At 57.6% G+C, this 57,671-nt stretch carries 48 protein-coding genes, 1 pseudogene and 1 riboswitch (2 of these 50 only partly in view); of the genes and pseudogenes, 22 read left to right on the top strand and 27 right to left on the bottom strand.

What is annotated here, in order from left to right:
• The 4 genes from cra to leuO form a co-directional block, all read right to left on the bottom strand.
• On the bottom strand, window positions 1–54 hold the 5' portion of the coding sequence (gene cra, locus SOM48_RS09140) for a catabolite repressor/activator (protein ID WP_054802798.1). Its footprint begins 951 nt before the window's first position; only the first 54 of its 1,005 coding nucleotides appear in the window; the start codon lies at window positions 52–54; its stop codon lies off the left edge, out of view.
• A 177-nt stretch (window positions 55–231) separates the two neighbouring features.
• The gene (ilvN, locus tag SOM48_RS09135) at window positions 232–723 is read right to left on the bottom strand and encodes an acetolactate synthase small subunit (RefSeq protein WP_007373137.1); all 492 of its coding nucleotides are present in this window, start codon (window positions 721–723) and stop codon (window positions 232–234) included.
• Window positions 724–725: 2 nt separating this feature from the next.
• Window positions 726–2,450, bottom strand: a complete 1,725-nt coding sequence (gene ilvI / locus SOM48_RS09130) for an acetolactate synthase 3 large subunit (RefSeq protein WP_320511827.1) — start codon at window positions 2,448–2,450, stop codon at window positions 726–728.
• Between the two features lie 386 nt (window positions 2,451–2,836).
• The gene (leuO, locus tag SOM48_RS09125; RefSeq protein ID WP_042718370.1) at window positions 2,837–3,799 is read right to left on the bottom strand and encodes a transcriptional regulator LeuO; all 963 of its coding nucleotides are present in this window, start codon (window positions 3,797–3,799) and stop codon (window positions 2,837–2,839) included.
• Between the two features lie 479 nt (window positions 3,800–4,278).
• Here leuO and leuL point away from each other — a divergent pair, with 479 nt between their 5' ends.
• From leuL to leuD, 5 genes are all read left to right on the top strand, one after another.
• Window positions 4,279–4,365, top strand: coding sequence for a leu operon leader peptide (gene leuL, locus SOM48_RS22675; RefSeq protein WP_128484107.1), 87 nt, complete (start codon window positions 4,279–4,281; stop codon window positions 4,363–4,365).
• Between the two features lie 92 nt (window positions 4,366–4,457).
• Window positions 4,458–6,032, top strand: coding sequence for a 2-isopropylmalate synthase (gene leuA / locus SOM48_RS09120; RefSeq protein ID WP_139567238.1), 1,575 nt, complete (start codon window positions 4,458–4,460; stop codon window positions 6,030–6,032).
• Window positions 6,032–7,123 (top strand): 3-isopropylmalate dehydrogenase, encoded by a 1,092-nt coding sequence (leuB, locus tag SOM48_RS09115; protein ID WP_128483646.1) that lies wholly within the window; start codon window positions 6,032–6,034, stop codon window positions 7,121–7,123. Before leuA ends, leuB begins: the two co-directional genes overlap by 1 nt.
• Window positions 7,124–7,125: 2 nt before the next feature.
• Entirely contained in the window at window positions 7,126–8,529 is a 1,404-nt protein-coding gene (gene leuC, locus SOM48_RS09110; RefSeq protein ID WP_320511826.1) for a 3-isopropylmalate dehydratase large subunit, read from the top strand.
• Window positions 8,530–8,539: 10 nt separating this feature from the next.
• The gene (gene leuD / locus SOM48_RS09105; protein ID WP_042718363.1) at window positions 8,540–9,145 is read left to right on the top strand and encodes a 3-isopropylmalate dehydratase small subunit; all 606 of its coding nucleotides are present in this window, start codon (window positions 8,540–8,542) and stop codon (window positions 9,143–9,145) included.
• 161 nt (window positions 9,146–9,306) lie between these two features.
• Here leuD and SOM48_RS09100 read toward each other — a convergent pair whose 3' ends face one another.
• Complete coding sequence (locus tag SOM48_RS09100; RefSeq protein ID WP_320511825.1) at window positions 9,307–10,485, bottom strand: sugar efflux transporter; 1,179 nt, start codon at window positions 10,483–10,485, stop codon at window positions 9,307–9,309.
• A 246-nt stretch (window positions 10,486–10,731) separates the two neighbouring features.
• Here SOM48_RS09100 and sgrR point away from each other — a divergent pair, with 246 nt between their 5' ends.
• The 4 genes from sgrR (at window position 10,732) to thiQ (ending at window position 15,808) form a co-directional block, all read left to right on the top strand.
• Window positions 10,732–12,387, top strand: a complete 1,656-nt coding sequence (gene sgrR, locus SOM48_RS09095) for an HTH-type transcriptional regulator SgrR (protein WP_320511824.1) — start codon at window positions 10,732–10,734, stop codon at window positions 12,385–12,387.
• A 36-nt stretch (window positions 12,388–12,423) separates the two neighbouring features.
• A riboswitch (TPP riboswitch) is annotated at window positions 12,424–12,524 on the top strand.
• 29 nt (window positions 12,525–12,553) lie between these two features.
• The gene (gene thiB / locus SOM48_RS09090; RefSeq protein ID WP_320511823.1) at window positions 12,554–13,537 is read left to right on the top strand and encodes a thiamine ABC transporter substrate binding subunit; all 984 of its coding nucleotides are present in this window, start codon (window positions 12,554–12,556) and stop codon (window positions 13,535–13,537) included.
• Window positions 13,513–15,123 (top strand): thiamine/thiamine pyrophosphate ABC transporter permease ThiP, encoded by a 1,611-nt coding sequence (gene thiP / locus SOM48_RS09085; RefSeq protein ID WP_320511822.1) that lies wholly within the window; start codon window positions 13,513–13,515, stop codon window positions 15,121–15,123. Before thiB ends, thiP begins: the two co-directional genes overlap by 25 nt.
• The gene (gene thiQ / locus SOM48_RS09080; RefSeq protein WP_312479810.1) at window positions 15,107–15,808 is read left to right on the top strand and encodes a thiamine ABC transporter ATP-binding protein ThiQ; all 702 of its coding nucleotides are present in this window, start codon (window positions 15,107–15,109) and stop codon (window positions 15,806–15,808) included. Before thiP ends, thiQ begins: the two co-directional genes overlap by 17 nt.
• Here thiQ and SOM48_RS09075 read toward each other — a convergent pair.
• Window positions 15,802–16,572 carry a DedA family protein gene (locus tag SOM48_RS09075; RefSeq protein ID WP_288880682.1) on the bottom strand — a complete coding sequence of 257 codons (771 nt, stop codon included), beginning with the start codon at window positions 16,570–16,572 and terminating at the stop codon, window positions 15,802–15,804. The genes thiQ and SOM48_RS09075 overlap by 7 nt on opposite strands.
• Before the next feature lie 126 nt (window positions 16,573–16,698).
• Window positions 16,699–17,544 (bottom strand): arabinose operon transcriptional regulator AraC, encoded by an 846-nt coding sequence (gene araC, locus SOM48_RS09070; protein WP_076770265.1) that lies wholly within the window; start codon window positions 17,542–17,544, stop codon window positions 16,699–16,701.
• Window positions 17,545–17,881: 337 nt separating this feature from the next.
• Here araC and araB point away from each other — a divergent pair, with 337 nt between their 5' ends.
• The 6 genes from araB to rluA all read left to right on the top strand — a co-directional run bounded on the left by araB (window position 17,882) and on the right by rluA (window position 28,128).
• On the top strand, window positions 17,882–19,573 hold the full coding sequence (gene araB / locus SOM48_RS09065; RefSeq protein ID WP_054802795.1) for a ribulokinase: 1,692 nt from the start codon (window positions 17,882–17,884) through the stop codon (window positions 19,571–19,573).
• 10 nt (window positions 19,574–19,583) lie between these two features.
• Entirely contained in the window at window positions 19,584–21,086 is a 1,503-nt protein-coding gene (gene araA, locus SOM48_RS09060; protein WP_094419346.1) for an L-arabinose isomerase, read from the top strand.
• Between the two features lie 189 nt (window positions 21,087–21,275).
• Window positions 21,276–21,971 carry an L-ribulose-5-phosphate 4-epimerase gene (gene araD / locus SOM48_RS09055; RefSeq protein ID WP_023480360.1) on the top strand — a complete coding sequence of 232 codons (696 nt, stop codon included), beginning with the start codon at window positions 21,276–21,278 and terminating at the stop codon, window positions 21,969–21,971.
• A 74-nt stretch (window positions 21,972–22,045) separates the two neighbouring features.
• Window positions 22,046–24,403, top strand: a complete 2,358-nt coding sequence (gene polB / locus SOM48_RS09050) for a DNA polymerase II (protein WP_320511821.1) — start codon at window positions 22,046–22,048, stop codon at window positions 24,401–24,403.
• Between the two features lie 146 nt (window positions 24,404–24,549).
• The gene (rapA, locus tag SOM48_RS09045) at window positions 24,550–27,456 is read left to right on the top strand and encodes an RNA polymerase-associated protein RapA (protein WP_320511820.1); all 2,907 of its coding nucleotides are present in this window, start codon (window positions 24,550–24,552) and stop codon (window positions 27,454–27,456) included.
• A 12-nt stretch (window positions 27,457–27,468) separates the two neighbouring features.
• The gene (gene rluA, locus SOM48_RS09040; RefSeq protein ID WP_320511819.1) at window positions 27,469–28,128 is read left to right on the top strand and encodes a bifunctional tRNA pseudouridine(32) synthase/23S rRNA pseudouridine(746) synthase RluA; all 660 of its coding nucleotides are present in this window, start codon (window positions 27,469–27,471) and stop codon (window positions 28,126–28,128) included.
• 36 nt (window positions 28,129–28,164) lie between these two features.
• On the opposite strand, the gene djlA is transcribed toward rluA, so the two are convergent.
• Complete coding sequence (djlA, locus tag SOM48_RS09035) at window positions 28,165–28,989, bottom strand: co-chaperone DjlA (protein ID WP_076768907.1); 825 nt, start codon at window positions 28,987–28,989, stop codon at window positions 28,165–28,167.
• A gap of 195 nt (window positions 28,990–29,184) precedes the next feature.
• Here djlA and lptD point away from each other — a divergent pair, with 195 nt between their 5' ends.
• Genes lptD through apaH form a run of 6 tightly spaced genes read left to right on the top strand, consistent with a single transcriptional unit; the run spans window position 29,185 to window position 35,904 of the window.
• Window positions 29,185–31,527, top strand: a complete 2,343-nt coding sequence (gene lptD, locus SOM48_RS09030; protein ID WP_076768908.1) for an LPS assembly protein LptD — start codon at window positions 29,185–29,187, stop codon at window positions 31,525–31,527.
• Window positions 31,528–31,580: 53 nt separating this feature from the next.
• Complete coding sequence (gene surA / locus SOM48_RS09025) at window positions 31,581–32,867, top strand: peptidylprolyl isomerase SurA (protein WP_320511818.1); 1,287 nt, start codon at window positions 31,581–31,583, stop codon at window positions 32,865–32,867.
• On the top strand, window positions 32,864–33,853 hold the full coding sequence (gene pdxA / locus SOM48_RS09020; protein WP_128483656.1) for a 4-hydroxythreonine-4-phosphate dehydrogenase PdxA: 990 nt from the start codon (window positions 32,864–32,866) through the stop codon (window positions 33,851–33,853). The genes surA and pdxA overlap by 4 nt, the downstream gene beginning before the upstream one ends.
• On the top strand, window positions 33,850–34,671 hold the full coding sequence (gene rsmA, locus SOM48_RS09015) for a 16S rRNA (adenine(1518)-N(6)/adenine(1519)-N(6))-dimethyltransferase RsmA (RefSeq protein ID WP_023480359.1): 822 nt from the start codon (window positions 33,850–33,852) through the stop codon (window positions 34,669–34,671). The genes pdxA and rsmA overlap by 4 nt, the downstream gene beginning before the upstream one ends.
• A 3-nt stretch (window positions 34,672–34,674) precedes the next feature.
• Window positions 34,675–35,052: a Co2+/Mg2+ efflux protein ApaG gene (gene apaG / locus SOM48_RS09010; protein ID WP_042715373.1), complete on the top strand. Its 378-nt coding sequence runs from the start codon at window positions 34,675–34,677 to the stop codon at window positions 35,050–35,052.
• 3 nt (window positions 35,053–35,055) lie between these two features.
• The gene (gene apaH / locus SOM48_RS09005) at window positions 35,056–35,904 is read left to right on the top strand and encodes a bis(5'-nucleosyl)-tetraphosphatase (symmetrical) ApaH (protein WP_128483658.1); all 849 of its coding nucleotides are present in this window, start codon (window positions 35,056–35,058) and stop codon (window positions 35,902–35,904) included.
• A 34-nt stretch (window positions 35,905–35,938) separates the two neighbouring features.
• On the opposite strand, the gene folA is transcribed toward apaH, so the two are convergent.
• The 15 genes and pseudogenes from folA to SOM48_RS08930 all read right to left on the bottom strand — a co-directional run bounded on the left by folA (window position 35,939) and on the right by SOM48_RS08930 (window position 53,118).
• Window positions 35,939–36,418: a type 3 dihydrofolate reductase gene (gene folA, locus SOM48_RS09000; protein ID WP_023480281.1), complete on the bottom strand. Its 480-nt coding sequence runs from the start codon at window positions 36,416–36,418 to the stop codon at window positions 35,939–35,941.
• 194 nt (window positions 36,419–36,612) lie between these two features.
• The gene (kefC, locus tag SOM48_RS08995) at window positions 36,613–38,475 is read right to left on the bottom strand and encodes a glutathione-regulated potassium-efflux system protein KefC (protein ID WP_139966657.1); all 1,863 of its coding nucleotides are present in this window, start codon (window positions 38,473–38,475) and stop codon (window positions 36,613–36,615) included.
• Window positions 38,468–38,998 carry a glutathione-regulated potassium-efflux system oxidoreductase KefF gene (kefF, locus tag SOM48_RS08990; protein WP_054802790.1) on the bottom strand — a complete coding sequence of 177 codons (531 nt, stop codon included), beginning with the start codon at window positions 38,996–38,998 and terminating at the stop codon, window positions 38,468–38,470. Before kefF ends, kefC begins: the two co-directional genes overlap by 8 nt.
• 131 nt (window positions 38,999–39,129) lie before the next feature.
• Window positions 39,130–39,363 carry a YgdI/YgdR family lipoprotein gene (locus SOM48_RS08985; RefSeq protein ID WP_023480333.1) on the bottom strand — a complete coding sequence of 78 codons (234 nt, stop codon included), beginning with the start codon at window positions 39,361–39,363 and terminating at the stop codon, window positions 39,130–39,132.
• A 235-nt stretch (window positions 39,364–39,598) separates the two neighbouring features.
• On the bottom strand, window positions 39,599–42,823 hold the full coding sequence (gene carB, locus SOM48_RS08980) for a carbamoyl-phosphate synthase large subunit (RefSeq protein ID WP_320511816.1): 3,225 nt from the start codon (window positions 42,821–42,823) through the stop codon (window positions 39,599–39,601).
• Between the two features lie 17 nt (window positions 42,824–42,840).
• On the bottom strand, window positions 42,841–43,989 hold the full coding sequence (gene carA, locus SOM48_RS08975; RefSeq protein WP_023480398.1) for a glutamine-hydrolyzing carbamoyl-phosphate synthase small subunit: 1,149 nt from the start codon (window positions 43,987–43,989) through the stop codon (window positions 42,841–42,843).
• Between the two features lie 455 nt (window positions 43,990–44,444).
• On the bottom strand, window positions 44,445–45,266 hold the full coding sequence (gene dapB / locus SOM48_RS08970; RefSeq protein WP_320511815.1) for a 4-hydroxy-tetrahydrodipicolinate reductase: 822 nt from the start codon (window positions 45,264–45,266) through the stop codon (window positions 44,445–44,447).
• Window positions 45,267–45,414: 148 nt separating this feature from the next.
• A complete protein-coding gene (locus SOM48_RS08965; protein WP_320511814.1) occupies window positions 45,415–46,044 on the bottom strand; it encodes an alanyl-tRNA editing protein in 630 nt (209 codons plus the stop codon).
• 36 nt (window positions 46,045–46,080) lie between these two features.
• Window positions 46,081–46,995, bottom strand: coding sequence for a ribonucleoside hydrolase RihC (gene rihC, locus SOM48_RS08960; RefSeq protein ID WP_320511813.1), 915 nt, complete (start codon window positions 46,993–46,995; stop codon window positions 46,081–46,083).
• 75 nt (window positions 46,996–47,070) lie between these two features.
• Entirely contained in the window at window positions 47,071–48,021 is a 951-nt protein-coding gene (ispH, locus tag SOM48_RS08955; RefSeq protein ID WP_094419331.1) for a 4-hydroxy-3-methylbut-2-enyl diphosphate reductase, read from the bottom strand.
• Window positions 48,002–48,472, bottom strand: coding sequence for an FKBP-type peptidyl-prolyl cis-trans isomerase (gene fkpB, locus SOM48_RS08950; protein ID WP_054802788.1), 471 nt, complete (start codon window positions 48,470–48,472; stop codon window positions 48,002–48,004). Before fkpB ends, ispH begins: the two co-directional genes overlap by 20 nt.
• A 105-nt stretch (window positions 48,473–48,577) precedes the next feature.
• Entirely contained in the window at window positions 48,578–49,078 is a 501-nt protein-coding gene (gene lspA, locus SOM48_RS08945) for a signal peptidase II (RefSeq protein WP_042715392.1), read from the bottom strand.
• Window positions 49,078–51,894: an isoleucine--tRNA ligase gene (ileS, locus tag SOM48_RS08940; protein WP_128483665.1), complete on the bottom strand. Its 2,817-nt coding sequence runs from the start codon at window positions 51,892–51,894 to the stop codon at window positions 49,078–49,080. Before ileS ends, lspA begins: the two co-directional genes overlap by 1 nt.
• A gap of 45 nt (window positions 51,895–51,939) precedes the next feature.
• Window positions 51,940–52,881: a bifunctional riboflavin kinase/FAD synthetase gene (gene ribF, locus SOM48_RS08935; protein WP_023480490.1), complete on the bottom strand. Its 942-nt coding sequence runs from the start codon at window positions 52,879–52,881 to the stop codon at window positions 51,940–51,942.
• Window positions 52,882–52,888: 7 nt separating this feature from the next.
• A pseudogene (locus SOM48_RS08930) lies at window positions 52,889–53,118 on the bottom strand (DUF2575 domain-containing protein).
• Window positions 53,119–53,207: 89 nt separating this feature from the next.
• On the opposite strand from SOM48_RS08930, the gene rpsT reads away from it, so the two are divergent.
• Window positions 53,208–53,471: a 30S ribosomal protein S20 gene (rpsT, locus tag SOM48_RS08925; RefSeq protein WP_023480327.1), complete on the top strand. Its 264-nt coding sequence runs from the start codon at window positions 53,208–53,210 to the stop codon at window positions 53,469–53,471.
• A gap of 48 nt (window positions 53,472–53,519) precedes the next feature.
• Here the strand turns inward: rpsT and nhaR are convergent, their stop codons facing one another.
• From nhaR to dnaK, 4 genes are all read right to left on the bottom strand, one after another.
• Window positions 53,520–54,419 (bottom strand): transcriptional activator NhaR, encoded by a 900-nt coding sequence (gene nhaR / locus SOM48_RS08920; protein WP_128483666.1) that lies wholly within the window; start codon window positions 54,417–54,419, stop codon window positions 53,520–53,522.
• Between the two features lie 20 nt (window positions 54,420–54,439).
• Window positions 54,440–55,606 (bottom strand): Na+/H+ antiporter NhaA, encoded by a 1,167-nt coding sequence (gene nhaA, locus SOM48_RS08915; RefSeq protein ID WP_289744370.1) that lies wholly within the window; start codon window positions 55,604–55,606, stop codon window positions 54,440–54,442.
• Between the two features lie 165 nt (window positions 55,607–55,771).
• Window positions 55,772–56,914, bottom strand: coding sequence for a molecular chaperone DnaJ (dnaJ, locus tag SOM48_RS08910; RefSeq protein ID WP_023480326.1), 1,143 nt, complete (start codon window positions 56,912–56,914; stop codon window positions 55,772–55,774).
• 85 nt (window positions 56,915–56,999) lie between these two features.
• Window positions 57,000–57,671, bottom strand: partial view of a molecular chaperone DnaK gene (dnaK, locus tag SOM48_RS08905; protein ID WP_076768922.1) — the end only. The gene runs 1,254 nt beyond the window's last position; only the last 672 of its 1,926 coding nucleotides appear in the window; the start codon falls outside the window, past its right edge; its stop codon occupies window positions 57,000–57,002.

Below are 57,671 nucleotides of genomic sequence, written 5' to 3'. Positions count from 1 at the left end.
GCTTGCCGTGGTTCGTGAGACGCCGGCGAGCCGGGCGATTTCATCCAGTTTCACAATTGCCCCTTAAAATGATGCGCACCATAACCTTTTTAGGGATATAGGTTAATTTCCATAACATCTAAGCGCAGAAAGGTAACTGCGGCAACCGCTTTTCTCTCTGCTTCCGGCTGATTTCGCAAAAAAAAGCCCGGCATAATCAGCCGGGCTTAAAAATGTGGAACCTTGCTCGCATTAGCGCATGATTTTATCGCCGCGTGATAAACCGACCACGCCGGAGCGCGCCACTTCAACAATCTTTGCAACATCACGAATTGTGGCGAGGAACGCATCAAGCTTGTCGCTGGTGCCGGCGAGCTGAACCGTGTAAATCGACGGCGTGACGTCAATGATCTGCCCGCGGAAGATCTCCGCGTTGCGCTTAACCTCTTCCCGGCCATAGCCGCTGGCCTGGATCTTCACCAGCATGATCTCACGCTCAACATAGGCCCCCTGCCCCAGCTCGTTTACGCGCAGCACGTCCACCAGTTTGTGCAGTTGCTTCTCGATCTGTTCAAGGACCTTTTGATCGCCCACGGTCTGGATGGTCATCCGCGACAGGGTGGGATCGTCCGTTGGCGCGACCGTCAGGCTCTCGATGTTGTAGCCGCGCTGTGAGAAGAGGCCAATAACGCGCGATAACGCGCCCGATTCGTTTTCCAGTAAGACAGACAATATCCGGCGCATAATCAGGTTCTCTCCGTTTTGCTTAACCACATCTCATCCATGCCGCCGCCGCGGATCTGCATCGGATAAACGTGTTCACTTCCATCAACGGTCACATCAACAAAGACCAGTCGATTGTTTTTCACCTGCTCCAGCGCCTCGGCGAGCTTCGCCTCCAGCTCTTCCGGACGGGTAATGCGGATACCAACATGACCATACGCTTCGGCGAGACGGGCAAAATCCGGTAAAGACTCCATATAAGATTGCGAGTGGCGACCGGAGTAGATCATATCCTGCCACTGCTTCACCATGCCGAGGTAGCGGTTGTTAAGGTTGAGAACCAGCACCGGCAGCTCATATTGCAGCGCCGTCGAAAGCTCCTGGATATTCATCTGGATACTGCCGTCGCCGGTGACGCAAATCACCGTCTCGTCCGGCAGCGCCATTTTTACGCCCAGCGCGGCAGGCAAACCGAAGCCCATCGTGCCGAGCCCGCCGGAGTTGATCCAGCGGCGCGGTTTATCGAAGCGATAATAGAGCGCGGCAAACATCTGGTGCTGACCAACATCGGAGGTGACGTAAGCGTCGCCATTAGTCAGGCGCCAGGCAGCCTCAATCACCGCCTGCGGTTTAATGCTTTCGCTTTGCGTGTCATATTTCAGGCACTGGCGCGCGCGCCACTGCTCAATGCGCAGCCACCAGTCGCGGATCTCATCGTGCGGCTGCGAGGCGCGCTCCTGTTCAAGCAACTCCAGCATCTGTTCCAGCACCTGGCGCGCATCGCCAACAATCGGCACATCCGCCTGCACGGTTTTAGAAATAGAGGTGGGATCGATATCGATATGCAGCACCGTCGCGTCGGGGCAGTACTTCAGCAAATTATTGGTGGTGCGATCGTCAAAACGTACGCCAACGGCAAAGATCACGTCGGCGTGGTGCATCGTCATATTCGCTTCATAGGTGCCGTGCATACCGAGCATGCCGAGCGACTGGCGATGGGAAGCCGGGAAAACACCCAGCCCCATTAATGAGGAGACCACCGGCGCATTCAGCGTTTCAGCCAGCTGGCGCAGCGGGGCGTCGCAGGCAGAAGTAATGGCCCCACCGCCGACATAGAAGACCGGCTTTTTGGCGGCAACCAAGGTTTGCAGGGCACGTTTAATCTGCCCTTTGTGCCCCTGCGTGGTCGGGTTATAGGAGCGCATGCTGACCGACTCTGGCCAGAGATAGGGCAGCTTGTTCGCGGGGTTCATAATATCTTTCGGCAGATCCACCACCACCGGACCGGGGCGTCCGCTGGCAGCGAGCCAGAACGCCTTTTTTAATACGCTGGGGATATCTTCTGCCTGCTTCACCAGAAAGCTGTGTTTCACCACCGGGCGGGAGATGCCCACCATGTCACACTCCTGGAAGGCGTCGTAACCAATCAGCGAGGTCGCTACCTGACCGGAGAGCACCACCAGCGGGATGGAGTCCATATAAGCTGTCGCGATACCGGTGATAGCGTTTGTCGCGCCGGGGCCGGAAGTCACCAGCACCACCCCTACTTCACCTGTTGCACGCGCCAGCCCGTCTGCCATGTGAACGGCCGCCTGCTCATGGCGCACCAGCACATGCTCGATGCCACCGACGGTATGCAGGGCGTCGTAGATATCAAGTACCGCGCCCCCGGGGTAGCCGAATACCTTCTTTACGCCTTGATCGATGAGCGATCGCACGACCATCTCGGCTCCAGACAACATCTCCATGCTTTGCCTCCAGGCTTACATTTGTCGACTGACGGCAGAACTCATTTCCGCACTGTCGCTCTGTTCAGAACAGGACATCCTGCTTTCTGATTATGAATGGCAGTTACCATAACCGCTCAAAATCTGGCAGGCAATCCGACCTCAGGCGAGGAAAAGCGCCGCTAAAAGCAGAAACAGGAGGTCTTAAATGAAGAGCTGGTGAAAACGTCTGTAATAAGCCGCGACGATGACCATTGATCGCTGAGATAAGGGAATGTTCAGTAATTCATGCATTTTTAACATCGTGCAGAGATTCGCTGGCAGGATAAATCAGAATAAAATAGTGGTTATATAGATAAAGGCAGAATAAACCGGAATTCAGCCGCCCGGTTTATTCCGCACGCCCCTTAGTGGCTACAGACCGACACCAGCAGCTCCTCCATCCACTGATGCCCCTTATCCCGACCAGCGGATTCGTGCCATGAGAGGCAGCAGGTACGGCTATTGAGCGTAAGCGGCAACGGCAGCGTATGCAGCGCCAGCCCGCTGGCAAAGCGCTCCACCAGCCAGCGCGGCGCAATAGCAACCAGATGGGTTTGAGAGACAACGTTTAATACGCTGGGCAGCGCCATTCCTTGATAGGCAATGCGGTTGCGCTTTTCGACCGTGTCGTACCAGGGCTGGCTGAAAGAGGCGTAGCGCTCCAGCGAAACAACGGCGTGCTGCTCGTTAAACAGGCTGTTTTCCGTCGTCAGGTCAGCGATGCGCGGATGTTGTTGGCTCACCGCCAGCACCATTTCATCTTTAAACAGCGGGACGCAGGAAAACTCCGGACGACGAAATTCTTCATAGCCGATCACAAATTCTATTTCCTGATAGCGCAACTGATGTTCGGTACTGTGATTGAGATCAGATTTAAATATCAGCTTTATATTTGGCGCGACGGTTTTAACATTATTGTAAATAACCGAAGTCAAGAAATTATCGAGTGGACTGCATACGCAAAGATTAAAAATCCGCTCGCTGCTTTGTGGATCAAAACCGGAGCCAGGCAGTTCATTTTGTACCAACTGAAGTGCCTGCCTTATCGCACCAAAAAGCTGATACGAACGTGCAGTAGGTTGAATACCTCGACCATAACGAACAAAAAGTTCGTCGTTAAACATCACCTTAAGACGCGCAACGGCATTACTGACGGCGGGTTGAGACATACCCAACGCATGGGCTGCACGCGTAATGTTTTGCTCCTGCATAACGGCATCAAAAACGGTCAGTAAATTGAGATCAACCGAACGTAATTGTGGCTTCTCGCCGTCATTAACCTTTTGATTATAAATACTTTCCCCGGGAAAATTGCAATCCGTCGTCATGATAAACTCCCTTGACTTGTGTAATAATAATATTCAGGAAGATGATTTATCACGCATATAGCATTATTAGAAGCGCAGTGTGAAAATTTAGGAATATATAAAGCTTACATTTAATTTCCTGGATGAAATTAAAAAAAGCATTACTCAGCCCTGTAATATAAATTAATTTTTAATATTTTCACTTCCATAGCTGTTTTGTAACGATAATCATAAGTCGATTGCCCTACCCACCATTTTCTTTAACATCTCGCCGAAAAGGATTATTAATTCCCCGAACCTTCCCTTCGCTTTTTCTTACGAAAAGTCTTATCAGCACAACAAGCAAGAATGTCGCGATCACGCTAATTAGACAGCAGATTAAACTAAAACAGTGCGCGGAGATTTGCGCTTCACCATCGCCAGTTTTCGCCGGGGGGTTGACATCAAAGTGCGTATCCAGTACCACTAAAAGCATATCGGTTTTCACGGGAGCAAGATTCATGATTCGTCACGTTCGTTTCGCTGGTCTACTACTACTAAACGCATCAACTGTGCGCGGTAGACCGGTGGACGACACTCAGAACTGAATCGTCTTCCTGTTAAGACTAAGAACCCGCGCCTTGGCGCGGGTTTTTTTATGCTCGTAGCGAGGCGGCCAAAGCGAACAAGGATCTAAACCATGAGCCAGCAGCAAGTCGTAATTTTCGATACCACCTTACGTGACGGTGAACAGGCATTGCAGGCAAGCCTGAGTGTGAAAGAGAAGCTGCAGATCGCCCTGGCGCTGGAGCGCATGGGTGTTGATGTAATGGAAGTCGGTTTTCCTGTCTCGTCACCGGGCGATTTTGAGTCCGTGCAGACCATCGCCCGCCAGGTAAAAAACAGCCGTGTCTGCGCTCTGGCACGCTGTGTTGAGAAAGATATTGATGTCGCCGCAGAGTCGCTGAAAGTAGCTGAAGCGTTCCGCATTCACACCTTTATCGCCACCTCGCCAATGCATATCGCCACCAAACTGCGCAGCACGCTGGATGAGGTGATTGAGCGCGCGATCTATATGGTGAAACGTGCGCGTAACTATACCGATGATGTGGAGTTTTCCTGTGAAGATGCCGGGCGTACGCCGATTGAAGATCTGGCGCGCGTCGTCGAAGCGGCAATCAATGCCGGGGCGAAAACCATCAATATCCCGGATACCGTGGGCTATACCATGCCCTTCGAGTTCGCCAATATCATCACCGGTCTGTATGACCGCGTTCCAAACATTGATAAAGCCATTATTTCTGTCCACACCCATGATGACTTAGGCCTGGCGGTCGGTAATTCGATTGCCGCCGTGCATGCCGGTGCCCGCCAGGTAGAAGGCGCGATGAACGGCATCGGCGAACGTGCCGGTAACTGTTCACTGGAAGAGGTGATCATGGCGATTAAAGTGCGCAAAGACATTATGAATGTGCACACCCGCATCAATCATCAGGAGATCTGGCGCACCAGCCAGACCGTTGCTCAGATCTGCAATATGCCGATCCCGGCTAACAAAGCGATCGTCGGCACCGGCGCCTTCGCCCACTCCTCCGGCATCCATCAGGATGGCGTGCTGAAAAACCGCGAAAACTACGAAATCATGACGCCAGAGTCGATTGGCCTGAACCAGGTGCAGCTGAACCTGACCTCACGCTCCGGTCGCGCAGCGGTCAAACACCGTATGGAAGAGATGGGCTATCAGGAGAGCGACTACAACCTGGATAACCTGTACGACGCCTTCCTGAAGCTGGCGGATAAAAAGGGCCAGGTCTTTGATTACGATCTGGAAGCGCTGGCCTTTATCAACAAACAGCAGGAAGAGCCGGAGCATTTCCGCCTGGAGTACTTCAATGTGCAGTCCGGCTCCAACGATATCGCCACCGCCTCGGTGAAACTGGCCTGCGGCGATGAGATCAAAGCCGAGGCCGCCAACGGCAATGGGCCGGTCGACGCAGTCTACCAGGCGATTAACCGCGTCACCGAATATGACATCGAACTGGTGAAATATAGCCTGACCGCGAAAGGCCACGGTAAAGATGCGCTGGGCCAGGTTGATATCGTCGTCAATTACAACAACCGCCGCTTCCACGGCATCGGCCTGGCAACAGATATCGTTGAGTCCTCCGTCAAAGCGATGGTCAACGTGCTGAACACCATCTGGCGCGCCGCCGAAGTGGAAAAAGAGTTGCAACGTAAAGCGCAGAACAAAGAAAACAACAAGGAAACCGTGTGATGTCGAAGAGTTACCATATTGCCGTGCTGCCGGGCGACGGCATTGGCCCGGAAGTGATGGCGCAAGCCCTGAAAGTACTGGAAGCCGTGCGCAGCCGTTTCGCGATGCGTATTACCACCAGCCATTACGACGTTGGCGGTATCGCCATTGACCGTCACGGCAATCCGTTGCCGCAGGCGACAGTTGAAGGCTGCGAGCAGGCCGATGCGATTCTGTTTGGCTCCGTCGGCGGCCCGAAATGGGAAAACCTGCCGCCAGCGCAGCAGCCGGAGCGCGGCGCGCTGCTGCCGCTGCGTAAACACTTCAAGCTGTTCAGCAACCTGCGCCCTGCCAAACTCTATGCGGGCCTGGAAGCCTTCTGCCCGCTGCGCGAAGATATCGCCGCCAACGGTTTCGATATCCTGTGCGTACGCGAATTGACCGGCGGCATCTACTTCGGTCAACCGAAAGGGCGCGAAGGCAGTGGCCAGCATGAGAAAGCCTACGACACCGAAATTTATCACCGCTTTGAGATCGAGCGCATTGCGCGTATCGCTTTCGAGTCGGCGCGCAAACGCGGCAAAAAAGTCCACTCCATCGATAAAGCCAACGTGCTGCAAACCTCGCTGCTGTGGCGTGAAATCGTCAATGAGATCGCGGGCGAATACCCGGACGTTGAGCTGGCGCATATGTATATCGACAACGCCACCATGCAGCTGATTAAAGATCCGTCCCAGTTCGACGTGCTGCTCTGCTCCAACCTGTTCGGCGATATCCTCTCCGACGAGTGCGCGATGATCACCGGCTCAATGGGCATGCTGCCCTCTGCCAGCCTGAATGAGCAGGGCTTTGGCCTGTATGAACCGGCGGGCGGCTCCGCGCCGGATATCGCGGGTAAAAATATCGCCAACCCAATCGCGCAGATTCTGTCGCTGGCGCTGCTGCTGCGCTACAGCCTGAATGCAGACGAGGCGGCAACGGCGATTGAACAGGCCATTAACCGGGCTTTAGAAGAGGGTGTGCGCACCGGCGATTTAGCGCGTGGCGCGTCCGCAGTCAGTACCGATGAGATGGGCGATATCATCGCTCGTTATGTCGCAGAAGGGGTGTAATCATGGCTAAGAGTTTGTATGAAAAGTTATTTGAGGCCCATGTGGTCTATGAAGCGCCGAACGAGACCCCGCTGCTCTATATCGACCGCCATCTGGTGCATGAAGTGACCTCTCCGCAGGCGTTTGACGGCCTGCGCGCGCACAATCGCCCGGTGCGTCAGCCGGGCAAAACCTTCGCCACGATGGATCACAACGTCTCGACGCAGACCAAAGATATTAACGCCTCCGGCGAGATGGCGCGTATTCAGATGCAGGAGCTGATTAAGAACTGCAACGAATTTGGCGTCGAGCTGTATGACCTGAACCACCCCTATCAGGGCATCGTGCACGTGATGGGTCCGGAACAGGGCATCACCCTGCCGGGGATGACCATCGTCTGCGGCGACTCCCACACCGCCACGCACGGCGCGTTTGGCGCGCTGGCGTTCGGCATCGGCACCTCAGAGGTGGAACATGTGCTGGCGACGCAGACCCTGAAGCAGGGGCGCGCCAAAACCATGAAGATTGAAGTCAACGGCACTGCCGCACCGGGGATTACCGCCAAAGATATCGTGCTGGCGATTATCGGCAAAACCGGCAGCGCTGGCGGCACCGGTCACGTGGTGGAGTTCTGCGGCGACGCTATCCGCGCACTCAGCATGGAAGGCCGCATGACGCTGTGCAATATGGCGATTGAGATGGGTGCGAAAGCGGGCCTGGTCGCGCCAGATGAGACTACCTTTAACTACGTGCAGGGTCGCCTGCATGCGCCGAAGGGCAAAGATTTCGACGAAGCGGTCGCTTACTGGAAGACGCTGCATACCGATGAAGGCGCCCACTTTGACCGCGTAGTCACCCTGCAAGCAGAAGATATCGCCCCGCAGGTCACCTGGGGCACTAACCCGGGCCAGGTGATCTCGGTCACCGAGATCATTCCCGATCCGGCCTCCTTCGCCGATCCGGTCGAGCGTGCCTCGGCGGAAAAAGCGCTGGCCTATATGGGGCTGAAACCGGGCGTACCGCTGACCGACGTGGCGATCGATAAAGTCTTTATCGGCTCCTGTACCAACTCGCGCATTGAAGATTTACGCGCAGCCGCAGCAATTGCCAAAGGGCGTAAAGTGGCGCCGGGCGTGCAGGCGCTGGTGGTTCCAGGCTCCGGCCCGGTGAAAGCACAGGCGGAAGCGGAAGGGCTGGATAAGATCTTTATCGAAGCCGGTTTTGAGTGGCGTCTGCCGGGTTGCTCGATGTGCCTGGCGATGAACAATGACCGCCTGAATCCGGGCGAGCGCTGCGCCTCTACCAGCAACCGTAACTTTGAAGGCCGTCAGGGCCGCGGTGGACGCACCCATCTGGTCAGCCCGGCAATGGCCGCCGCTGCGGCAGTAACCGGTCGTTTCGCTGATATTCGTCATTTGCAGGCTTAAGGAGATCACCATGGCTGAGAAATTTACCCAACATACCGGGCTGGTGGTTCCGCTGGATGCCGCTAACGTCGATACCGACGCCATTATCCCGAAGCAGTTTTTGCAGAAGGTGACGCGCACCGGTTTTGGCGCACATCTGTTTAACGACTGGCGATTCCTCGATGATAAGGGCGAGCAGCCGAACCCGGAGTTCGTGCTCAACTTTCCTGAGTACAAAGGGGCGTCGATTTTGCTGGCGCGGGAGAACTTTGGCTGCGGCTCCTCGCGCGAGCACGCGCCATGGGCGCTGACGGATTACGGCTTCAAAGTGGTGATTGCGCCGAGCTTTGCCGACATCTTCTATGGCAACAGCTTTAACAACCAGCTGCTGCCGGTGACGCTGAGCGACGAAGAGGTGGATGAGCTGTTTGCGCTGGTGCAGAGCAATCCGGGCATCACCTTTGAGGTGGATCTGCAGGCGCAGGTGGTGAAGGCGGGCGGGAAATCCTATAGCTTTACGCTCGACGCCTTCCGCCGCCACTGCATGCTGAACGGGCTGGACAGCATTGGCCTGACGCTGCAACACGACGACGCCATTGCCGCTTACGAAGCAAAACAACCCGCCTTTATGGGTTGATAGCCTGACGCCGATTGCCGGATGGTTATCCGGCAGTTGGCACAGTGCAGGTTTGTTTGCCGGATGGCGGCGTTGCCTTATCCGGCCTACGGGTAACAATGCAAATGTGAAGAGTAGGCCGGATAAGCGTTAGCGCCATCCGGCAATTGAACCGCCGCGCCTTACACATCCTTCACCCGGCTGGTGAGCAGCAGCGTCACCACTGACAGCCCGGCAATTCCCCAATAGACCGAACCGTGACCAAAATATTGCGCCAGCGCGCCCTGGATAACGCCTGCCAGAATCACGCCGGTGGAGATACTGTTGGTAAACAGCGTCGTCGCTGAACCTGCCCTGCCCGGCATCAAATCCTGGAACCACAGCATGCCGATCCCGGCGACAATACCGATAAACACCGCATTGAAAAACTGCAACAACAGCAGCGCCGTCTGGCTATGGAAAAAAAGCAGGCCGATATAGAACAGCACGCCGGCTGCAACGGCGATCAGCATCATCAACCGCTTACCGAAACGCTTCACGAAATAGCCCGCGAGGATCATCGCCGGGATCTCCAGGCCTGCGGCAGTACCCATCAAAATGCCCGCCAGTTTATCCGGTAACCCTAGCTCAAGGCTTATCCACAGCGGCATATCGATGATGTACATGGTGTTGCAGGTCCACATCAGCGTCGAAGCGATAAACAGCATGCGCACATTGCTGTCGCGCCAGCCGCTTACTTGCGTAACGGCCACGTCAGCGGGCTGCTCAACCCGCGGCACCGACGGTAGCCAGAAGGCAATCAGCACCAGGCTGACAATAAACAGCCCGGCGGCGATAGAGAACATGGCGACAAAGCCATAATTGAGCGCCAGCATAAACGCCAGCGGCGGCCCGATAACCCACGCCAGCGAGAGCTGCGCACGCATAATCGAACTGAACATCACCACTTCCCGCGCCGAGCTGTCGGCGTACTCACGCGCCAGCGCGAAAAGCTGCGGCATCGAGGTGCTGGCAAGCGAAGCCAGCAGCACGCCGCAGGTGATTAAGGTCAGATAGTGACGGTTAAACGCAAACAGCAGCGCGTTACCCACCGCCATCAGGCAGCAGAAGAGGATCAGCTTGCGCCGGTCGCCCTGGCTGTCTGATCGTTTTGCCAGCGCAAGGCTGACGAGGATCCCGGCAATGGCGTTGACGGTATAGAACAGCCCGATCCAGAAGGGCTCTGCGCCCACTTCGCGGCTGAGAAACAGGCTCAGCGTCGGGGCCTGTACCGCACCGGCAACGCCCATCATAAAGGCGACGATCATAAACGCGATGTAGACACCATTCATGCGGCGTCCCATCGTCATCAACCAAAGCATGGCATTTCCTTGTTGAAAGCGGAAAACAGCGACGCAAGCTTAAACGAAAAAAGCCAGCAAAAACATTTTGCTGGCGGGTGCATTCGCACTTAATACTCAGTCACACATGATTCGGGCGAGTCAGTTTTTCCACACGCGTCGTCATTCCCCACTTCGCTATGCGCCTCCTCGCTTTCATCGCAGAGAAGTATCGGCTTAATATAGGGATAAATAAATTGCTGAGTTTTTGCCGGGAGTTCCTCTTTTATGTCCTCTGGTCGCCTGCAACAACAGTTCATCCGTCTGTGGCAATGCTGCGATGGAAAATCTCAGGAAACTACGCTCAACGAGCTGGCGGAGCTGCTTAACTGCTCCCGCCGCCATATGCGCACCCTGCTCAACACCATGCAGACGCGCGGCTGGCTCACCTGGGAAGCGGAAGCCGGGCGCGGTAAACGCTCGCGCCTCACCTTCCTCTACACCGGCCTGGCGTTACAGCAGCAGCGGGCGGAAGATCTGCTTGAGCAGGATCGCATCGACCAACTGGTGCAACTGGTGGGCGATAAAGCCGCCGTGCGCCAGATGCTGGTGTCGCATCTGGGCCGCAGTTTTCGCCAGGGGCGGCATATCCTGCGCGTGCTCTACTACCGCCCGCTGCGCAATCTGCTGCCCGGCTCGCCGCTGCGCCGCTCCGAAACCCATATGGCGCGGCAAATCTTCAGTACCCTGACGCGCATAAATGAGGAAAACGGGGAACTGGAAGCCGATATTGCTCACCACTGGAAAGCGATCTCTCCCCTGCACTGGCGCTTCTACTTACGCCCCGGCATCCACTTTCACCATGGTCGCGAGCTGGAGATGGCAGATGTTATCGCCTCCCTGCGGCGTGCCAGCGCCCTGCCGCTCTACTCCCATATCCGCGATATTGTTTCCCCCACGCCGTGGACGCTCGACATTCACCTCTCGCAGCCCGACAGCTGGCTGCCGTGGCTGATGGGCCACGTGCCGGCGATGATCCTGCCGCAGGAGTGGGAGACGCTGGCGAACTTTGCCAGCCAGCCGATTGGCACCGGCCCTTACGCGGTGATGCGCAACACCCGCAACCAGCTAAAGATCCACGCCTTTGAGGATTACTTCGGGTTTCGCGCGCTGATTGATGAAGTGAATGTCTGGGTGCTGCCGGATGTTGGGGATGAGACCACCTGCGGCCTGACGCTGGAGGGGCCAACCGAGGGCGAAAAAGCGGTGGAGAGCCGCCTCGAAGAGGGCTGTTACTACTTGCTATTTGACGCGCGATCCAGCCGCGGTGCGAACCCGGCGGTGCGCGAGTGGGTAAGCCGGATCCTTTCGCCAACCAATCTGCTGTGGCACGCCAGCGAACAGAATCAGCGCTACTGGTTTCCCGCCTATGGATTGCTGCCGCGCTGGCACCACGCGCGCCCTGGCAGCGGTGAAAAGCCCGCCGGGCTGGAGACGCTGACGCTCACCTTCTACCGCGAGCATAACGAGCACCAGGCGATTGCCCACACCATGAGTACGCTGCTGGCAGAACATGGCGTTAAGTTACTGATTCAGGAGGTCGATTACGATGAGTGGCATCGCGGCGAAACAGAGAGCGATATCTGGCTTAACAGCGCCAACTTTACGCTGCCGCTCGACTTCTCGGTCTTCGCTAACCTCTATGAAGTACCGTTGCTGCAACACTGCATCCCGCGCGACTGGCAGGCGGACGCCGCGCGCTGGCGCGCCGGGGAGATGAACCTGGCAATGTGGTCACAGCAGTTGCTGGCGAGTAAAACGATTGTGCCGCTGATCCACCACTGGCTTCGCATTCAGGGGCAGCGCACCATGCGCGGGCTGCGCATGAATACCCTCGGCTGGTTTGACTTTAAATCGGCCTGGTTTGCGCCGCCGGATCCGTAATGCTTTCAGATTGTTTACCAAATCATTACAATAGCGCCGTTCTCAACGGGGTGCTGCGCTTCACGCGCGTGCTGAGAAAATACCCGTCGAACCTGATCCGGATAACGCCGGCGAAGGGATTTGAGGCTCTCTCAAAATCCTTTGCCACCCATTTATGAGGTGCAAAGTGTTAAAAAAATCGTTGTCACTGCTGCTGCTTATTGCCGCGCCCGTTTTCGCTAAACCCGTCCTGACCGTCTACACCTACGACTCCTTCGCCGCCGAATGGGGCCCAGGCCCTGCGGTAAAAAAAGCCTTTGAAGCCGACTGCAACTGCGAGCTGAAGTTCGTGGCGCTGGAGGATGGCGTCTCGCTGCTCAATCGTCTGCGGATGGAGGGCAAAAAGAGCAAAGCTGACGTCGTGCTGGGTCTTGATAACAACCTGCTGGAAGCCGCGACCCAGACAAAACTCTTCGCCAAAAGCGGCGTGCCGGATGACGCGGTGAAGGTGCCGGGCGGCTGGAGCAATGAGACCTTTGTGCCGTTCGATTACGGCTGGTTCGCTTTTGTCTATGACAAAACCAAACTGAAAAACCCGCCGAAGAGCCTGAAAGAGCTGGTCGAAAGCGATCAGAGGTGGCGCGTGATTTATGAAGATCCGCGCACCAGCACGCCAGGGCTCGGCCTGCTGCTGTGGATGCAAAAAGTCTATGGCGATAAAGCCCCCGAAGCCTGGCAAAAGCTGGCGGGCAAAACCGTTACCGTCACTAAAGGGTGGAGCGAAGCCTACGGCCTCTTTTTGAAAGGCGAAAGCGATCTGGTGCTGAGCTACACCACCTCGCCTGCCTACCACATCATCGAAGAGAAGAAAGAGAACTACGCGGCAGCGAACTTCAGCGAAGGCCACTATTTGCAGGTTGAAGTCGCGGCGCGTACCGCCGCCAGCAAGCAGCCGGAGCTGGCGGAAAAATTCCTCAAATTTATGGTTTCACCCGCCTTCCAGAGTGCCATCCCAACGGGCAACTGGATGTACCCGGTGAGCAACGTCACGCTGCCCGCCGGGTTTGACCAGCTTGAGAAACCACAAACCTCGCTGCAATTCTCGCCGCAAGAGGTAGCAGCCCAGCGCGCAGCATGGATAGCCTCGTGGCAACGCGCCGTCAGCCGCTAATTCCCGGCTGGCTGCTTCCTGGCCTCACCGCCGCCACGCTGATGGTGGCGGTCGCGGTGGCGGCCTTTTTCGCGCTGTGGCAAAACGCACCTGTCGAAGGGCTCTCCGACTTGTTGTCGGACAGCTACTTGTGGCACGTGGTGCGATTCTCCTTCTGGCAGGCTTTTCTCTCCGCCCTGCTCTCCGTGGTGCCCGCCATTTTCCTCGCCCGCGCGCTCTACCGCCGTCGTTTTCCCGGCCGCCAGCTGCTGCTGCGCTTATGCGCGATGACGCTGATCCTGCCGGTGCTGGTGGCGGTGTTCGGTATTCTCAGCGTCTATGGTCGCCAGGGGTGGCTCGCCGCGCTCTGCCAGACGCTTGGCCTTGAGTGGACCTTTTCGCCCTACGGCTTGCAGGGCATTCTGCTGGCGCACCTCTTTTTTAACCTGCCGATGGCCTCGCGCCTGCTGCTACAGGCGCTGGAGCAGATCCCCGGTGAACAGCGCCAGCTGGCAGCCCAGCTCGGGATGCGCGGCTGGGCCTTCTTCCGCTTTGTCGAGTGGCCCTGGCTGCGCCGCCAGATCCCGCCGGTGGCAGCGCTGATTTTTATGCTCTGCTTCGCCAGTTTCGCCACCGTGCTGTCGCTGGGCGGCGGCCCGCAGGCAACCACCATTGAGCTTGCCATCTACCAGGCGCTCAGCTTTGATTTTGATCCCGCCCGCGCGGCGATACTGGCGATAATCCAGATGATCTGCTGCCTCGGGCTGGTGCTGTTAAGCCAGCGGATGAGTAAAGCCTTCGCCGTCGGCAGCCATCACATTCAGGGCTGGCGCGACCCGGAAACGCGCTGGTTTAGCCGTATCGCCGATACGCTGTTAATTGTGTTGGCACTGCTGCTGATGCTGCCACCGTTGCTGGCGGTGATCGTTGACGGGCTTAATGTCAGTTTGCTGAAGGTGCTGGCTGAGCCGGTGCTGTGGCAGGCGGTGTGGACGTCGCTGCGTATCGCGCTGGTCGCCGGGCTGCTCTGCGTGGTGCTGACCATGATGCTGCTGTGGAGCAGCCGCGAACTGCGCGCGCGCCACCGCACTGCGGCCGGGCAGGCGCTCGAACTGAGCGGGATGCTGATCCTGGCGATGCCGGGTATTGTGCTGGCGACCGGCTTTTTCCTGCTGCTCAATAACACCATCGGCCTGCCCGACTCCGCCGATGGCATCGTGATATTCACCAATGCGCTGATGGCGATCCCCTATGCATTAAAGGTGCTGGAAAACCCGATGCGCGATCTCACCGCGCGGTATGCGCTGCTCTGCCAGTCGCTCGATATTACCGGTTTTCGCCGCCTGTGGGTGGTGGAGCTGCGCGCGCTGAAACGCCCGCTGGCGCAGGCGCTGGCGTTTGCCTGCGTGCTATCGATTGGTGATTTCGGCGTAGTGGCGCTGTTCGGCAATGAGGATTTCCGCACGCTGCCCTTCTATCTCTATCAGCAAATCGGTTCTTACCGTAGCCAGGATGGAGCCGTCACCGCGCTGATCCTGCTGCTGCTGTGCTTTTTACTCTTCACTGTGATTGAAAAACTACCGGGCCGCCATGCTAAGACTGATTGATGTCACCTGGCTTTACGAACACCTGCCGATGCGCTTTACCCTTGCAGCCGAACGGGGTGAGCAGATTGCCATTCTCGGCCCCAGCGGCGCGGGTAAGAGCACGCTGCTGAACCTGATTGCCGGGTTTATCACCCCGGCGAGCGGCACGATTTTACTCGGCGATGAGGATCATACCCGCACACCGCCCGCGCGCCGTCCGGTGTCGATGCTGTTTCAGGAGAACAACCTCTTCACCCACCTGACGGTGCGGCAGAATATTGCTCTTGGTTTACATCCGGGGTTGAAGCTGAACGCCGCGCAGCGGGAGAGGCTTAATGAGATTGCCGCCACCATGGGGCTGGAGGCACTGCTGGAGCGACTGCCGGATCAGCTCTCCGGCGGCCAGCGCCAGCGCGTGGCATTAGCACGCTGCCTGGTGCGCGAGCAGCCGCTGCTGCTGCTGGATGAACCCTTTTCCGCGCTCGATCCCGCCCTGCGCCAGGAGATGCTCGCACTGGTGCAGAACGTCTGCCGTCGCCAGCAGTTAACGCTACTGATGGTGTCGCACAGCGTGGAGGATGCCGCGCGCATCGCCGAACGCGCGCTGGTGGTCGCCGAGGGGCGTATTGCCTGGGATGGCGCTACCGACACGCTGCTTCGCGGCAACGCGCCGGTCTCCGCCCTGCTCGGCATTCAGGCTCAGTGACCGCGGATCACCTTGCCGAGAATATCGAGATAGATTGGCATCAGCGGGTGTTTTGCCAGCATCACTACTGCCGCAATGGCAATCACCATCGTGCCCGGTGCCAGCCAGAGCAGGCGCTGGCGCGGCAGGTAGGCCGTTAAGCGATCGCTGCCCGATTTACCTGCCCGCCACAGCCGCCAGCAGAGCCAACAGGCCAGCCAGAGCACAATCGCCGTCAGCAGCAGCAGCCATTTAAAGCTGCTGCTCTGCATATCGGCAGGAATATCGATCGCTGCGCCAGCGAGGATACCCGGCAGGAAGTAGAAGGGTGGCCACAGCAGGCAGCCAATGATATTCGGCGGTAAAAATTTGCGGATCGGCAGATCGAGCATCCCGGCGACCATCGGCACCAGCGGGCGCGTCGGGCCAACAAAGCGCCCAACCAGAATGGTAAACAGGCTGTGCTCATGCAGCGCATGTTCGGTTTTATCGAGCAGCCCTTTGTGCTTTTTCAGGAAAGACCAGCGGTGCAGCGGTTTCTTAAAGCGCCAGCCGAGCCAGAAGGAGATCCAGTCACCGAGCAGGCAGCCGATAATACCCGCCAGCCACGCATGCCAGAAATTAACTTCCCCGCTGCCAATCAACGCGCCCAGCGCCGCCATCATCACCGTGCCGGGAAGGATCAGCCCCACCAGCGCCAGCGACTCAAAAAAAGCGACCAGCGCAATCGCCACCAGTGAGTACATGGCTGACTGGGTAATAAAGTGTTCCAGCAATGCTTCCATAAAGGGTCCTGTTCAGATTGAACGCCGGATTCTGCGGAGCGCCTCCGCCACCGTCAAGCTTTCAATTATCTGAATCTTTACCACTTATGTCAGATTGAAGAACAGATTATTTCCATTCTTTACGCTTCATTCACATCCAGCACGAAACTCGCTCGGGCTGGCACCGGTGCATTTTTTAAAGACGCGAGAAAAGTAGAGCTGATCGTCAAAGCCGACGTTGCGCCCAACGCTGGCAATCGGCATCCGCGTGGTGCTGAGCAGCAGTTTCGCCTGGCTGATGCGCTGATCTTCGCGCCAGCTCAGCACGCTAACGCCAAGCTGCTGGCGAAAGAGATGCGACAGGCGCGACGGCGAGAGGCAAACATGCTGCGCGACGCTGGCGATATCAAAATGGTTATCGGAAAGGTGGTCGCTGATGTACTGACAGGCGTCACGCACGCGGTTATCAAGGGGTGGATTAAGGGATTCGTTAATCGCCTCCATGCGCCGCAGCAGCAGTTGTTCGAGCAAGTTAATCGCCAGATGTTCGGCGTAGCGCCCGGCGCTCTGCCCGGCATCGATAATTTGCGCGAAAAGGTCGCGAAAACGATCCATATGCGCATCATCCGGGCGGTAAAAACCGGTTTGCGCGAAGAGCGTCGGCCAGTTTAGCCACTCCTGCCAGTAGGCGCGCGGACGGAAGTAGACCCACTGGTGATACCACGCCTCGGCGTCAGGATGGCGGCCATAGTGGTGAATCTCGCCGGGGGGAAAGAGCAGAATATCGCCGGGGCGGCAGATAAATTGTTTGCCCTGGTTCATCACCACGCCTTCGCCACGCACCGTCAGGTTGAGGATATAGCCCTTCATCCCCAGCGGTCGGTCAACAAAAAAGTCGAGATAGCTTTCCGATTCAATCGGCGTCAGACCCGCCACCAGGTGCGCGTTAAACGAGTACCCGGGCAGCAGTGGATCATTTTGAGATTCGGCCATAAAACGCATTACTCCCCTACCCGACAAGGAAACCAATTGTCCATATTGTCATTCCCGTTATTTCCCGGCTAATGGCGGGCAGAGCGCGTCAATACTGCTATCACGCGACGCCGCAAGACAAAAGCGATAAGCCCTTTTTAACGCCTTAAAGCAGGGTCAAAACGGATAACGAAAGTGTCTATAAAGGTGACAGAAATGTCCACATCGAATTTTTGCACGGCGTCACACTTTGCGATGCCATAGCAATTTCGTCCATAAGATTAGCGAATCCTGCCTGACGGTTTTCGCCGCCGATCTCTATCGTTTTTCTAACGGTTATTCTTATGGAGCACTAAGCATGGCAATCACGATTGGCCTCGATTTCGGCAGCGATTCAGTACGTGCGCTGGCGGTAGACTGCACATCCGGGGCGGAGATCGCCACCAGCGTCGAGTGGTATCCGCGCTGGCAGGAGGGCCGTTATTGCGACGCGCCGCATAACCAGTTTCGCCATCACCCGCGCGATTACATCGAATCGATGGAAGCGGCGCTTAAAAGCGTGCTGGCAGAGTTAAGCGACGCCCAGCGGGCAGAGATCAAAGGCATTGGCGTGGACAGCACCGGCTCCACCCCGGCGCCGATTGATGCTGAAGGCCGCGTGCTGGCGCTGCGCCCGGAGTTTGCCGACAACCCGAACGCCATGTTTGTGTTGTGGAAAGATCACACCGCTGTGGAAGAGGCGGAAGCCATCACCCGCCTGTGCCACACCTCCGGTAAAACCGACTACTCGCGCTACATTGGCGGCATCTACTCCAGCGAATGGTTCTGGGCGAAGATCCTGCACGTTACCCGCGCCGACAGCGCCGTGGCGCAGGCCGCCGCCTCGTGGATCGAGCTGTGCGACTGGGTGCCTGCCCTGCTCTCCGGCACTACGCGCCCGGAAGCGATCCGTCGTGGGCGTTGCAGCGCCGGGCATAAATCCCTGTGGCATGAAAGCTGGGGCGGCCTGCCGCCTGCCGCCTTCTTTGATGAACTCGATCCGATTATCAATAAACACCTGCGCTGGCCGCTCTTTACCGAAACCTTTACCGCAGATCGCCCGGTGGGCACGCTGACCGCAGAGTGGGCGCAGCGCCTGGGGCTGCCTGAATCGGTGGTGATCTCCGGCGGCGCGTTCGACTGCCATATGGGTGCCGTCGGCGCAGGCGCACAGCCCAATACGCTGGTGAAAGTGATCGGCACCTCCACCTGCGACATTCTGATCGCCGATAAACAGAGCGTTGGCGACCGCGCGGTGAAAGGTATCTGCGGCCAGGTTGACGGCAGCGTAGTACCGGACTTTATCGGCCTCGAGGCGGGGCAATCTGCCTTCGGCGATATCTACGCCTGGTTTGGCCGCATCCTCGGCTGGCCGCTGGAACAGCTGGCGCAGCAGCACCCGGAACTGAAAGAGCAGATCAAAGCCAGCCAGAAACAGCTCCTGCCGGCGCTTACCGACGCGTGGGTGAAAAATCCTTCTCTCGATCACCTGCCGGTGGTGCTCGACTGGTTCAACGGCCGCCGCACGCCAAACGCTAACCAGCGCCTGAAAGGGGTGATCACCGATCTGAATCTTGCCACCGACGCGCCGGCGCTGTTCGGCGGGCTGATTGCCGCCACCGCCTTCGGTGCCCGCGCGATTATGGAGTGCTTTACCGAGCAGGGTATTGCCGTTGACAACGTGATGGCACTCGGCGGCATCGCGCGGAAAAACCTCGGCGTAATGCAGGCCTGCTGCGATGTGCTCAACCGCCCATTGCAGGTTGTCGCCTCTGAACAGTGCTGTGCGCTGGGCGCGGCCATCTTTGCCGCCGTCGCCGCAGAAGTACACGCCGATATCCCGGCTGCGCAGCAGAAGATGGCGAGCGCCATCGAGAAAACGCTCCAGCCTTCGGCACAGGCGCAGCAGTTTGAACGGCTCTATCGTCGCTATCAGCAGTGGGCCGTCAGCGCCGAGCAGCACTATCTCCCTTCAGCCGCGACAGTTTCGCCGGCCGCGTTAACCCATTAAGGACACGATCATGACTATTTTCGACAAGTATGAAATTTGGTTCGTTATTGGCAGCCAGCACCTGTACGGGCCGGAAGCCCTGAAGCAGGTGACGCATCATGCCGAGCAGGTGGTTAACGCCCTCAACGCAGAAGCAAAACTGCCCTGCAAACTGACGCTGAAGCCGCTGGGAACCACGCCGGATGAGATTACCGCCATCTGCCGCGATGCCAACTATGACGAGAAGTGCGCCGGGCTGGTGGTGTGGCTGCACACCTTCTCCCCAGCGAAAATGTGGATCAACGGCCTGTCGATCCTCAATAAGCCGCTGCTGCAGTTCCATACCCAGTTTAATGCCTCCCTGCCGTGGGACAGCATCGATATGGACTTTATGAACCTCAACCAGACCGCGCACGGCGGCCGCGAATTTGGCTTTATCGGCGCGCGTATGCGTCAGCAGCACAGCGTGGTAACCGGTCACTGGCAGGATAAACAGGCTCATTCCCGCATCGGTGCGTGGATGCGTCAGGCGGTGTCGAAACAGGATACCCGTCACCTGAAAGTGGTGCGCTTTGGCGACAATATGCGTGAAGTAGCGGTAACCGACGGCGATAAAGTGGCCGCACAGATCAAATTTGGCTTCTCGGTAAATACCTGGGGCGTGGGCGATCTGGTGCAGGTGGTGAATGCGGTGAGCGATGGCGATATCAATGCGCTGGTCGATGAGTATGAGAGCAGCTACCGCCTGACCGCAGCGGCCCAGGTGAACGGCGATAAACGCCAGAACGTAATCGATGCCGCGCGTATCGAGCTTGGCCTGAAACGCTTCTTAGAAGAGGGCGGCTTCCACGCCTTCACCACCACTTTTGAAGATCTGCACGGCCTGAAACAGCTGCCGGGCCTGGCGGTACAGCGCCTGATGCAGCAGGGCTACGGCTTTGCCGGCGAAGGCGACTGGAAGACCGCAGCGCTGCTGCGCATTATGAAGGTGATGTCCGGCGGCCTGAACGGCGGCACCTCCTTTATGGAGGATTACACCTACCACTTTGAGAATGGCAACGACCTGGTACTCGGCTCGCATATGCTGGAAGTGTGCCCTTCTATCGCTCTCGACGAGAAACCAACGCTTGATGTGCAATATCTCGGCATCGGCGGCAAGGCCGATCCGGCACGTCTGATCTTCTCCACCAAAACGGGCCCGGCGATCAACGCCAGCCTGATCGATCTCGGGGATCGCTTCCGCCTGCTGGTGAACTGCGTTGAAGCGGTGAAAACGCCGCACGATCTGCCGAACCTGCCGGTGGCGAATGCTCTGTGGAAAGCGCTGCCGGATCTCAATACCGCTTCCGAAGCGTGGATCCTCGCCGGTGGCGCGCACCATACCGTCTTTAGCCAGGCGCTGACGCTTGATGATATGCGCCAGTTCAGCGAGCTGCACGGCATTGAGCTGACGGTGATCGATGAAGATACCCGCCTGCCAGCGTTTAAAGATGCGCTGCGCTGGAACGAGCTCTATTACGGTTCTAAGCGCTAAGCCGATGCCCGGTGGCACTGCGTTTACCGGGCCTACAAAACCACCACGCCGGATAAGCATCGCGCCATCCGGCAATACAGACAAAACGAACCCGTAGGCCGGATAAGCCACGCGCCATCCGGCAATACAGACGAAACAAACCCGTAGGCCGGATAAGCAACGCGCCATCCGGCAATACAGGAGAAACCGATGCTCGACGATCTCAAACGGCAGGTGCTGGAAGCCAACCTGGCACTGCCAAAACATAATCTGGTCACCCTGACCTGGGGCAACGTCAGCGCCGTCGACCGCACCCGCGGCGTGCTGGTGATCAAACCCTCCGGCGTCGATTACACCGTGATGACCGCCGAGGATATGGTGGTGGTCGATATCGCCACCGGCGAGGTGGTTGAAGGGACGAAAAAGCCCTCTTCCGATACCCCCACCCACCGCTTGCTCTACCAGGCGTTTCCGACCATTGGCGGCATTGTCCACACCCATTCGCGCCACGCCACCATCTGGGCGCAGGCCGGGCAACCCATTCCGGCGACCGGCACCACCCACGCCGACTACTTCTATGGCGAGATCCCCTGCACCCGCAAAATGCGCGATGAGGAGATCAACGGTGAATATGAGTGGGAAACGGGCAATGTGATTGTCGAAACCTTCGAGAAAAACGGTATCGACGCGGCGCAGATGCCCGGCGTACTGGTGCACTCCCACGGGCCGTTCGCTTGGGGTAAAAATGCCGATGACGCGGTGCATAACGCCATTGTGCTGGAAGAGGTGGCCTATATGGGCATCTTTAGCCGTCAGCTCAATCCGCAGCTGCCCGCCATGCAGCAAACGCTGCTGGATAAGCACTATTTACGTAAACATGGCGCGAAAGCCTATTACGGCCAATAGCTGTATAAAACCACAGCATCACCTACCGAACCAGGCTATAATCTCGCCTGGTTTCGGTTGAGTGAGAGCAAACTGTGGCGCAGGCGCAAGAAGGCTTTATTTTAACCCGTCACTGGCGGGATACGCCCAACGGGACGGAGATCGAACTCTGGCTTGCCACGGATAACGGCCCGCTGCGCGTGGTGCTGCCGCCGCAGGAGTCGGTTGCCTTTATTCCCGCCGAACAGGCCGACAACGCCCGCGCGCTGCTGCGCGATGAGCACAACTGGCGCTTAACGCCCCTCTCCCTCAATGATTTTCACCGCCGTCCCGTAATGGGTCTCTACTGTCGCGCCCACCGTCAATTAATGCGTTTTGAGAAGCTGCTGCGCGAAGGCGGCGTTACCGTCTATGAAGGCGATGTCCGCCCGCCGGAGCGCTATCTGATGGAGCGCTTTATCACCGCTCCGGTGTGGGTCGATGGCGAACCGCGCGGCAATGCGCTGGTCAATGCGCGCCTGAAACCGAGCCCGCACTATCGCCCGCCGCTGAAGTGGGTGTCGCTGGATATTGAAACCACCCGCCACGGTGAACTTTACTGCATCGGCCTTGAGGGCTGCGGCCAGCGCACGGTCTATATGCTCGGCCCAGAGAATGGTAATGCGCAGGGGCTCGATTTCGACCTTATCTATGTCGCCAGCCGCCCGCAGCTGCTGGAGAAGCTTAACGCCTGGTTTGCCGAGCACGATCCCGATGTGCTGATTGGCTGGAACGTGGTGCAGTTCGATTTGAAAGTGCTGCAAAAGAGCGCCGAGCGCTATCGCGTGCCGCTAACCCTCGGGCGCAACGGCAGCGAGCTGGAGTGGCGCGAGCACGGCTTTAAAAACGGCGTCTTCTTTGCCCAGGCACCGGGCCGCTTGATTATCGACGGCATCGACGCGCTGAAGTCCGCCTTCTGGAGCTTCTCCTCCTTCTCGCTGGAATCGGTATCGCGCGAACTGCTCGGCGAGGGGAAAGCGATCGACAACCCGTGGGATCGCATGGATGAGATTAACCGCCGCTTCGCCGAAGATAAGCCGGCGCTTGCTACCTATAACCTGAAGGATTGCGAGCTGGTGACGCGTATCTTCCACAAGACGGAGATCATGCCCTTCTTGCTGGAGCGCGCGACGGTCAACGGCCTGCCCGCCGACCGCCACGGCGGCTCGGTTGCCGCCTTTAGCCACCTCTATTTTCCGCGCATGCACCGCGCCGGTTATGTGGCGCCCAATCTCGGCGATGTCGCACCGCAGGCCAGCCCAGGCGGCTATGTGATGGACTCACGTCCTGGCCTCTATGATTCGGTGCTGGTGCTCGATTACAAAAGCCTCTACCCGTCGATCATCCGCACCTTTCTTATCGATCCCGTCGGTCTGATTGAAGGGTTAGCGCAGCCGGATGCGGCGCACAGCACGGAAGGTTTCCTCGGCGCGTGGTTTTCGCGCGAGAAGCACTGCCTGCCGGAGATTGTCGGGCAGATCTGGCACGGGCGCGATGAGGCCAAACGGCAGGGCAATAAGCCGCTGTCGCAGGCGCTGAAGATCATTATGAACGCCTTCTACGGCGTGCTCGGCACCACCGCCTGCCGCTTCTTCGATCCGAGATTGGCCTCGTCGATCACCATGCGCGGGCACCAGATCATGCTGCAAACCAAAGCGCTGATCGAAGCCGAAGGATATGACGTGATCTATGGCGATACGGACTCCACCTTCGTCTGGCTTAAGCATCAGCACAGCGAAGAGGCGGCGGTGAAAATTGGTCAGCAGCTGGTCGACACGGTTAACCGCTGGTGGACTTCCCATCTGCAACAGCAGGGGCTGGAGAGCGCGCTGGAGCTGGAGTTCGAAACCCATTTTTGCCGCTTCCTGATGCCGACCATTCGCGGTACGGATCAGGGGAGTAAAAAGCGCTACGCCGGGATGATTCAGGAGGGCGATACGCAGCGCATGGTGTTTAAAGGCCTTGAGACGGTGCGTACCGACTGGACGCCGCTGGCGCAGCAGTTCCAGCAGTCGCTCTATCTGCGTATTTTTCGCAACGAGCCCTACCAGGATTATGTCCGCGAGACCATCGCCAGCCTGATGGCGGGCGAACTGGATGCGCAGCTGGTCTACCGCAAGCGCCTGCGCCGCCCGCTGGCGGAGTATGAGCGTAATGTGCCGCCGCACGTGCGCGCCGCGCGTCTTGCCGACGAGGAGAACCAGAAGCGCGGGCGCGCGCCGCAGTACCAGAACCGCGGCACCATTAAGTATCTCTGGACGACGAGTGGTCCGGAACCGGTCGATTACCAGCGCTCGCCGCTCGATTACGATCACTATTTAACGAAGCAGTTGCAGCCGGTCGCCGATGGGATCCTTCCTTTCCTTGACGATGACTTTGCTACACTGATGACAGGGCAGCTGGGACTATTCTGACCGTGATGCTGCACGAATCGGTCTATACGAACGAAGTTGGTTCCAGTACCATAGCGCCCTTCCTTTTTCTGGCCCCAAATTTATCCGCCCGCCTGTCGCCAGGCGGTGACGAACTATTGCCTGCAATTAGAGATTAGAGTTCATTTATGCCCTTTACACTTGGTCAACGCTGGATCAGCGATACGGAAAGCGAGCTTGGACTTGGTACTGTCGTTGCGATGGACGCGCGCACGGTCACCCTGCTTTTCCCCGCCACCGGTGAAAATCGCTTGTATGCCCGCAGCGACTCTCCCGTCACGCGCGTCATGTTCAATCCCGGTGACACCATCACCAGTCACGACGGCTGGCAGCTCACCATCGATGAAGTCAACGAAGAGAACGGTCTGCTCGCCTATACCGGTACGCGTCTTGATACCGGTGAGAGCAATGTGGTGCTGCGTGAAGTGCTGCTCGACAGCAAGCTGGTGTTCAGCAAGCCGCAGGATCGTCTTTTCGCCGGGCAGATTGATCGTATGGACCGTTTCGCGCTGCGCTACCGCGCGCGGAAATACCAGAGTGAGCAGTACCGCATGCCGTGGAGCGGCCTGCGTGGGCAGCGTACGAACCTGATTCCGCACCAGTTGCACATTGCCCATGACGTGGGCCGCCGCCATGCGCCGCGCGTGCTGCTGGCCGATGAAGTGGGGCTGGGCAAAACCATTGAAGCCGGGATGATCCTGCATCAGCAGCTACTGGCGGGTGCCGCCGAGCGCGTGCTAATCGTGGTGCCGGAAACCCTGCAACACCAGTGGCTGGTTGAGATGCTGCGCCGCTTCAACCTGCGCTTTGCGCTGTTTGATGACGATCGTTATGCCGAAGCGCAGCACGATAGCGATAACCCGTTCGAGACCGAACAGCTGGTGATCTGCTCCCTTGATTTCGTGCGCCGCAGCAAGCAGCGCCTCGAACACCTGTGCGATGCCGAGTGGGATCTGCTGGTGGTCGATGAAGCGCACCACCTGGTGTGGAGCGAAAAAGAGGCGAGCCGCGAATATCTCGCCATTGAACAACTGGCCGAGCGCGTGCCGGGCATTCTGCTGCTGACCGCAACACCGGAACAGCTCGGTATGGAGAGCCACTTTGCGCGTCTGCGCCTGCTCGACCCGAACCGTTTCCATGATTTCGCCCAGTTTGTTGATGAGCAGCAGAACTACCGTCCGGTAGCCGACGCCGTCGCGCTGCTGCTGGCGGGCGAACGCCTGAGCAATGACGATCTCAATATGCTGAGCGAGCTGGTGGGCGAGCAGGATATCGAGCCGCTGCTGCAAACCGCGAACAGCGACCGCGAGGGCGCTGCCGATGCGCGCCAGGAGCTGATCGCCATGCTGATGGATCGCCACGGCACCAGCCGCGTGCTGTTCCGTAACACCCGTAACGGGGTCAAAGGCTTCCCGAAACGCGAACTGCACACGGTGAAACTGCCGCTGCCGACCCAGTACCAGACGGCGATTAAGGTCTCCGGCATCATGGGTGCGCGCAAAAGCCAGGAAGAGCGCGCCCGCGATATGCTCTACCCGGAGCAGATCTATCAGGAGTTTGAGGGCGACAGCGGCACATGGTGGAACTTCGATCCGCGCGTCGAGTGGCTGATGGGCTACCTCACCAGCCACCGCTCGCAGAAGGTGCTGGTGATCTGCGCCAAAGCGGCGACCGCGCTGCAGCTGGAGCAGGTTCTGCGCGAGCGCGAAGGTATCCGCGCGGCAGTGTTCCATGAAGGGATGTCGATTATTGAACGCGACCGCGCGGCGGCCTGGTTCTCGGAAGAGGATAGCGGCGCGCAGGTGCTGCTCTGCTCCGAAATCGGCTCCGAAGGGCGTAACTTCCAGTTCGCCAGCCATCTGGTGATGTTCGACCTGCCCTTTAACCCGGATCTGCTCGAACAGCGTATTGGCCGTCTGGATCGTATTGGCCAGGCGCACGACATTCAGATCCACGTGCCCTATCTTGAAAAAACCGCGCAGTCGGTGCTGGTGCGCTGGTATCACGAAGGGCTGGACGCGTTTGAACACACCTGCCCGACCGGCCGCGCCATCTATGACAGCGTACACGGCGAGCTGATTAACTACCTGGCCGCGCCGGAAAATACCGACGGTTTTGACGATCTGATTAAAACCTGCCGCGCGCAGCATGATGAGCTGAAAGCGCAGCTGGAGCAGGGCCGCGACCGCCTGCTGGAGATCCACTCCAACGGCGGCGAGAAAGCGCAGGCGCTGGCTGACAGCATCGCCGAGCAGGATGACGACACCGCGCTTATTGCCTTCGCCATGAACCTGTTTGATATCGTCGGCATTAACCAGGACGATCGCGGCGAGAACATGATTGTGCTGACGCCGTCGGATCATATGCTGGTGCCGGACTTCCCAGGCTTGCCGGAAGATGGCTGCACCATCACCTTTGAGCGTGATGTAGCGCTGTCGCGCGAAGATGCGCAGTTTGTCACCTGGGAGCACCCGATCATCCGTAACGGCCTGGATCTGATCCTCTCCGGCGACACCGGTAGCAGCACCATTTCGCTGCTGAAGAACAAAGCCTTACCGGTCGGCACGCTGCTGGTAGAACTGATCTACGTGGTCGAAGCGCAGGCACCGAAGCAGTTGCAGTTAAACCGCTTCCTGCCGTCGACGCCGATCCGCCTGCTGGTGGATAAAAATGGTAACAACCTCGCCGCGCAGGTGGAGTTTGAGACCTTTAACCGTCAGTTGAGCGCGGTAAACCGCCATACCGGCAGCAAACTGGTCAACGCCGTACAGCAGGAAGTGCATACCATTCTGCAAAAAGGTGAAGCCCAGGTGGCTGATGCCGCGAAGGCGCTGATTGAAGCTGCGCGCCGCGAAGCCGATGAGAAGCTCTCTGCGGAGCTGGCGCGTCTGGAAGCGCTGAAAGCCGTCAACCCGAACATTCGTGATGACGAACTGGAAGCGATCGAGAGCAACCGGCTGCAGGTGATGGAGAGCCTGGCGCAGGCCAGCTGGCGTCTGGACGCGCTGCGTCTGATTGTCGTCACGCATCAATAAACGGAGCGCGAAATGGTGATGGAGCCCTACAACCCGCCGCAGGATCCCTGGCTGGTCATTCTCTATCAGGATGAGCACATTATGGTCGTCAACAAGCCCAGCGGCTTGTTGTCGGTGCCGGGCCGTCTTGATGAGCACAAAGACAGCGTGATGACGCGCATTCAGCGCGACTATCCGCTGGCGGAATCGGTGCACCGGCTGGATATGGCCACCAGCGGCGTGATTGTGGTGGCACTCACCAAAGCGGCCGAGCGCGAGCTGAAACGCCAGTTCCGCGAACGCGAACCGAAAAAACATTACCTGGCGCGCGTCTGGGGTCACCCGGAAAACGCGGAAGGGCTGGTGGATCTGCCGCTGATTTGCGACTGGCCGAACCGGCCAAAGCAGAAGGTCTGTTTTGAAACCGGCAAGGCGGCGCAGACGGAGTATGAAGTGTTGTCGTATGACGAGGATGGCAGCGCGCGGGTGCGTCTGAAGCCGATTACCGGCCGCTCGCATCAGCTGCGGGTGCATATGCTGGCGCTGGGTCATCCGATTCTTGGCGACCGCTTTTATGCGACGCCAGACGCGCTGGCAATGGCGCCGCGTTTACAGCTCCATGCCGAAATATTGACCATTACCCACCCGGCGTTTGGCAACAGCATGACGTTTAAGGCACCGGTGGATTTTTGAGAACGCGCCCCGATCTTGCGGTCGGGGACGTTTTTATTAGCGAAAACCTTTCTGTTCGCGAATCAGTTCGTAGGCTTTCTGGATGTCCTGCGCTTTCTGCTTCGCCATCTCCATCATCTCCGGCGGTAATCCTTTCGCCACCAGCTTATCCGGGTGATGCTCACCCATTAAGCGGCGATAGGCGCGTTTAATGGTTGTCGCATCGTCGGTGGCTTTCACCCCCAGCACGTTGCAGGCATCTTCGAGCGTCGGGCCGCGTTGCGACTGCTGCCATCCACCACCGCCCGCCTGCTGCTGCGAGTTGTTAAAGCCGCCGCCAAACTGCGCCCCGCCCTGCATCATCAGCAGGAACTGATCGAACTGCTGGCGAGAGATGCCCAGCTCTTCGGCAATGACGTAAAGCACCTGGCGTTCACTCGGGTGAAGCGTACCGTCAGCAAACGCGGCCTGGATTTGAATTTCCAGAAACATCCTAATCAAATCAAAGCGGCCGAAACAGACGCTGCGAAACTGACGCATCTTGTCGCGTAACGGGTAGTTATCCGTTTTACCGACGCGAAACGCGTGCTGCGCCGCGGTGCGCGACTCGCCGTGCAGGTTCAGACGATCCATAAACAGGCTGGCGACCTGAATATCCGCTTCCGTCACGCGCCCCTTCGATTTGGTTAAATGCCCCATAACCTCAAAGGTGGTGGCAAAAAAGAGCGTCTGGCGCTCGCGCTGGTTGGCAAACCACGCCATTTTACGGCTGCGCGATTTGTCAAAAAGATGCCCAATAATCAGCCCCAGCACGGCGCCCCAAAAGCCGCCGCCTACGAAAAGGGCAACGACCACTCCAACCACTTTCCCCCAATACTGCATATACTCCCCAAATCGTCATGCCGTCGGCTAAAATTTGCTTTATCATACCCGTCATTCTATGCCGTGCACAGGCGCAGGCTCTCCTTCTGGCTCGAACGCGGGCAGGATTAAAACTAGCGTTGCAAAGGCGAGTAAGTTAGTCTCAGACCGTTTGCCAGCGTAAAGCCACAGATGACGGAACAACACATAAAACGTATGAAAAAACGTATCCCCACCCTCCTGGCCACCATGATTGGCTACGCCCTTTACAGTCAGCAGGGGATGGCAGCCGATCTTGCCTCGCAGTGTATGCTTGGCGTTCCCAGCTATAACCGCCCCCTGATTAAAGGCGATACCAATAACTTACCGGTAACGATCAACGCCGATCATGCTAAAGGCAACTACCCTGACGACGCCGTTTTTACCGGTAATGTCGATATTAATCAGGGTAATAGCCGCATGCAGGCCGATGAGGTGCAGGTTCATCAACAGCAACCGGAAGGTCAGACGGAACCTGTACGAACGGTGGATGCGCTCGGTAATGTGCACTATGACGACAATCAGGTCATCCTGAAAGGTCCGAAAGGTTGGGCGAATCTCAACACCAAAGATACCAATATCTGGGACGGTAACTACCAGATGGTGGACCGCCAGGGGCGCGGTACAGCCGATCTGATGAAACAGCGCGGCCAGAATCGCTATACCATTCTGGACAACGGTACCTTTACCTCCTGTCTGCCCGGCTCTAATACCTGGAGCGTGGTGGGAAGCGAGGTGATTCAGGATCGCGAAGAGCAGGTTGCTGAGATCTGGAACGCCCGCTTTAAGCTCGGCCCGGTTCCGGTCTTCTACAGCCCTTATATGCAATTGCCGATCGGCGATAAGCGCCGTTCAGGTTTCTTGATCCCGAACGCCAAGTACACTACCAGCAACTATTTCGAATTCTATCTGCCCTACTACTGGAACATCGCGCCCAATATGGATGCGACGATCACGCCGCACTATATCCACAAGCGCGGCAACACCCAGTGGCAGAATGAGTTCCGCTACTTGTCGCAAGCCGGCCAGGGCCTGATCGAGTTCGACTACCTGCCATCAGATAAAGTCTACGAAGACGAATACCCAAAAGAGGGCGATCGCCATCGCTGGCTCTTCTTCTGGCAGCACAGCGGTGTAATGGATAAAGTGTGGCGTTTTAACGCGAACTACACCAAAGTGAGCGATCCGCGCTATTTTAACGACTTCTCGTCAAAATATGGTTCCAGTACCGACGGTTACGCCACGCAGATCCTCAGCGTCGGCTATGCGGTTCAAAACTTTGACGCTACGGTCTCCACCAAGCAGTTCCAGGTGTTTAACCGTAACAACAGTAACTCCTACTCTGCGCAGCCGCAGGTGGACGTGAACTGGTACCATAACGATCTTGGTCCGTTTGATTTCCGCATGTATGGCCAGGCGGTCAACTTTGTTAACACCAACAAAAATAACCCAGAGTCAACGCGTCTGCATCTGGAGCCGACCTTAAGCCTGCCGGTTTCTAATGGCTGGAGCAGCCTCAATACGGAAGTTAAACTGCTGGCGACCCACTACCAGCAGACCAATGTCGACACCTATAACACCCGTAACGGTACCGATTACCGCGACTCAGTAAACCGCGTTATGCCGCAGTTTAAAGCCGACGGTAAGCTGGTGTTTGAGCGTGATATGGATTGGGCGGCGGGCTACACCCAGACGCTGGAGCCGCGCGCGCAGTACCTCTACGTACCGTACCGCGATCAGAGCCATATCAATAACTACGACTCCTCCCTGCTGCAGTCGGACTACAGCGGCCTGTTCCGTGACCGTACCTACGGCGGTCTCGACCGTATCGCGTCAGCAAACCAGGTTACCACCGGTCTTACCACGCGTATTTATGATGATGCGGCGGTTGAACGTTTTAACGTTTCTGTTGGTCAAATCTACTATTTCACCGAGTCCCGTACCGGTGATGACAATATCAACTGGGAGAAAGACAACAAAACCGGTTCGCTGGTATGGGCGGGCGATACCTACTGGCGTATCTCCGACCGTTGGGGCCTGCGTGGCGGGGTTCAGTACGATACGCGTCTGAACAACATCGCCAACAGCAGCTCTGCGCTGGAGTACCGCCGGGATCAAGACCGTCTGCTACAGCTGAGCTACCGTTACGCAAGCCCGGAGTATATCCAGGCTACGCTGCCGAACTTTGCCAAAGCTGAGCAGTATAAAAACGGGATTTCGCAGGTGGGCACTGCCGCAAGCTGGCCGATTGCCGATCGCTGGTCTCTTGTTGGCGCGTACTATCTTGATACCAATACCAGTAAGCCTGCGGACCAGATGGTTGGTGTGCAGTACAACTCCTGCTGTTATGCGATTCGCCTCGGTTGGGAACGTAAGCTTAACGGCTGGGAGAACGATCAGAGCAAGTATGAAAAAGTTATCGGTTTCAACATTGAGCTTCGCGGCCTGAGTTCCAACTATGGCCTGGGTACGCAAGAGATGCTGCGCTCGAACATCCTGCCGTACCGTAGCTCACTGTGATCTGTTTGATTTGCAACGTAATCCGCACTGCGGTTAATTGAAATGGAAAAGGTATGAAGAACTGGAAAACGCTGCTTCTCGGTATCGCTATGGTTGCGAATACCAGTTTTGCCGCGCCTCAGGTTGTCGATAAAGTCGCCGCCGTGGTGAATAACGGCGTCGTGCTCGAAAGTGACATTGATGGTTTGATGCAGTCCGTCAAAGCGAATGCTGGCCAGGCAGGTCAACAGTTGCCGGATGACAAAACCCTGCGCCATCAGATCCTGGAGCGTCTGATCATGGATCAGATCATTTTGCAGATGGGCACGAAGATGGGCGTCAAAGTGACTGACGAACAGCTCGATGCCGCTATCGCGGATATTGCGAAACAGAACAACATGACGATGGATCAGATGCGCAGCCGTCTGGCCTACGACGGGATGAATTTCAGCACCTATCGTAATCAGATCCGCAAAGAGATGATCATCTCTGAAGTGCGTAACAGCGAAGTGCGTCGCCGCGTGACCGTGCTGCCGCAGGAAGTGGAGTCGCTGGCGCAGCAGGTTGGCAACCAGAACGATGCCAGCACCGAGCTGAACCTGAGCCACATCCTGATCCCGCTGTCAGAAAACCCAACCTCCGCACAGGTTAACGAAGCAGAAGCCCAGGCGCGCTCGATCATCGAGCAGGCGCGTAACGGCGCTGACTTTGGCAAGCTGGCAATCACCTACTCTGCCGACCAGCAGGCGCTGAAAGGCGGCCAGATGGGCTGGGGCCGTATTCAGGAGCTGCCGAGCGTCTTCGCTCAGGCGCTGAGCACGGCGAAAAAAGGCGACGTGCTGGGCCCAATTCGCTCCGGTGTTGGTTTCCACATTCTTAAAGTGAACGATCTGCGCGGTCAGTCGAAGAGCATCTCCGTGACCGAGGTGCATGCCCGTCACATCCTGCTGAAACCGTCGCCGATCATGACCGATGACCAGGCGCGCACCAAGCTGGAAGAGATTGCTGCCGATATTAAGAGCGGTCGCACCACGTTTGCTAATGCGGCGAAAGAGTTCTCTCAGGATCCGGGTTCAGCCAACCAGGGCGGCGACCTCGGCTGGGCGGCAGCGGATATCTACGATCCCGCTTTCCGCGATGCGCTGATGAAGCTGAAACGCGGCCAGATGAGCGCCCCGGTGCACTCCTCCTTCGGCTGGCACCTGATCGAAATGCTCGATTCGCGTAACGTCGACAAAACCGATGCCGCGCAGAAAGATCGCGCCTACCGGATGTTGATGAACCGCAAGTTCTCTGAAGAGGCGGCAACCTGGATGCAGGAACAACGCGCCAGCGCTTACGTCAAAATTCTGAGCAACTGATGAACACGCAGCGCATCGTTATCACTCCCGGCGAACCCGCCGGGATTGGCCCGGATCTGGTGGTGCAGCTCGCCCAGCGCGACTGGCCGGTTGAACTGGTAATCTGTGGCGATGCGACGCTGTTAACCGACCGGGCAGCCCTGCTCGGTCTGCCGCTTACGCTTCGGGAGTACGCTCCCGGGCATGCAGCGGCGCCGCAACAGGCCGGAACCCTTACCCTGCTGCCCGTTGCGCTCAACGCGCCGGTTGTCGCTGGTCGTCTTAATCCGCAAAACGGTGCTTACGTCGTCTCTACCCTTGCCCGCGCCTGCGATGGTTGCCTGAACGGCGAATTCGCCGCGCTGGTCACCGGCCCGGTGCATAAAGGGGTGATCAACGATTCGGGTACGCCCTTTACCGGGCACACGGAGTTTTTCGAGCAGCGCGCTCACGCCGACAAAGTGGTGATGATGCTGGCAACGGAGACGCTGCGCGTGGCGCTAGCGACGACGCACCTGCCGCTCCGGGAGGTTGCAGATGCCATCACGCCCGATCTTCTGCGTGAAGTTATCACCATCCTGCACGGCGATTTACGGCAGAAGTTTGGTATTGCCTCTCCGCATATTCTGGTCTGCGGCCTCAACCCCCACGCGGGTGAAGGCGGCCATATGGGCACGGAAGAGATCGATACCATCATTCCGTTGCTGGAAGCGATGCGTCACGAAGGCATGAACTTGAGCGGTCCGCTCCCGGCAGACACGCTGTTTCAGCCGAAATACCTCGATAACGCCGACGCGGTGCTGGCGATGTACCACGATCAAGGCCTGCCCGTGCTAAAATACCAGGGCTTTGGCCGCGGGGTGAATATTACCCTCGGTTTACCTTTTATTCGCACCTCCGTCGACCACGGTACCGCCCTTGAACTGGCGGGAAAGGGAACCGCGGAGGTCGGCAGTTTTATTACGGCGCTTAATCTCGCCATCAAGATGATTGTTAATACTCAATGAATACTCGCGTCCATCAGGGCCACTTAGCCCGCAAGCGCTTCGGGCAAAACTTCCTCCACGACCAGTTCGTGATCGACAGCATCGTTTCCGCCATCAACCCGCAAAAGGGTCAGGCCATGGTCGAAATCGGCCCGGGTCTTGGCGCGCTGACCGAACCGGTCGGCGATCGTCTGGATAAAATGACGGTGATCGAGCTTGACCGCGATCTGGCGGCTCGTCTGCAAACGCATCCGTTCCTCGCACCAAAGCTGACGATTTATCAGCAGGATGCGATGACCATGAACTTCGGCGAGCTGTCGCAAACCCTCGGCCAGCCGCTGCGCGTTTTCGGCAATCTGCCCTACAACATCTCGACACCGTTGATGTTTCATCTGTTTAGCTATACTGATGCCATTGCCGACATGCACTTTATGTTGCAAAAAGAGGTGGTAAACCGCCTGGTTGCAGGGCCGAACAGTAAAGCGTATGGACGACTGAGCGTAATGGCGCAGTACTATTGCCAGGTGATCCCGGTGCTCGAAGTGCCGCCGACCGCCTTCGCGCCGCCGCCAAAAGTCGATTCCGCCGTGGTGCGCCTGGTGCCGCATACCACTATGCCGCACCCGGTAAAAGAGGTTCGCACCCTGAGCCGCATTACTACCGAAGCGTTCAACCAGCGCCGTAAGACCATTCGTAACAGTCTCGGCAATGTGTTTACCGTCGACGTGCTTTCATCGTTGGGTATCGATCCGACGATGCGCGCAGAAAATATCTCTGTTGCGCAGTATTGTCAGTTAGCCAACTATCTGACGGATAATGCGCCGCCGAAGGAGAGTTAACCCATGATCAATTCGCCCCGCGTCTCTGTGCAGGTTCAAAGCCTCTATATCGAGTCACAGTCGCAACCCGACCATGAACGCTATGTCTTTGCTTACACCGTCACCATCCGGAACCTGGGGCGAAGCGCCGTCCAGTTGCTCAGTCGCTACTGGTTGATCACCAATGGAAATGGCCGCGAAACGGAAGTGCAGGGCGAAGGTGTGGTCGGCGAGCAGCCCCATATCGAGCCAGGCGGCGAATTTCAGTACACCAGCGGCGCGGTGATCGAAACGCCGCTGGGCACCATGCAGGGCCATTACGATATGGTCGATGCGCAGGGCAACCCCTTCCGCGTCGCTATCCCGGTCTTCCGACTCGCCGTTCCAATAGTGATCCATTAATCAATGTCTACATACTTTATTGGCGACGTTCACGGTTGCTTTGATGAACTGATCGCGCTGTTAAACCAGGTGGAGTTTTCACCGGAAAAAGACACCGTATGGCTGACCGGCGACCTCGTGGCGCGCGGCCCTGGCTCGCTCGACGTGCTGCGCTACGTCAAATCTCTTGGCGACAGCGCGCGCATTGTGCTCGGCAATCACGATCTGCATCTGCTGGCGGTCTTTGCCGGCATCAGCCGCAATAAGCCAAAAGATCGGCTTAACCTGCTGCTGGAAGCGCCCGACGCCGACGAGCTGATTAACTGGCTGCGCCGCCAGCCGCTGCTGCAAGTCGACGAAGAGAAAAAGGTGGTGATGGCCCACGCCGGGATCACGCCACAGTGGGATCTCGACACGGCGAAAAGCTGCGCCCGCGATGTCGAAGCGGTGCTGGCGAGCGACTCCTATCCGCTGTTCCTCGATGCGATGTATGGCGATCTGCCAAACCACTGGTCGCCGGAGCTAAGCGGCCTTGCACGTTTACGCTTTATCACCAACGCGTTTACGCGCATGCGTTACTGCTTCCCGAACGGGCAGCTGGATATGTACTGCAAAGATACGCCGCAGAACGCGCCAGCACCGCTGAAGCCCTGGTTCTCAATTCCGGGTCCGGTCGCGCAGGCGTACAGCATCGTCTTCGGTCACTGGGCATCGCTGGAAGGGGAAGGCACGCCGGAGGGGATTTACGGGCTGGATACGGGCTGCTGCTGGGGAGGGGATCTCACCTGCCTGCGCTGGGAAGATAAGCAGATCTTCACCCAGCCATCGAATCGCCAGATGGATCTGGGTGATGGGGAAGCCATCGCCTCCTGAAATGAAAATCCCCGGCATGCCGGGGATTTTGCTATTAGCGACGCTCGAGAATTTCGAAGCAGTAGCTGTGTGAATTCTGCGCGTCCGCGTCGTGGAATTCACTGAAGACCGAGTCCCACTCGTCCGGATCGTAATCCGGGAAATGGGTATCGCCCTCCACTTCCGCATCAATGTGCGTCAGGTAGAGGCGCTGCGCTTTCGGCAGGAACTGCTCGTAGACGCGTCCGCCACCGATCACCATGATCTCCTGCGCATCGCCGCACGCCGCCAGCGCATCCTCAACGGATTTCACCCACTCAACGCGATCGTCGGTGCCTGGCTGGCTGCTGATGACAATGTTTTTACGCCCCGGCAGCGGGCGACCGATGGATTCCCATGTCAGGCGGCCCATCACAACAGGTTTGTTTAAGGTGTTGCGCTTAAACCAGGCGAGATCGGCAGGGAGATCCCACGGCATGGCATTCTCCATACCGATGACGCGATCCACTGCTAACGCCGCAATCAGACTGATCATTCATTCATTTCCTGGATGCAAAAAATTGTCGCCACTATACGGAAAGCACAATCTTTCGTCGACGGTGCGCAAGGTAAAGAAGAAGAAAAATTTCTGTTCTGCTGGCGGTGGCCTTGCGCATCTCTGCACCGCCAGCTTTCCATGCCTGATCTATCAAGCCGTTAGCCGTCAAGCAGCCTTAACAGGCCGCGCGATTAGGGCTCTGGTTTCACCGCGGGCTCATCTGCCGGATCGTCAGTGTGCCGCCCCTCTTCCGTCCCCTGCCAGCCATGGCGCTGCGTAACGGAGAGATGCGCACGGTCTTCGGCGATAATCTCCGTCAGCATGGCGCTGGTACGCTTAAACACCGCAACGCGCCCCTGGCCGCCATCTTCCGCATTCGCCATCTCTTCAATCATGTCGTGATTAAAGCGGCGGAAGCGATCGGCGCGCTCACGCGCCTCATAGGCACCCAGCCCCAGCCCTTCAAGGGCCTGACGGCCGGTTTTCAACGCCGCTTCGAAGGTCTCACGTTCAGGATCCTCAACGCCCATCTGACGCAGGCGAATATAGTGATCGACATCGCGAGCGCGGGCAATAATGCGCAGGTGCGGGAAGTGCTCCTTCGCCAGCTCCGTTAAGTGCAGGCTGGCTTCGGGATCATCAATTGCGTTGATCAATACTTCCGCCCGCGCCGCGCCCGCAGACTCCAGCAGATCGACGCGGGTCGCGTCACCGTAGAAGACCTTCATGCCAAACTTACGCAGCGTCTCGATATGATCGGGGTCGTGATCGAGGATCACCATCTTCACGCCGCTGGAGAGCAGCAGACGGCCTGAGATCTGCCCGAAGCGGCCAAAGCCGGCAACGATCACCCGCGCCTCCTCTTCGTCAATCGCATCGGCTTCCTGCTCCCGATCGCCGCCGCCCGCTTCCAGACGCGCGAGCACCAACAGCAGCAGCGGCGTTGCCGCCATCGACAGCGCCACGGTGAGGGTTAAGGCTTTCGCCCATTCGCTATCCAGCACCTGCGCCGTCTGCGCGGCGCCAAACACCACGAAGGCAAACTCACTCCCCTGCCCCAGCAGCGCCGCGAACCACCAGCGCTGTTTGCGCGGCACCGTTAAAGGGCGCGCAATCAGCCACAGCACAGCGGTTTTAATCACCAGGAATCCGCCCAGCAGCAGCAGAATGCGCAGCGGATGGCTCACCAGCGTGCCGAAATCGATCGACATGCCAACGCCGATAAAGAAGAGCCCGAGCAGCAACCCTTTAAACGGCTCGATATCGCTCTCCAGCGCGTGGCGATACTCGGAGCTGGCAAGCAGCACCCCGGCGAGGAATGCGCCCATCGCCATCGATAACCCGGCCTCTTCCAGCAGCAAACCGAAACCGAAGACCAGCAGCAGCGCCACGGCGCAGAAGACTTCGCGCAGGCCGGAGCGGGCAACAAAACGCAGCGCCGGGCGCGCGACATAACGCCCAATCAGCACCACCAGCGTTAGCGCCGCCACCACTTTCAACGCGGATAATAGAAAGGCGCTGAGAGTCATCGCTCCGCCACTGGCGGCCAGCAGCGGGATCATCGCCACCAGCGGAATGGCGGCGATATCCTGGAACAGCAACACTGAAAAGGCGCTGCGCCCCATCTGCGAGGCGGTCAGGTTCCGCTCATTCATCGCCTGCATGGCGATAGCGGTCGATGAGAGCCCCAGCGTCAGGCCAATCAGCAGCGCCACCGGCCACGGCAGGCCGAGCAGCAGGCAGAAGCCCCCAAGCAGCAGGCCACAGCTGCCCATCTGCAATGCGCCGCCGCCAAACACCGAGGCGCGCAATTTCCATAACCGCTGCGGATCCAGCTCCAGACCGATAATAAACAGCATCAATACCACGCCAATTTCGGCGAAGTGCAGAATAGATTCCGCATCGGTGACCAGCCGTAACCCCCACGGGCCGATAATCCCGCCGGCAATCAAGTAACCAAGCACTGAACCGAGCCCGAGGCGCATGGCGATTGGCACCACCAGCGCCGCCGCGCCCAGGTAGATCAGCGCCTGAATCATTGAGTGACTATCCACGCTGCACCTCCAGCCATGTCTGCAAACGCTGTTTATATTGCCGTGCCTGCGCCTGCAGGGTTTCGTCATCGCAGACAAAAGTGCGGTGAATGGCAAAAGGCGGCAGCCAGGTTAGCCCGCAATAAAGCGCCGTGGCCTGCAAAGGCTGAGCCAGCACTTCAAAACCAGGGTGCTCACCCAGATCAAAATGGTGTTCGCCGCCGCCGGTGGTCACCGCCCACATAATGCTTTTGCCACGCAATGCGGTGCCGCCGTGACCATATGCCCAGCCGTGAGCCAGCACTTTATCGATCCAGAGTTTGAGTAACGGCGTGACGCTATACCACTGCATCGGGTGCTGCCAGATGATGAGATCGGCACGTGCCAGCGCCTGCTGCTCGGCGGCAATATCGATATTGAAATCGGGATAGAGGTCGTAAAGGGAGCGGATCTCCACCTCATCCATTGTCCCGACCTGCTCAAGCATCTGCTTATTAGCATGGGAGTGTTGCGGATAGGGGTGGGCGTAAATAATAAGGATCATCGATTACCTGTTTCACTGATATTTTCAGAGAGTGTAGTCAGTTAATCGATTGGCTAACAGTAGCAATCTGTAGGGGAATTCAGAGGGGGGTCGTGCGGCGGCGAAAGCCACCGCACGCTAAGCGTGGCGAATTAGTTATTCAGCTCGCTCATCCCTTTAACCTGGTCACGGTTGATCTGCTGCGTTTTGCCAGTTTCGGCATTTTTAATGGAGACCATGCCGGTATCTTTGTCTACCTGCGGCTTGCCGTCGGTAACGATAGTTTTGCCATCGGTCGTCTCTACAGCCTGGTTTGAAGAACAACCAGCAACGGTGAACAGCGCAGCGGCAGTCATTACGGATGTGAGCAGAAGTTTAGTTTTCATGGTTCTCTCCCTGTTTTGCAGTGAATTTTAGGCTTCTTGGGAGTAAGTGTAGGGTAACTCGCTGAGGTATGAGGAAAATACAGAACACTCTGAAGGTGGGGAATGGTAGGCCGGATAAGGCGTAGCCGCCATCCGGCAATAATGCCTGATGGCGCTGCGCTTATCAGGCCTACGTGATCCGGTCTACAAATAATGCAAATACAAAAAATTCGGGCCGGTAAACCGGCCCGCTCTGCTACTTGTTGATCTGCGCGTGCATCTCCTGCACGGAGGTCACCTTCTCGGTGGCGTCGGCATTCAGCGCCATCGCGGTGGCGAAGCCGCCGTTCAGGGTGGTGTCGTAATGCACCTTGTACTGCAGCGCGCTGCGGCGGATCAGTTTTGAATCCTCAATCGCCTGGCGGCCTGCGGTGGTGTTGATGATGTAGGTATATTCGCCATTCTTAATACGATCCTGAATGTGCGGACGCCCTTCATGCACCTTATTCACCAGACGCGGGTTGATGCCTGCTTCGCCGAGCACAATCGCTGTGCCGTGGGTAGCATCCAGCTCAAAGCCCTGCTTCAGCAGCTTGGCGGCAAGGTCAACAACGCGCTCTTTATCCCCTTCACGCACTGACAGCAGCGCACGGCCACGCTTCTGCATGGTGGAGTTGCTGCCGAGCTGCGCTTTGGCAAACGCTTCAGCAAAGGTGCGACCAACGCCCATCACTTCCCCGGTCGAGCGCATCTCTGGCCCTAACAGCGGGTCAACGCCCGGGAATTTGTTGAACGGCAGCACCACCTCTTTCACCGAGTAGTACGGCGGGATAATTTCGCTGGTGTGTCCCTGCGCAGCCAGAGTCTGGCCGGTCATCACGCGCGCCGCCACTTTCGCCAGCGGAACACCCGTCGCTTTTGAAACAAACGGTACGGTACGCGCCGCGCGCGGGTTCACTTCAATCAGGTAGACGTCGTTATCTTTCACTGCGAACTGCACGTTCATCAGACCGCGCACCTGCAATTCAAACGCCAGTTTCTGCACCTGCTGGCGCATCACATCCTGAATCTCCTGGCTGAGCGTATAGGCCGGCAGCGAACACGCGGAGTCACCGGAGTGCACCCCTGCCTGCTCGATATGCTCCATGATGCCGCCAATCAGCACGCTTTCGCCGTCGCAAATCGCGTCGACGTCCACTTCTACTGCGTCATCGAGGAATTTATCCAGCAGCACCGGTGCATCGTTCGAGACGCTGACTGCGGTCATAAAGTAGCGACGCAGGTCAACTTCGTCGTAGACAATCTCCATTGCGCGGCCGCCCAACACATAGGAGGGACGCACCACCAGCGGATAGGTGATCTCTTTGGCTTTCTCAACCGCCTGCTCCAGCGCCGTGACCGTGGCGTTAGCCGGTTGCAGCAGCTTCAGGCGCTCTACCGCCTGCTGGAAACGTTCGCGGTCTTCTGCGCGGTCAATCGCGTCCGGGCTGGTGCCGATAATCGGTACGCCCGCTGCTTCCAGTTCGCGCGCCAGTTTCAGCGGCGTCTGGCCACCGTACTGGACGATCACGCCCTTCGGCTTCTCAATACGCACGATTTCCAACACATCTTCCAGCGTTACCGGCTCGAAGTAGAGGCGGTCAGAGGTGTCGTAATCGGTGGAGACGGTCTCCGGGTTACAGTTGACCATAATGGTCTCGTAACCATCTTCGCGCAGCGCCAGCGAGGCGTGGACGCAGCAGTAGTCAAACTCGATACCCTGGCCGATACGGTTTGGACCACCGCCGAGCACCATGATTTTTTCGCGATCCTGGCTCGGGTTCGCTTCGCACTCCTCTTCATAAGTGGAGTACATATAGGCGGTGTCGGTAGCGAATTCCGCGGCGCAGGTATCAACGCGTTTGTAGACCGGGTGCAGGTTGTACTGGTCACGCAGCTTGCGGATCTCCGCTTCCCGCACGCCAACCAGCGTCGCCAGACGCGCATCGGCGAAGCCTTTGCGTTTCAGCTGGCGCAGGAAGTCGGCGTTCAGGCCGTTGATGCCCTGCGCGGCGACCTGCTCTTCCAGACGCACCAGCTCCTCAATCTGTATCAGGAACCAGCGGTCGATATTGGTCAGGTTGAAGACCCCATCGACGGAAAGACCAGCGCGGAAAGCGTCAGCGATGTACCAGATACGATCCGCGCCCGCATCTTTCAGCTCGCGGCGGATTTTGGTCAGCGCTTCCGGATCCTCAAGGCTTACTTTCGGGTCGAAGCCGGTGGCGCCCACTTCGAGGCCGCGCAGCGCTTTTTGCAGCGACTCCTGCTGGGTGCGGCCAATCGCCATCACTTCACCAACGGATTTCATCTGCGTGGTCAGGCGGTCGTTAGCACCAACAAATTTTTCGAAGTTGAAGCGCGGAATTTTGGTGACGACATAGTCGATAGAGGGTTCGAACGACGCCGGGGTACGCCCGCCGGTGATATCGTTCATCAGTTCATCCAGCGTGTAACCTACCGCCAGTTTCGCCGCCACTTTGGCAATCGGGAAGCCGGTCGCTTTCGAGGCCAGCGCCGAGGAGCGTGACACGCGCGGGTTCATCTCAATAACAATCAGACGACCGTTTTTCGGGTTAACCGCGAACTGCACGTTGGAGCCGCCGGTCTCCACACCGATTTCACGCAGTACCGCCATCGAGGCGTTACGCATGATTTGGTACTCTTTGTCGGTCAGGGTCTGCGCGGGAGCCACGGTGATGGAGTCACCAGTATGAATGCCCATGGCGTCGAAGTTTTCAATCGAGCAGACGATGATGCAGTTGTCATTCTTATCGCGCACCACCTCCATCTCATACTCTTTCCAGCCAATCAGCGACTCATCAATCAGCAGCTCTTTGGTCGGAGAGAGGTCGAGGCCGCGGGCGCAAATCTCTTCAAACTCTTCGCGGTTATAGGCGATGCCGCCGCCGGTGCCGCCCATGGTAAAGGAGGGGCGGATAATGCACGGGTAGCCGACGTCAGCCGCTACGGCCAGCGCTTCGTCCATGGTGTGCGCAATGCCGGAACGCGCGGTATCGAGGCCGATTTTCTTCATCGCGATATCGAAACGGCGGCGATCTTCCGCTTTATCAATCGCATCTGCGGTAGCACCAATCATCGTCACGCCGAACTCTTCCAGCACGCCCTGACGTTCAAGCTCCAGCGCGCAGTTGAGCGCGGTCTGGCCGCCCATCGTCGGCAGCACCGCGTCCGGGCGCTCTTTTTCGATGATCTTGCGCACCACTTCCCAGTGGATTGGCTCGATATAGGTGGCGTCCGCCATTTCCGGGTCGGTCATGATGGTTGCCGGGTTGGAGTTCACCAGGATGACGCGGTAACCCTCTTCGCGCAGCGCTTTACACGCCTGCGCGCCGGAGTAGTCGAATTCACACGCCTGGCCGATAACAATCGGGCCAGCGCCAAGGATCAGGATGCTTTTTAGGTCTGTACGTTTTGGCATGGCTCTTTTTCTCCTGATTATTTGGCGGTATGACGATACTGCTCAATCAATTCAATAAAGTGGTCAAACAGCGGCGCGGCGTCGTGCGGGCCAGGGCTGGCTTCCGGGTGACCCTGGAAGCTGAAGGCAGGCTTATCGGTGCGGTGAATGCCCTGCAGCGTGCCGTCGAACAGCGATTTGTGCGTGACGCGCAGGTTGGCAGGCATCGACGCCTCGTCAACGGCAAAACCGTGGTTCTGCGCGGTGATCATTACCGTATTGTTGTCGATATCTTTTACCGGGTGGTTGCCGCCGTGGTGACCAAACTTCATCTTCACGGTTTTTGCACCGCTCGCCAGCGCCAGCAGCTGGTGTCCGAGGCAGATGCCGAACACTGGGATGTCGGTTTCCAGGAAAGCTTTAATCGCGTCGATAGCGTAATCGCACGGTGCCGGGTCGCCGGGGCCGTTAGAGAGGAAGATACCGTCCGGATTCATTTTCAACACTTCTGCGGCCGGGGTTTGCGCCGGGACTACCGTCAGGCGGCAGCCGCGATCCACCAGCATGCGCAGAATGTTGCGTTTTGCGCCGTAATCGTAGGCCACAACGTGGTAAGGCAGTTCGCTCTCTTGTTTCGCTTCCGGCAACTCGTCCGCAAGCGTCCAGCTGCCCTGCGTCCAGCTATAGCTCTCCTGAGTCGTCACCTCTTTCGCCAGATCCATCCCGTTCAGCCCCGGGAAGGCTTTCGCTTTCTCCAGCGCCACGGTCTCGTCGAGGTTTTCGCCCGCGATAATGCAGCCGTTCTGTGCGCCTTTTTCGCGCAGCAGGCGGGTCAGCTTGCGGGTATCGATATCGGCAATCGCCACGATGTTATGGCGTTTCAGGTAGGAAGAGAGATCTTCAGTGCTGCGGTAGTTGCTGGCGATCAGCGGCAGGTCGCGAATTACCAGACCTTGCGCATGCACCTGAGAGGACTCTTCGTCAGCCGCGTTGGTGCCGACATTGCCAATATGAGGATAAGTAAGAGTGACGATTTGGCGGGAATAGGAAGGATCAGTGAGGATTTCTTGATAACCGGTCATTGAAGTATTGAAAACGACTTCCCCAACCGCCGTGCCTGTTGCCCCTATGGCCCGACCGTAAAACTGGGTTCCGTCTTCCAGAACCAATAGCGCTGACTTAATCAAAACACCCTCCAGAGAATATTCACTCACTTTATTTGCATATTAATTCATATCAGGATGATGAATCAATGCAAATTTGCTGGCCGTGGATTTTTGGCAAACGGCGGCATTCTGGAGAGATGCGGGATAAAAGTCAACTTATGAGGCCTATTTTTCTTTCTCTTTTACGCCACTGCCTGCTTTTACAAGGTTTAAGAGATAAAAAAAGAAGATAAACAGAGCGGGGAAAACGCTTGCGCGGGAAGAAAATTGTATCTGAGCCGTGGTCGGGAGGAAAAACCAGACCAAATGGTCAAAATTTACATTTTAGAAACAAAAAATGGCTTATAAAGCGTTTGATTTAGCGGCTTAAAGAGAAAAATAGCTTATAGAGGGCAAAATAAAAGGGCAATAAATTATTGCCCTTTGCAATCAATCCATTATGACTGCAACAACCACATCACGAAGGGTAAAAATGCTTACAGATTGTTGAGATTGAGGACATCACGCATATCAAAAAGACCGTTTTCTTTATCTTTAAGCCATGAAGCGGAACGCACCGCGCCATTAGCGAAGGTCATGCGGCTTGACGCTTTATGCGTAATCTCGACACGTTCGCCAATATCGGCGAACATCGCCGTATGTTCGCCGACGATATCCCCGGCGCGAACCGTAGCAAAGCCAATGGTGCCGGGAACCCGCTCACCGGTATGGCCTTCACGCGAATAAACCGCGCACTCTTTTAACTCTTTATTCAGTGAGCTGGCGATCGCTTCACCCATCGCCAGCGCCGTGCCTGACGGGGCATCCACTTTATGACGGTGGTGGGCTTCGATAATTTCAATGTCGGTGTAGTCGCCCATCACCTTCGCCGCCTTCTCCAGCAGCTTCAGCATGACGTTTACGCCAACGCTAAAGTTAGCGGCAAAGACGATGGCAATCTCCTGCGCTGCATCGCTGATCGCCTGCTTGCCCGCTTCATCAAAACCGGTAGTCCCAATCACCATGGCTTTATGGTGCTGACGGCAAAAGGCGAGATGGTGCAGCGTCCCTTCCGGGCGGGTGAAATCGATAAAGACATCGAAATCATCTTTCACTGCCTCAAGGCTGCTCTGCACCGTGACGCCGCTTTTACCCGCGCCTGCGAGTTCGCCCGCATCGCTTCCCAGCAGAGATGAACCTTCCCGCTCCAGCGCTGCACCAAGGGCCACGCCCTCCATAGCCAGCGCCGCCTGAATCAGCTGTCGGCCCATACGACCGCCAGCGCCCGCGATGGCTACGCGGATTGCTGCATCATGCATAGTTGTGCTCTTTTGTTAATTAAATGCGTAAAAATCGTTTCCAGATTAACCAGCCCATCGCTGAGCCACCAGCCGAAAACGTCGATAATTAGAAATTAATGATATACACCGGCAAATATCAGTAAAAGGCATGAGCACAAGCGAGGCGCTACGCCACCGTGTAGTTAACAATCAGCTGCCCTTTTTTCACTTTGACATTGCTGATCACTACCTGGCCGAGTTCCGCCAGCGAGCGCACATGCGTTCCTCCGCAGCCGTACGCCGGGAGATCGCCAAAACTGACCCGTCTGCGCCCCGCTTCAAAGGCGATGCTCCGCGCCAGCGACGCGGATTGCCACCGCGTAATGGCGTCCGTAAAGGTCGCGGCCTCAGGCTCTGCGACCTCCTCTCCCGGCGCGAAGGTGATGCGCCCTTCTCCCGGCCAGTGGTGCGCTTTGACCGGCCGCCAGCCAGCGGCTTCACCCGCATAACCAATCAGATGCCCGGCCGAGTGTAGCTGGCTGTGCAGTGCGCGGGTCTCAGCATCAATTTTCACTTCCACCTCGCCCACTGGCAGCGGCTGCGCCAGCAGATGGATCACCTCATCCTCTTGCTGCGCCACGCTTTCGACCGTCACGCCGTTGATCCAGCCTTTATCGGCCGGCTGACCGCCGCCCTGCGGATGGAACAGCGTGCGATCGAGCACGATCCCATAACGGCCATCAGCCTGTTCCGTGCAGCGCAATACGCGCGCGTGGCCTTCCAGTGCATCGCTGGTGTAATAGAGTCGTTCAGTCATCGCGTCTTCTCTCTTTTGTCATCGCATTAATGGGTTTTAAGGTGCCAGCGCCAGCACCCCGGCGAACCATGTACGAAAGCCCTCAACATCCATATCCAGCGCTACCTGCGAATTGGCGGGTAGCCCCAGCTTGCCGTCGATATCCACCACCGTCGCACCCGTGGTGAACTGCCCCTGCGTCTCAACCGCCACAAAGCAGGGTTTGAGGGTAAAAAGATCCGGGCGGACCAGGTAAGCGATAGCGCAGAGATCGTACATGCGCTGCCCGGTCGCCATGCTGCCGCTGCGGTAGTGGCTGAAAAGCGCATGCAACATTTTGCCGGTGCGGTTCAGGGTGGGAAGAGTGGCCAGAAAGGCGGGCGCAAGGGTCGCGTGGTTGGTGACATCCAGGCCGCACATGACGATATCCAGCCCGCTGGCAAAAACGCGCGCCGCGGCGTCGGGATCGACGGCGATATTAAATTCGGCGCTCGGCGTAAAGTTACCGCGCCCGGCGGAGCCGCCCATCATCACCAGCCGACGGATGTTGAACTGGCACTCCGGGTAGTGGGTAAGCAGCAGCGCGATATTGGTCAGCGGGCCGATGGTCACAAGCGTGACCGGTTCAGGCGAGGCCAGCAGCATGTCGCGGATCGCCTGAAAGGCCGGGATCGCCAGCGGCTGACGTGCGTGTTCGATAAAGTCGTAGCCATCCAGCCCCGACTCGCCATGCACATCTGCCGCGTTATAAAGCGGGCGCAGCAAAGGCGTAGCGGCTCCCTGCGCCAGCGGGATATCCACGTTCCAGAAGTGAAGCAGTTGCAGCGCGTTGCGGGTGGTTTTCTCCAGCGAAACATTACCGGCAACGGTGGTGATCAGTTTCAGATCGCACTCAGGCGCGAACAGCGCGGCGGCAATCGCCACGGCGTCGTCAATACCGGGATCGGTGTCGAGAATGATTGGCAGCCCCATAGCCCCTCCACGAAAAATGGTCAAAAAAAATGCCAGACTCAGTCTGGCATCTTCGCATAACCCTCGGGAAAAAGGTTACTCGACTTCGCGAACCTCGACCCGCAGCTCTTTTGGCACTTCGAAGACGATATTCTCTTCGCGTCCTTCAAGCGGGATGGCGTCGCCGCCGCCCAGCTCCTGCAGGCGGGTAATCACGTTCTGCACCAGAATATCCGGCGCGGACGCGCCAGCGGTAACACCGACACAGGCAATACCCTGAACCCAGCGCTCCTGGATATCAGAGGCATCATCAATCAGATAGGCCGCTTTGCCCATCCGCTGCGCCAGCTCGGCGAGCCGGTTGGAGTTGGAGGAGTTTTTCGACCCGACTACCAGCACCACTTCCGCCTGTTCAGCCAGTGCGCGCACCGCTTCCTGACGGTTGGTGGTGGCGTAGCAGATATCATCTTTACGCGGCCCGACGATCTGCGGGAAACGCACGCGCAGGGCGTCAATAACGTCAGAGGTATCGTCGACGGAGAGCGTGGTCTGGGTCATGAAGGAGAGTTTGCCCGGATCTTTGATCTCAAGCGTCGCCACATCGTCCGGCGACTCAACCAGGTACATGCCCCCTTTCGGGTTGCTGTACTGACCCATGGTGCCTTCCACTTCCGGGTGACCGGCGTGTCCAATCAGAATCGCCTCTTCGCCACGACGGCTGGCGCGTGCCACTTCCATATGCACTTTCGTGACCAGCGGACAGGTGGCGTCGAAGACCGTTAAATCACGGCTTTTCGCTTCGTTGCGCACCGCTTGTGAAACGCCGTGCGCCGAGAAGATCAGGATCGCGCCGTCCGGCACTTCGCTTATCTGCTCAATAAAAATAGCGCCGCGCTCACGCAGGCTGTCGACCACGTAGCGGTTGTGCACCACTTCGTGACGCACATAAATCGGCGCGCCGTAGATAGCCAGCGCGTTTTCAACAATGCTGATAGCGCGGTCAACGCCAGCGCAAAAACCGCGCGGGTTAGCCAACAGGATCTGCATCTGTCTCCTCCAGTGCCGGATCGACTTCCAGCACATCGATATCAAAGTGGACGGTTCTGCCCGCCAGCGGATGGTTGAAATCGACGGTAATCGAGTCGCCGTTGATTTCGCGGATCACGCCCGGCATTTCGCTGCCATCCATTGCGGTAAAGAGCATAATCGCGCCGATTTCAGGCTCGCCGGCGTCCATAAATTCACGGCGCGAGAAGTACTGGATCAGATCCGGGCTCGGCGTGCCGAAGGCGGCATCTGGCTCAAGGGAAAAGACCTTTTTCTCCCCGGCCTTCAGGCCAAGCAGATGTTGCTCCAGCCCTTCGGAAAGGGAACCGTCGCCAAGGCGAAACAGCGCCGGCTTACCATTGTTGCGAGTGGATTCGGCAAGTGAACCATCTTCGAGCTTGAGCGTGAAGTGCACCAGCACTGCGCTGTCGCTCTGTACGGATTTAGACATGCAGGTTGCTCTTATGTGATAGCGAATGTAGGACCCGGGTATATTGCATGCCGGATGGCGCTACGCTTATCCGGCTTAATAACCGGGCCTACAACGCTTTATGGCTTACGCCTGTTTTTTCACTGCGGCGGAGGGTAAAAACCCTTCCAGCACGATCAGCGCCGCGCCGATACAGATTGCGGTATCGGCAAGGTTAAAGGTAGCAAAATGCCAGTCGCCCACATAAAAATCGATCATATCGACGACAAAGCCATGCCACAGACGGTCGAACAAGTTACCGAGCGCGCCGCCAATAATCAGCGCATAGGCGATGTTATTCAGCTTTTGCGACGCTTTAGCGCGGTACATCAGCACCGCCAGCACCACGCAGATACCGATAGCGATACCCGCGAAGAACCAGCGTTGCCAGCCGCCACTGTCGGCGAGGAAGCTGAATGCCGCCCCATAGTTACGCGCATAGTGCAGGTTTAGCGACGGGAACAGAGAGACCGTTTCCCCCAGAGCGAAGTTCTGAAGGATCAGGTACTTACTGCCCAGATCGATAATCAGCACCGCCACGACCAGCCATAGCCAGCGCAGCCCTGTTGAAAAGATCGGTTTACTCATCAGGCAAACTTACGTTTTTCGCCGTCACCGGCGACGTTGCTAACACAGCGTCCGCAAATTTCTGCGTGTTCCGCCACCTGACCGACATCATGGGTGTAATGCCAGCAACGCGGGCACTTCTCACCATCGGCTTTACTCAGCGCTACTTTCAGCCCTTTGAGCAGTTCGCTCTGCTGCGCATCCGCAGACGCGCTGGCATAATCCGCAACCTGCGCGCCTGAGGTCAACAGGACAAATCGCAATTCATCGCCCAGTGCCGTCAGTTTCGCCGCCAGTTCCGGCTGTGCGAATAGCGTCACCGTCGCTTCAAGGGAGCCGCCCACTTTCTTATCGGCACGCGCCTGCTCGATCACCTTGTTGACTTCGCCACGCACTTTCAGCAGCTCGGCCCAGTAGGCGTCGTTCATCGCTTCATCGTCCGCCAGGCCAAACAGGCCTTCGTACCACTCGCCGGTGAAGACATACTTCTCGCGATCGCCTGGCAGATAGCCCCAGATCTCATCCGCAGTGAAGGACATGATCGGTGCCATCCAGCGCACCAGCGCTTCACAGATGTGGTAGAGCGCGGTCTGACAGCTGCGACGTGCGCGGCTGTCCGCTTTCGCGGTGTACTGACGGTCTTTGATGATGTCGAGGTAGAACGAGCCCATCTCCACGGAGCAGAAGCGCATCAGGCGCTGCACCACTTCATGGAAGTCGTAGGATTCGTAGGCTTTCAGGATATCTTCCTGCGCCGCTTTCGCGCAGCCAACGGCCCAGCGATCCAGCACCACCATCTCTTCCGGTTTCACCATATCTTTCGCCGGATCGAAACCGTTGAGGTTCGCCAGCAGGAAGCGCGCGGTGTTACGGATACGACGATAGCTATCGGCGGCACGCTTCAGGATCTCGTCGGAAACGGCCATTTCACCGGTGTAATCGGTTGATGCCACCCACAGACGCAGGATATCCGCGCCGAGTTTGTTCATCACATCCTGCGGCGAAACGGTGTTGCCGATCGATTTAGACATCTTGCGGCCCTGACCATCGACGGTGAAACCGTGGGTCAGCACCTGACGATAAGGCGCTTTGCCCTTCATCGCCGTGGAGATCATCAGGGATGACATAAACCAGCCGCGATGCTGATCCGAGCCTTCCAAATACATGTCTGCCGCGTGGCCCGCGAACTCCGGGCGAACGTCGACGACGGAGGCGTGGGTTGAACCGGAGTCAAACCATACATCCAGCGTATCCGGCACTTTGACATAGCTGTCAGCGTCATCGCCGAGGATGTCGCGCGGATCGAGATCCCACCAGGCCTGAATGCCGTCAACTTCAACGCGTTTTGCTACCTCTTCCATCAGCTCCAGCGTACGCGGGTGCAGCTCTTCGCTATCTTTATGAACGAACAGCGACATCGGCACGCCCCAGGTGCGCTGACGGGAGATACACCAGTCAGGACGGTTAGCGACCATCGATTCGATACGCGCCTGGCCCCAGTCCGGGATCCACTGCACGCCTTTGATCTCTTGCAGCGACTGCGTGCGCAGCCCTTTTTGATCCATGCTGACGAACCACTGCGGCGTGGCGCGGAAGATGATCGGCGATTTGTGACGCCAGCAGCACGGATAGCTGTGCTGCATCTTCTCGACGTGCAGCAGCGCGCCTTTTTCGGTCAGCAGCGCCACGATGATATCGTTCGCTTTGAAGACGTTGATGCCATCAAGCGTCGGGTAGGTGCCCGGCAGATAGCGACCGTCCGGGCCAACCGGGTTGGCAATTTCCAGACCGTACTTCTGGCTGATGGTGTAGTCGTCCGGACCGTGACCACCGGCGGTATGCACCGCGCCGGTACCCGCTTCCAGCGTAACGTGATCGCCAAGGATCGCCGGCACGTCGAAATCGAGGAACGGGTGTTTGAAGCGCATCAGTTCAAGCTCAGCGCCGTTGACCGTAGCCAGCACGCGATAATCGCTGATGCCGGTGCGTTTCATCACGCTCTCAACCAGATCTTTTGCCAGGATCACCGCCTGACCGTCAACCTGTACCAGCGCGTACTCAAACTCCGGAGAGAGGGAGATAGCGCGGTTAGCAGGGAGGGTCCACGGCGTGGTGGTCCAGATAACCAGCGAAACCGGGCCGTTAACAGAATCAACGCCGAATTTCGCTTTCACCGCCTGCTGATCGACGGCCTGGAAGGCGACATCGATAGACGGTGAGGTTTTGTCGTAATACTCAACTTCCGCTTCCGCCAGCGCGGAACGGCAGTCGACGCACCAGTGCACCGGTTTTGCCCCTTTCAGCAGGTGGCCGTTACCGATGATTTTGCCCAGCGCGCGGATGATATTGGCTTCGGTTTTGAAGTCCATGGTCAGGTAAGGGTGCGACCAGTCACCGAGCACGCCCAGACGGATAAAGTCTTTGCGCTGCCCGTCCACCTGCGTGGCGGCATATTCACGGCACTTGGCGCGGAACTCGGCGGCGGTAAACTTCTCACCCGGTTTGCCGTACTCCTGCTCGACTTTCAGTTCGATCGGCAGACCGTGGCAATCCCAACCCGGAACGTAAGGCGAGTCATAACCTGCGAGCCCTTTGGACTTCACAATAATGTCTTTCAGAATCTTGTTAACCGAGTGACCAATATGAATGCTGCCATTCGCATATGGAGGGCCATCATGCAGAATGAAGGTTTTTTTGCCTTTTTTCGCCGCACGGATGATGCCGTAGAGGTCATCATCAGTCCAACGCGCCAGCATTCCCGGTTCGCGTTTGGCGAGATCGCCACGCATTGGGAACCCTGTTTCCGGCAAATTCAGGGTAGATTTATAGTCACTCATTAGATTCTCGGTTCCGTATTTCGGTTTGATTAATACCACCAGGCCTTAAGAAGCCGGTTTAGATAGCCCAAAAAACTCACGGGCCGCTACCTCATCTCGGGCGATTTGCGCCTTCAGTTCATCGAGGGAAGCAAAGCGCTGTTCGTTACGTATTTTTTTACGCAGTACTACGTCTATATGGCGACCATAAAGGTCCATTGCAACATCCAGCAGGTGCACTTCCAGCTGCTGGCGAATACCTGCCACCGTCGGACGGGTACCAATATTGGCCACGCCCGGCAGCAGCGTGTCGCCGAGGCCTGCCACTTCAACCGCGTAGACCCCTTTTACCGGGGAGACCTGGCGGCGCAGCGGCACATTCGCCGTCGGAAAACCGATGGTGCGCCCCAGCGCATCGCCGTGGACAACGCGCCCGGAGATGCTGAACGGGCGGCCAAGTAGATTCTCGGCAAGCGCCAGGTCGTCGTTCGCCAGCGCCTGGCGAATCGCGGTGCTGCTCACCCGCACGCCGCCTTCGCAGAAGGTTTGCGTACTGGTGACGTCAAAGCCATATTTCTCGCCGGCCTTCTGTAATAACAAGAAATCCCCCTGGCGACCAGCGCCAAAACGGAAATCGTCACCGACTGCGAGAAATTTCACACCGAGGCGGTCGACCAGCAGGTCGCTGACAAAGGTTTGTGCGGTCAGCGCCGCAAAACGCCTGTCGAAGCGCAGGCAGAGAACATACTCCACGCCGCACTCGGCCAGCCAGCGAAGCTTCTCGCGCAGACGCGTTAGCCGCGCGGGGGATTTTTCCCCGGCGAACAGCTCCAGCGGCTGCGGTTCAAAAATCATCACCACCACCGGCAGGCCACGCGCGCGCCCTTCTGCGCCCAGCCCCTGTAGCAACGCCTGATGACCGCGATGTACGCCGTCGAAATTACCAATAGTCAGCACACACCCGTGCGGTGCATGACTGAGGTTATGTATGCCGCGTATCAGCTTCATGTCTGGCTCAAAACAGTGAAAATCGTCGGATTATACCTTGTACAGCGGGCAACGTTAACCGGCGATTGCCTTATCACGCCAGAAAGGAGAGGCTTTTCATCAGGCTGCCGCTGGCTGTGGTGAGAATCTGCCGTTATGCACGATTTTTCTGGTGGAAAAGCTGTATTCGCGACACGCAAGCTGTTAGAATCCTGCGCCATCACTACGTAACGAGCGTCGTTGCTTAACGGCGCTTATTTGCACAAATCCATTGACAAAAGAAGGCTAAAAGGGCATATTCCCCGGCCTTTGAATTGTCCATAAAGATCATATTTGGGAGTTGGACCTTGGCTAATATCAAATCAGCTAAGAAGCGCGCCGTTCAGTCTGAAAAGGCTCGCAAGCACAACGCTAGCCGTCGCTCAATGATGCGTACTTTCGTTAAGAAAGTATACGCAGCTATTGAAGCTGGCGACAAAGCCGCTGCGCAGAATGCATTTAACGAAATGCAACCGATCGTGGATCGTCAGGCCGCTAAAGGTCTGATCCACAAAAACAAAGCAGCGCGTCATAAGGCTAACCTGACCGCGCGTATCAACAGCCTGGCTTAATCGCTTCGCTGTTCGCTTTGTAAAAAAAACCCGCTTCGGCGGGTTTTTTCATTTCTGGCGGAGCGCGAAGAGCGCTGAATAATCGCGATTGCAGATGCGCTGCACCGCCGGATGCTGGATCATCCGTTCAGCAAAAATCGCGTGATACTCCTCCTGCACATTGTCGAGCCGACCGATCTCCACCATTCGCGCATCGGCATAGAAGTCGTCGCCATAGGAGGTCGGCGCAACAAAAATGGCGTCATGTTTCGCGCCAAAGGCCTTCATCAGCGCAGCATCATCAAACTCGCCGAGGATCTCCACCTGCAGGTTCTGCACATGAAACCAGTTCATTAGCTTGCGGCCGAGCATTGAGCGGCGACCGGGAATTAATAACCGCCGCGTTTCAAGGCAGGCGGGAAACGGCAGATCGGGCACCGGGCCGCTGCTCCAGAAGCTGACGCTGCATTCGCCAATCTTCACCGAAAAGAGCCCCTCCTGCTGCGCAGAGTCGATGGGGCAGTCAGAGATAATCATATCGAGCTTATGCTGGCTTAACTGCTCCAGCAGCAACTCGTGCGTCGATTCAAAGCAGCGCAGGTGAATCGGCTCGCCCTCCTGTACGACGGCATCAAGAATGCCGCTCACCAGCCGCTTTGAGAGCGCATCCGCCACGCCGACATCAAACAGCAGGTTCGCCTCTTTGCGGTAGTTGATGATATCGAGCATCTCCTGGCTTAAGGCGAACATCTTATCCGCATAGCGAAACACCAGTTGACCCAGTTCGGTAGCTTCCAGCCCCCGCCCTTTACGTTTAAAGAGCTTGCCCTGCAGCCGCTCTTCCAGCGCTTTTATCTGCCCGGTGATCGTCTGCGGCGTTAAGTAAAGCGCCTCCGCCGCGCCAACGACGGATCCTTCCCGGTAGACATGCCAGAAGTAGTACAGATGGTTGTAATTGATATATGACATGGCGCTTTACCTTTTGGTGACTACGCCGTGCGGATAATGCGCGTACGCAGCAGGCAGTAACCCGCCACGGCCGAGATAACCGAGCCGGTGAGAATGCCCAGTTTGCTCCAGGCGATCATATCGGCATGCGCGTCACCAAAGGCGAGCGACGAGATAAAGATCGACATGGTAAAGCCGATGCCGCACAGCACGCCGACCGCCATAATCTGTTTGAACACCGCGCCGTGCGGCAGCTTCGCCAGTTTCAAACGCAGCGCCAGCCAGCAGAAGAGCGAAATGCCGAGCGGCTTACCGATCACCAGGCCAGCAATAATCCCCAGCGGCAGTACATCCGTCAGGCCGGAGAGCGACATACCGGTAAGAGGAACCCCGGCATTGGCAAAAGCAAACAGCGGCAGAATAAGCCAGGCGACCCACGGGCTAATCGCATCACTCAACTGATGTAACGGCGACACGCCATTCTCTTTTTTCAGTGGTACAAAGAAACCGACGATAACGCCCGCAAGCGTGGCATGTACCCCGGATTTCAGCACCGCCGTCCACAGCACGACGCCCACTAACATATAGAGACCGATACGGCGCACGTTGAGCGCGTTCATGATTGCCAGCACAGCGATAGCGGTGGCGGCAACGCCCAGCGCCAGAGTCGAGAGATCGCTGGTGTAGAAGAGTGCGATAATCACAATCGCGCCGAGATCGTCAATGATCGCCAGCGCCATCAGAAACACCTTCAGTACCGGCGGGACGCGATTACCTAACAGCGCCAGTACGCCAAGGGCGAAGGCAATATCGGTCGCGGTCGGAATGGCCCAGCCGTGGCTTGCCAGCGGGTTATGACCATTAAACAGCAGGAAGATCAGCGCGGGTGCAACCATTCCACCCAGCGCGGCAATCACCGGGAATACCGCCTGCTGGCGGCTGGCGAGGGTTCCCTCAACCAGTTCATACTTCACTTCCAGACCGACCATCAGGAAAAAGATCGCCATCAGCGCATCGTTAATCCACAACAGCATGTCTTTATTGATCTCAAGCGAGCCGACTTTCAGCTGGACCGGGGTCTGTAAAAACGAGCTGTAAATCTCCTGCGTCGCGCCAAGGTTTGCGCAGAGCATGGCCAGCGCAGCGGCCAAAATCAGCACGATGCCACCTGAGGCATCGCTATTTAAAAAACGGTGCAAAAACTTCATCGGATTCTCCCACTCCCTGTAACGTCGTGGCGGCTATCTTACTCCTCGCAACTCTTCGTTAAAAACAGATTATTATTGCTTATCAGCTCTGTTTTCCCGAGGTATGCGAGCGGGCAAAAAAAACCCGGCAGCGCCGGGTTGATAAAGAGAGGTGATGCGGGACGCTTAGCGCGTCAGATCGTCGAAGAATTTTTTCACGCCGTCGAAGAAGCTTTTGGAGCGCGGGCTGTTGTTTTCTCCCGTCGGGCCACCAAAGCTGTCCTGCAGATCCTGCAGCAGCTGCTTCTGCTTCTCGTTCAGGCCGACCGGCGTCTCTACGACTACGCGGCACAGCAGATCGCCCTGCGCGCCACCGCGTACGGATTTCACGCCTTTACCGCGCATGCGGAACAGCTTGCCAGTCTGGGTTTCGCTCGGCACTTTCAGCTTCACGCGACCATCCAGCGTCGGCACTTCGATTTCGCCGCCCAGCGCCGCCATAGCAAAGTTGATCGGCACTTCGCAGTAGAGGTTATTGCCTTCGCGTTCGAAGATCGGATGCTGTTTCACCTGCACCTGAACATAGAGATCGCCTGCCGGTGCGCCATGCTCGCCCGCTTCGCCTTCGCCGCTCAGACGAATACGATCGCCGGTATCCACCCCTGCCGGGATCTTCACGGAGAGGGTTTTGGATTTCTCAACGCGACCGTGACCGTGACATTTGTTGCACGGATCTTTAATCAGCGTACCGCGGCCCTGACAGTGCGGACAGGTCTGCTGTACGGCAAAGAAGCCCTGGCGCATCTGCACCTGGCCGGAGCCATGACAGGTCGGACAGGTCTGCGGCTGGGTACCCGCTTTTGCGCCGCTGCCGTGGCAGATGTCGCACTCTTCCAGCGTCGGGATGCGGATCTCTTTCGTGACGCCGCGTACCGCTTCTTCCAGCGTCAGCTCCATGGTGTAACGCAGATCGGAACCACGCGCTGCGCGTTGACGGCCACGACCGCCGCCGAAGATGTCGCCAAAGACATCGCCAAAGATGTCGCTGAAGTCGGCACCGCCACCAAAGCCGCCGCCGCCGTATCCACCGCCGCCGCCGCCCTGCTCGAAGGCCGCATGGCCGTACTGATCGTACGCCGCGCGTTTCTGGGGATCGGTCAGGACCTTATAGGCTTCGTTGATCTCTTTGAATTTGCTTTCGGCCTCTTTATCGCCCTGGTTGCGGTCCGGGTGAAATTTCATGGCCAGGCGTCGGTACGCCTTTTTGATCTCAGACTCTTCGGCCGTTTTCGACACGCCGAGAATCTCGTAATAATCTTGCTTCGCCATCGGTTTATCTGCCCCTTAACATACGAGCACGGGCGTGGAGAAAACTCCGACGCCCGTGCTGGTTATCTACCCTGCATAAGGGCGATTACTTTTTGTCTTTAACTTCTTCGAACTCGGCGTCAACCACGTCGTCATCTTTCGCCGCGTTGGCGTTGTTCGCAGAAGCATCAGCGCCGCCCGCCTGCTGCTGTGCGTGCTGCTGCTGGGCGATTTCCATCAGTTTCTGGGAAACCTGTGCCAGCGCCTGCATTTTCGCGTCGATGGCGGCTTTGTCTTCGCCTTTCAGCGCGGTTTCCAGCTCGCTCAGCGCGGACTCGATTGCAGTTTTGTCTTCAGCCGGCAGTTGGTCGCCTGCTTCTTCAACCTGCTTACGGGTGCTGTGCAGCAGATGATCGCCCTGGTTACGGGTCTGTACCAGCTCTTCGAACTTACGGTCAGACTCGGCGTTCGCTTCCGCGTCACGCACCATTTTCTGGATTTCATCCTCGTTCAGACCAGAAGAAGCCTTGATGGTGATCTTCTGCTCGCGGTTGGTATTCTTGTCTTTCGCAGAGACGTGCAGAATACCATCGGCGTCGATATCGAAGGTGACTTCGATCTGCGGCATGCCGCGCGGTGCCGGGTTGATACCGTCGAGGTTGAACTGACCCAGCGATTTGTTATCGGAGGCGCGTTTACGCTCACCCTGCAGCACGTGGATGGTTACCGCAGACTGGTTGTCTTCCGCAGTAGAGAACACCTGGCTGTGCTTGGTCGG

Source organism: Kosakonia sp. CFBP8986 (genome assembly GCF_034044935.1).
In the GTDB taxonomy this organism is placed as follows: Bacteria; Pseudomonadota; Gammaproteobacteria; order Enterobacterales; family Enterobacteriaceae; genus Kosakonia; species Kosakonia cowanii.
This window is presented reverse-complemented; position numbering and strand designations above follow the sequence as displayed.

Bases quoted from the DNA above. Each gene is read 5' to 3' on its own strand.
- ilvN (WP_007373137.1), bottom strand. From the start codon at position 723: ATGCGCCGGATATTGTCTGTCTTACTGGAAAACGAATCGGGCGCGTTA.
- ilvI (WP_320511827.1), bottom strand. From the start codon at position 2,450: ATGGAGATGTTGTCTGGAGCCGAGATGGTCGTGCGATCGCTCATCGAT.
- leuO (WP_042718370.1), bottom strand. From the start codon at position 3,799: ATGACGACGGATTGCAATTTTCCCGGGGAAAGTATTTATAATCAAAAG.
- leuL (WP_128484107.1), top strand. From the start codon at position 4,279: ATGATTCGTCACGTTCGTTTCGCTGGTCTACTACTACTAAACGCATCA.
- leuA (WP_139567238.1), top strand. From the start codon at position 4,458: ATGAGCCAGCAGCAAGTCGTAATTTTCGATACCACCTTACGTGACGGT.
- leuB (WP_128483646.1), top strand. From the start codon at position 6,032: ATGTCGAAGAGTTACCATATTGCCGTGCTGCCGGGCGACGGCATTGGC.
- leuC (WP_320511826.1), top strand. From the start codon at position 7,126: ATGGCTAAGAGTTTGTATGAAAAGTTATTTGAGGCCCATGTGGTCTAT.
- leuD (WP_042718363.1), top strand. From the start codon at position 8,540: ATGGCTGAGAAATTTACCCAACATACCGGGCTGGTGGTTCCGCTGGAT.
- SOM48_RS09100 (WP_320511825.1), bottom strand. From the start codon at position 10,485: ATGCTTTGGTTGATGACGATGGGACGCCGCATGAATGGTGTCTACATC.
- sgrR (WP_320511824.1), top strand. From the start codon at position 10,732: ATGTCCTCTGGTCGCCTGCAACAACAGTTCATCCGTCTGTGGCAATGC.
- thiQ (WP_312479810.1), top strand. From the start codon at position 15,107: ATGCTAAGACTGATTGATGTCACCTGGCTTTACGAACACCTGCCGATG.
- SOM48_RS09075 (WP_288880682.1), bottom strand. From the start codon at position 16,572: ATGGAAGCATTGCTGGAACACTTTATTACCCAGTCAGCCATGTACTCA.
- araC (WP_076770265.1), bottom strand. From the start codon at position 17,544: ATGGCCGAATCTCAAAATGATCCACTGCTGCCCGGGTACTCGTTTAAC.
- araB (WP_054802795.1), top strand. From the start codon at position 17,882: ATGGCAATCACGATTGGCCTCGATTTCGGCAGCGATTCAGTACGTGCG.
- araA (WP_094419346.1), top strand. From the start codon at position 19,584: ATGACTATTTTCGACAAGTATGAAATTTGGTTCGTTATTGGCAGCCAG.
- araD (WP_023480360.1), top strand. From the start codon at position 21,276: ATGCTCGACGATCTCAAACGGCAGGTGCTGGAAGCCAACCTGGCACTG.
- rapA (WP_320511820.1), top strand. From the start codon at position 24,550: ATGCCCTTTACACTTGGTCAACGCTGGATCAGCGATACGGAAAGCGAG.
- rluA (WP_320511819.1), top strand. From the start codon at position 27,469: ATGGTGATGGAGCCCTACAACCCGCCGCAGGATCCCTGGCTGGTCATT.
- djlA (WP_076768907.1), bottom strand. From the start codon at position 28,989: ATGCAGTATTGGGGGAAAGTGGTTGGAGTGGTCGTTGCCCTTTTCGTA.
- lptD (WP_076768908.1), top strand. From the start codon at position 29,185: ATGAAAAAACGTATCCCCACCCTCCTGGCCACCATGATTGGCTACGCC.
- surA (WP_320511818.1), top strand. From the start codon at position 31,581: ATGAAGAACTGGAAAACGCTGCTTCTCGGTATCGCTATGGTTGCGAAT.
- rsmA (WP_023480359.1), top strand. From the start codon at position 33,850: ATGAATACTCGCGTCCATCAGGGCCACTTAGCCCGCAAGCGCTTCGGG.
- apaG (WP_042715373.1), top strand. From the start codon at position 34,675: ATGATCAATTCGCCCCGCGTCTCTGTGCAGGTTCAAAGCCTCTATATC.
- apaH (WP_128483658.1), top strand. From the start codon at position 35,056: ATGTCTACATACTTTATTGGCGACGTTCACGGTTGCTTTGATGAACTG.
- folA (WP_023480281.1), bottom strand. From the start codon at position 36,418: ATGATCAGTCTGATTGCGGCGTTAGCAGTGGATCGCGTCATCGGTATG.
- kefF (WP_054802790.1), bottom strand. From the start codon at position 38,998: ATGATCCTTATTATTTACGCCCACCCCTATCCGCAACACTCCCATGCT.
- SOM48_RS08985 (WP_023480333.1), bottom strand. From the start codon at position 39,363: ATGAAAACTAAACTTCTGCTCACATCCGTAATGACTGCCGCTGCGCTG.
- carB (WP_320511816.1), bottom strand. From the start codon at position 42,823: ATGCCAAAACGTACAGACCTAAAAAGCATCCTGATCCTTGGCGCTGGC.
- dapB (WP_320511815.1), bottom strand. From the start codon at position 45,266: ATGCATGATGCAGCAATCCGCGTAGCCATCGCGGGCGCTGGCGGTCGT.
- SOM48_RS08965 (WP_320511814.1), bottom strand. From the start codon at position 46,044: ATGACTGAACGACTCTATTACACCAGCGATGCACTGGAAGGCCACGCG.
- rihC (WP_320511813.1), bottom strand. From the start codon at position 46,995: ATGGGGCTGCCAATCATTCTCGACACCGATCCCGGTATTGACGACGCC.
- ispH (WP_094419331.1), bottom strand. From the start codon at position 48,021: ATGCAGATCCTGTTGGCTAACCCGCGCGGTTTTTGCGCTGGCGTTGAC.
- fkpB (WP_054802788.1), bottom strand. From the start codon at position 48,472: ATGTCTAAATCCGTACAGAGCGACAGCGCAGTGCTGGTGCACTTCACG.
- lspA (WP_042715392.1), bottom strand. From the start codon at position 49,078: ATGAGTAAACCGATCTTTTCAACAGGGCTGCGCTGGCTATGGCTGGTC.
- ileS (WP_128483665.1), bottom strand. From the start codon at position 51,894: ATGAGTGACTATAAATCTACCCTGAATTTGCCGGAAACAGGGTTCCCA.
- ribF (WP_023480490.1), bottom strand. From the start codon at position 52,881: ATGAAGCTGATACGCGGCATACATAACCTCAGTCATGCACCGCACGGG.
- nhaR (WP_128483666.1), bottom strand. From the start codon at position 54,419: ATGTCATATATCAATTACAACCATCTGTACTACTTCTGGCATGTCTAC.
- nhaA (WP_289744370.1), bottom strand. From the start codon at position 55,606: ATGAAGTTTTTGCACCGTTTTTTAAATAGCGATGCCTCAGGTGGCATC.
- dnaJ (WP_023480326.1), bottom strand. From the start codon at position 56,914: ATGGCGAAGCAAGATTATTACGAGATTCTCGGCGTGTCGAAAACGGCC.